We start from the raw sequence: 56868 nt of genomic DNA on the forward strand, positions 1-56868 counted from the left end.
CTGACGGTGATCCGTGGCGGGACGATGGCGCAAAGACGTTTTCATTTCGTAAAAATGCGCCTGTTTTGTGAAAAAGTTTCTCTTGGAATGCTCAGGCGCAGGCTGGGGGTTCCAAGGCTTGCGTATCGGGCCGTCTCGTGGTCCAGAACGGGCGAGCAGTTCAATCAGCAATCAGGAACAGACATGTCTTCAGAACAGGAAATCCAGCCCGTCATCGGTGTGATCGGTGGCTCGGGGCTGTATGACATTGACGGACTCGAGAACAAGGAATGGCGCCGGGTAGAAACACCCTGGGGCGAGCCGTCGGACGAACTGCTGTTCGGCACGTTTGAAGGTGTGCAGTGTGTGTTTTTGCCGCGTCACGGGCGGGGACATCCTATTCCGCCGTCGCGCCTGAACTTCCGCGCCAATATCGACGCGCTCAAGCGTGCCGGAGTCACGGATATTCTGTCGCTTTCGGCTGTAGGGTCGCTCAAGGAAGAGCTGCCGCCGGGGCATTTTGTGCTGGTGGATCAGTTCATCGACCGTAGTTTCGCACGGGAAAAGAGCTTTTTCGATACGGGCTGTGTGGCGCATGTCGGCATGGCGGACCCCGTTTCGGCGCGTGTGCTGGATGTGGTGCAGGGCGAGGCTGAGACGCTCGGCATTCCGGTAACGCGGGGCGGAACGTATCTGGTGATGGAAGGGCCGCAGTTTTCTACGCGGGCTGAGAGCGAGTTGTACCGTTCCTGGGGCTGTTCGGTCGTGGGCATGACGAACATGCCTGAAGCCAAACTCGCGCGGGAAGCGGAGATGAACTACGCGACCGTTGCCATGGTTACGGATTTCGACTGCTGGCACAGCGACCATGACAGTGTGACGGTTGAGGCTGTTGTGAAGGTCATGACGGGAAATGCGGAGAATGCGCGTCGCCTGGTGAAGGCAGTTATTCCGGTGCTTGGAAAGAAGCGGCCGGTGGATGCGAGCGCCGAGCGGGCGCTGGATCATGCAATCATTACGGCACCTGCCGCGCGTGATCCGAAGCTGGTGGCAAAGCTCGATGCTGTGGCAGGGCGTGTTCTGAAGCAGGGCTAAAACCCTGAACGCCGCGCCGGCGTAAAGCGGGCGCGGCGAATATCATTGATCAGTCGAAATTATGATTCGGATCTGCGTTCAGGTCGATGCCTGCACGCGCATCGTCGATTTCAACACCGTCGAGCTCCGGTGGCGGCAGGTCCTTGACCGGAGTGCCCTGTGGGACGCCCTTGATGGCGATCAGGTCGGTGGCCTTTTCGAGGTAGCCTTCGGGGCCGCAGGCCGGCTTTCCGTCTGCTTCCCACAGGAGGCGCGCCTCGTGGCGGATTGCTGCGTCGCGCTTCGGATCGTCTTTGAGCGGATTGCTGCTCATCTTAGAACTCCTGTCTGGTCGGGCGCAGGACGATTTCATTGATGTCCACGTCGTCAGGCTGTGAAATGGCGAAGGCGATGGCACGGGCCACTGAGTCCGCCGGGATCGCCATCTTATAGAATTCTTCCACGGTTTTGCGACTGTCTGTGTCACCGCTTCCGGACTTGAGTTCACTCTCGACTGCGCCGGGCTCGATGGAGGTGACGCGGAAGGTGTTTCCTGCTTCCTGTCGCAGGCCTTCGCTGATGGCACGGACGGCGAATTTCGTGCCGGAATAGACGGTGCCACCCGGAGCAAAGACCTTCAGGCCAGCGACGGAAGACAGGTTAATGACGTGTCCGGATTTCTGTCTTTCGAACACCGGCAGGGCAGCGGCAATGCCGTAGAGCACGCCCTTGATGTTGATGTCGATCATCCGGTCCCATTCATCGACCATCAGCTTCTGGATGGGGGCGATGGCCATGAGGCCGGCATTGTTCACCAGAACGTCCAGACGGCCGAAATCACGGGTGACGGCGGCGACGGTCTCTTCGACCTCGGAGCGTTTCGTGACATCGAGCGTATAGGCGCGGGCGGTCTGGCCCTGTGCCGAGAGTTCGGAGACGATTTCGTCCAGCCGGTCACGGCGACGGGCGGAGATGGCCACCTTTGCGCCCAGGGCTGCGAGATGACGGGCCGTGGCCTCGCCAAGTCCGGAACTGCCGCCCGTGATGAGGACGACTTTTCCGGCGATGTTGTTCGTGGTCATGGTGGGCTCACTTCTGTTCGAGATGAGACTTCAGGAAACCGATGCTGCGGGACCAGGCGAGGTCGCGGGCATCACGGTTAAAGCTAGGGCGCTCGGGGCAGCCGAAGCCGTGACCGGCGTCGTCATAAACATATTCCTCGACTTCAGGTCGGGCGTCGCGGATCTTCTGGATCTCAGTGTGGGGGATGGAGGAGTCTTCGCCGCCGAAATGCAACTCGACCGGGCAGTGCGGTGCGGTTTCGACATGGTTGCCGATGCTGCCGCCATACCAGCTTACGGCCGCATCTACGTTGTGCGTGCGGGTGGCGGTGAGCCAGGCGAGCAGGCCGCCCCAGCAGAAACCAATGATGCCGACTTTCTTGTGGCCGGCGTCGCGCAGGGCTTTTGCGCAGGCAGCGATGTCGGCGAGGGTCTTGTCGGACGGGATCTTGCTGCGCAGTTCGAGGCCTTCGGTCACGCCGGCCTGTGTATATTCCAGAACGACGTCGGGTTTGACGCGATCGAAGGCGGCTGGGGCCAGAACGTGGAAGCCTTCAGCTGCGAAGTCGTGACAGACGTTGCGGATATGGGAGGTGAGGCCGAAAATTTCCTGAACGACGATGACGGCAAAGGGCGACTCCGCGGAGCCGGCTTCCCAGGCCTTGAAGCTGTGGCCATCGGCTGCTGTCAGGCTGATCATGTGACCATTAGCGCTGGAAGCAGGGGTTTTGTTGTCCGAGGGGCTGTGTTTCATGTCTGTGTATCCAGTCTTGTAATGCCCGGAAGGCCATGAGCCATGAGCGACGTCATCAATCTCCGTCGGGAACGCAAACGCCGCAAGAGCCTAGAGGATGCGAAGGTCGCCGATGCGAACCGCCGTCTGTACGGTCGGACCAAGGGACAGAAGGCGGCTGAAACGCTTGAGAAACAGCGGATGCAGGCGCTTCTCGACGGGCGCAGACTTTCTCCCGGAGCACCTTCGGACGAAAGCGAGAAACCTTGACGCAGAGGGTGGGGACGATTATGTCTTTGGCACTCTCTGTGTGAGAGTGCCAAAATGCACTGCAGTCATTGAGTGCAGCAACCCGGTCACGCTGCTTTGTACAAGGGTGTGGCCATAAATGGAGCGATCCATGACGAAGTTTCGTCCCCTTCATGACCGCGTGGTGGTCCGTCGCCTGACGGGCGAAGAGAAGACCGCTGGCGGCATTATCATTCCTGACACAGCCAAGGACAAGCCGACCGAAGGCGAAGTCGTTTCCGTTGGTCCGGGTGCCCGCAATGAGCAGGGCCAGATCGTGGCTCTGGACGTCAAGGCTGGTGACAAGGTGCTGTTCGGCAAGTGGTCCGGCACCGAGGTCAAGATCGACGGCGAAGAGCTGCTGATCATGAAAGAGAGCGACATCATGGGTGTGATCGGCTGATTAGCCGTCCCCGTTTCCTCTCGTAAAAACCTCATTCAGGAGTAAGAATTATGGCTGCTAAGGACGTAAAGTTCGGCGCTGATGCCCGCGAGCGTATGCTGCGTGGCGTTGATATCCTCGCAAATGCCGTCAAGGTGACGCTCGGCCCGAAGGGTCGCAACGTTGTTCTCGACAAGAGCTTTGGCGCACCGCGCATCACCAAGGACGGTGTGTCGGTTGCCAAGGAAATCGAACTGGCTGACAAGTTCGAGAACATGGGCGCCCAGATGGTCCGCGAAGTCGCGTCCAAGACGAACGACATCGCAGGCGACGGCACCACGACCGCAACCGTGCTGGCTCAGGCCATCATCCGTGAGGGCGCCAAGGCTGTTGCTGCTGGCATGAACCCGATGGATCTGAAGCGCGGCATCGACAAGGCTGTTGGCGTTGTTGTTGAAGAGCTGAAGAACAACACGAAGAAGATCACGTCTCCGGAAGAGATCGCCCAGGTTGGAACGATTTCCGCCAACGGCGAGACCGAAATCGGCGAGATGATCGCTTCTGCCATGCAGAAGGTTGGTTCTGAAGGCGTCATCACGGTTGAAGAAGCCAAGGGCCTGCACACGGAACTCGACGTTGTCGAGGGTATGCAGTTCGACCGTGGCTACATCTCCCCGTACTTCGTGACGAACCCGGAGAAGATGACGGCTGATCTCGAAAGCCCGTACATCCTGATCCATGAAAAGAAGCTCTCCTCGCTTCAGCCGATGCTGCCGCTTCTCGAAAGCGTTGTGCAGTCCGGCCGTCCGCTGGTGATCATCGCAGAAGACGTTGATGGCGAAGCACTTGCTACGCTCGTCGTGAACAAGCTGCGTGGTGGCCTGAAGATCGCTGCCGTCAAGGCTCCGGGCTTCGGTGACCGTCGCAAGGCTATGCTGGAAGACATCGCCATCCTGACGGGCGGCCAGGTTATTTCCGAAGATATCGGAATCAAGCTGGAATCCGTCACGCTCGAAATGCTGGGTCGCGCCAAGAAGATCCACATCGAGAAGGAAAACACCACGATCGTCGAGGGTGCTGGCAACAGCGACGACATCAAGGGCCGTTGCAACCAGATCCGTGCGCAGATCGAGGAAACGACGTCCGACTACGACCGCGAGAAGCTCCAGGAGCGCCTGGCAAAGCTGGCTGGTGGCGTTGCCGTCATCCGCGTCGGTGGCAGCACCGAGGTCGAGGTGAAGGAGCGCAAGGACCGCGTTGACGATGCCCTGCACGCAACCCGCGCTGCCGTTGAAGAAGGCATCGTTCCGGGTGGTGGCACGGCTCTGGCCCGCGCATCGTCCGCTCTGAAGGGGCTGACTTTCGACAACGACGACCAGCGCGTCGGTGGCGAGATCGTCCGCAAGGCTCTGCAGGCTCCGCTGCGTCAGATCGCGTTCAACGCGGGTGAAGACGGCGCGGTCATCGCGGGCAAGGTGCTTGAGAATGACGGTTATGTCTTTGGTTTCGATGCCCAGAAGGGTGAGTACAAGGACCTGGTCTCGGCCGGTATTATCGACCCGACCAAGGTTGTCCGTACGGCCCTGCAGGACGCCGCTTCGGTTGGTGGTCTGCTGATCACGACGGAAGCCATGGTTGCTGAACGCCCCGAGAAGAAGGCTCCGGCCGGCGCTCCGGGCGGCATGGGCGGCATGGGTGACATGGACTTCTGATCGAAGTTCGGTCTTTCCTCCATTTCTTCCAGGGAAGGGATGGAGGAAACTCTGTTTGTTGTAAAAAAGCCTCTGGCCTGCGGGTCAGAGGCTTTTTTTTGTCTATTTAGTTGCTGAAAGATAACGAAAAAAAACAGGTGTGGGGCATAACTGTTGCGTAGAGATCACATGTTGCACCCAAGTGCTCCGTAAAAGCATGGCTGGTATGTATTTTTCGTGACAGTAACGCTCTGAGATCTTTAGAGAGGGTTCATTATTCTTTTGAAGGATCTTGTTCTTTGATGAGCACATCTCGTCGCCATCTGTTGCTGTGTGCATCAATTCTCGGAGTTGGCACCCTGTCCGGGACGGCTTTTGCTGATTCCTCGATGCAGCCGGAACACCGTTCCCACACGGCTGTGCATCACAAGGCTTCCACGTCGACGGTTGCCCCCCGGAGTGCATCGGCCGCTGTTACTGCTCCTGTCGCCACGACCGCGCCGATTTCCTCCAGCCGTCGTCGTGCTGCGCTTCTTGAGGCACAGGGTGTCTCGGGTGGAACCGAGCGGATGGTTGTTACGGGATCGGCTCTGGCCTCCTCGAATAACCAGAATGCCAACCCCGTTCAGATCGTGACGGCGAAGCAGATCCAGCAGACGGGTGCTACGACGCTCAGTGATTTCTTCGCGCGTATTCCGTCCATCGGTGGGACAGGGTCAAACAACGCGGAAACCAACGGTACGGGCGGTGCGTCCTGCACAGACATCCGTAACCTTGGCTCCAACCGCGTACTGGTCCTGATCGATGGCAAGCGTGCCACGCTGAATGGTCAGACGAACTGCATCGATCTGAACGCGCTGCCGGTCCAGCAGATCGCCAGCGTCGAAATCCTGAAGGATGGCGGTTCCGAACTGTATGGCGCGGATGCGGTGTCGGGCGTCATCAACATCAAGATGCGTCATAACCTCTCGGATGGAAACATTACGGTCCGTGGTGGCATTACCGGGCAGGGCGACAACGATACGGGCATGATCTCCGCCTACAAGGGCTGGAATTTTGATCATGACAAGGGCAACCTAACGCTGTTCGGTCAGTACATGACCCAGGGTGGTGTACTGCAGCGTAACCGCAGCTGGGCCAACCCGGTTCAGCTGTCCGATAATCCGGTGGGTTCGGGTGGAGAGTCCTTCGGATCCGGTTATTCCAACTATACGCATGTTCAGAACGCATCTGGCCTGAACGCTGCTGTTGCGCCGGATGGCAAGACGGTGAGCAGCTGGGGTACGAACGACCGTTATGACTATGGTCGGCATCAGAGCCTGCTCAACCAGCTTCAGGATGCCAGCCTCTCGGGTGATTTCCACTACGAGTTCAACCGGCATGCCAACCTGTACTCCAATGTGATGTACTCGCATCGGACCAGTTCGACTTATATGGCAGCCGAGCCGTTTGACGGTTCTGTCCAGCCCAGCACGCTGCCGTCCGTTCTGACCATACCGGCCAATGATCCGAATAATCCGTTCGGTCAGGACGTGGACATCACAAAGCGTCTGACGGAACTCGGGGATCGCCGCGACGAGAACGCCACCGACACGGTCACGGCCAAGGTGGGTGTGAATGGTGAGATTGCTTACGGCTGGAATTACGACCTGTCGTATACTTACGGTTCCAACATGTCGACGGATCATCTGGAGAACGTGGGGTCGTACACGAAGCTGCTGAACGCCTATGGTCTACAGCAGGTTGACCCGTCCAGCGCGACGAGTGCTCTGGTTTATAATCCGTCGGTCTGCCCGTCTTTCGGGTGCAGCAATCCGTTCGGGACGATGGGCAGCCAGGCTGCATCCTACGTCAACTACAACACGAACACGCATTCGCATTACCAGCTTCGTGACTGGAATCTGCGCATCAACAACAACCACGTGACGACGATGCCTTGGAAGGGCGGCGGCGATCTGGGTATTGCGGTGGGCTTCGAGCATCGCGGCGAGCAGCTGACCAACACGCCTGACGAACTGATCAGTAGCGGTCAGAGCCTGACCAATACGGTTCTGCCGACCAGCGGTGGATTCGACGTGACGGAAGGTTATGCGGAAGCCAAGGCGACGCTGCTGAAGAACGTCTTCCTTGCGAAGGATCTGACGGTTGACGTACAGGGTCGTGCGTCTGGTTACAGCACGACGTCGGACACGGCGAAGAACTGGAAGGCGTCCATTAACTGGGCTCCGACGCAGGATATCCGCTTCCGTGGTACGATCGGCACGTCCTATCGTCAGCCGAATGTCTATGAACTGTATGGCGGCCAGTCGCTCAGCTACAACCTTGCCAACGATCCGTGCGATGCGGGGCAGGTCGGCACCTATGGTGCTGCTGCGGCGACGGTTGCTGCAACCTGCGCGAAGCAGGGCATTAACACCTCCACGTTCCATCAGTCCGGTACGGGTCAGGTTCCGACGCTGGGTGGTGGTAATGCGCATCTGTCACCTGAGATCGGACGGACCTACACGTTCGGTACGATCATCACGCCGCGCTGGATCCCGAACCTCTCCATTTCCGGTGAGTTCTGGCACTATTCGATCAACCACACGATCAGCGCGCTTCCGACGCAGTATATTCTGGACGGATGCTACACGGGCACCAACTCTTCGTTGTGCAATGCGATAAACCGTCTATCGAATGGCCAGATCAACACGGTGTCGGCCACGGATCAGAACACAGGCGCTCTGCATGAAAGCGGTGTGGATTTTGATTTCGACTACCGTATCCGCGTGGCACGTCATGATGTCCTCTCGGTATCCAACAATTTCCAGTACCTGCTGAACTACACGCAGCAGCTCGTTCCGGGTGGCGCGTTCACCAACTACACCGGTGCGCTGCTGTATGCCGGTGGTCCGAACAACGGCAATGCATCCTATGGCATTCCGCGCGTTCGTGATTATGCGACCTTCGGCTGGACCCATGGTGCGTTCACGGCGACTTATATGATGCAGTTCATTGGTGGGATGCGCTGGAACGATCAGACCGAGTTCCTGAACTCCACGACGGCTGGCCGTTACAAGACGCCGATGATGATCGAACAGGATCTGACGCTGGCTTATCGCTGGAAGAAGTGGAACTTCGAGAGCGGCATCAACAACATCACCAACAAGAAGCCGCCGTTCGTGGCCAGTGGCGTGGATAACAGCGCCGGCGCGACGTATGGCAGCTTCTATCAGGGACGTTATTTCTTCCTGCAGGCCGGTCTGAATTTCTGACCCTGTCAGTCTGAAAAATGGCCTGGACCTTTCGGGGTCCTGAAGAGCCCCCGGCCTGTGTGGTCGGGGGCTTTTTTTTGTGCGAATTTTTCGGGAGCGTACTTTCTTGATTGAGGGCCGGTAAAACCTGTCGAAATGGAACATGGGTCTCGGAGAGAGGCTCATGAGCGGAAATATCGACGATCTTGCAGCGCGGATCAGGGAAGCCGAAGGCGGCCGTGAGCGCCTTCTGGAGAAGTTCACGGTGTTTTGCGCCCTGGCCTTTTCCTCGCCAGGAAGTGGTGTCACGCAGGTTAGAGCGGACGGTCGAGATCGAGGGTTTTTCCCTCGGTTTAAGACGCGGATTTTTAAGTTGCGCCGCGAGGACTTTATGGTCGTAGCCGGAATTGCGTATGAGGTCCGCTGCGTGGTCATCAGCCGTAAGCAGGTTCCTGTTCGAGACTGGACCGTGCAGTTGCGCCAGAAGATGCACGAGGCGGGACGGCGGTTCCGGGGTAGGCTATGGCGGGATTGACGGGTTTTCGCCCGCGATGGGGCTGTTTTCGTGGTCGTCCGGTGTGAAGATGGAGCCTCAATTCCGGGCTTTTTATGCCCTGGAAGGGCGATCTCGAACTCTGTTGCGGGTGGGCGTACGAGCAGGAAAAGGAATTGCGCCAATTTCACGACCGTCTGGCCAGCAGCTGCCAAGTCTGTCGTAGCAGTCGGTTCGGCCTTTGGGGTCAGCCCTGAAGGAGGGGAGGTCCGTTTTCCTGTTCCTCGGGGCGCAGGAAGCGGGCGATGTCTTCCAGTGCTTCGGCCAATGGCATGCGGCGGACGTCTACGCCGTCGGGGAAGGCGGAGAGGAGGCGTGAGGGCATGCGGCGGTCCAGCATGACGAAGACACCGCGATCGGTGCCCTGACGGATCAGGCGACCGAAAGCCTGTCGTAGGCGCATGCGGGTAATGCGGTCGTCGTAATCGCCGGGACGCCCTTCGGAGAGTAAGCGGCGGCGTTCGCGGTGCAGTATGTCGGGGCGGGGCCAGGGTGTCTTTTCGAACACGACCATGCGCAGGGCTTCGCCAGGGACGTCCACGCCATCGCGCATGGCGTCCGTGCCCAGCAGGCAGCTATGGGTTTCGGTGCGGAAGACGTCCACGAGGGTGGCGTTGTCCATCGCATCGACATGCTGCGCGTAGAGCGGGAATCCCTGCGTTTCCAGCGGTTCGTGGATACGGCGATGGACTTCGCGCAGACGGCGGATAGCCGTGAACAGGCCGAGCGCACCGCCGCCTGCCGTTTCGAACAGTGCGCGGAAGGCATGCGCGAGTGACGGGATTTCACCTGAGACGTCCGTGATGACATAGGCGCGCGTCTGCGTGGTGTAGTCGAAAGGGCTCATGACCGAGGCGCGGATGGGCGGCTTGAGGAAATGCGTGGCGCCCAGACGTAGTTCGGCCGCGTGCCAGCTTGCCTCGTTCTGGGCGTCTCCATGGCCTGTCTGGTCGCGCAGGGTGGCGGAGGTCAGGAGTAAACCATGCGCCGGTGTCTGGATTGTTGAGACGAACGGGATGGTCGGGTCCAGCCAGTGGCGGTAGAGGCCGATATCGTGGTCGCCCTGTGTTGCGCGGGTGCGGGGCAGGCGTTCGGTGCGGATAAAGTCCACGAAAGTGGGGGTGATGTCTGGTTCCGGCGGCGTCTGAAGAGCGTCCAGCATGCCGATCCAGCCAGACAGGCGGCTTATGGCGCGGCGGTGCAGGGTGCGGATCATGGCTTCGATGCGCTGGCGGGTCGGGGCGTCCATTTCCGCATCGTCCTCGACCTGTGCGGCAAGGCGATCGGCCAGCATCCTGATGGGATCGCGCAGGCGGGTCAGGGCGCGGCTGAGGGTTTCGGCGGTGCTGGCGACACCCTCATTGACGGGATGCAGATCACATTCCGCCGAAATATAGCCGTCGCGGCTGTCTTGGGTCTGTCGGGCACGGAGTTGGTGGTCCAGGGCGCGGAGGAAGGCTTCGGACGGGTTGTCCTGCGTGGGTTCTTCGGGGATCAGCAGAGCGGGTGTGTCGGAAGGGGGTGTAGAGTTTTCGTCGGCCGGGTTCTCGGGGTGTAGGCGCGTGCTCCAGCCGGGGGCGGGGAGGCTCCGCGCTGCCTGTAGCGCGGCTTGCAGTGGCGTGTCGATCATGGGCAGGCGTTCGAGCAGATCATCCAGACGGCGTTGCAGGCCACGGGCGCGGGAGCGGCTGCCTTCTGCGCCCAGTAGCCAGCGGCGGAGTTCGGCGGCTTCGAGGCCGGACAGGGCTGTGGCGAAGGCACTGTCGGCGGCGTCGGGGATGTGATGACCTTCGTCGAAAACGTAGCGCGTGGGAGTAGTGTCTTCGTCCGGCAGGCCGGGCGGGGCAAGGGCGGCCCAGGCGGCCTGGGAGAGGACGAGGGCGTGGTTCGCGACGACCAGATCGGCCTGACGAGCACGGCGGATGCCGTGTTCGACGAAGCAGGTTTGATAATGCGGGCAGGCCGCGTGGATGCATTCGCCGCGTCGGTCGGCCACGCCAAACAATGTGCCGGAGCCGAAGAGTTCGCCAAACCAGCCGGGGAGATCGCCGCCCATAAGATCGCCGTCGCGACTGGCTTCGGCCCAGCGGGCGAGCAGAGCCATCGGAAGGAGCGCGGAGTAACCGTCAGGGCCGCGGGAACTGGCGACGTTGAGCAGGTCTTCCATGTTCAGCAGACACAGATAGTTTTCACGGCCTTTGCGGACGACGACCTTGTTCCGCAGGGTCGTTTCGTCCGGGTAGAGGCGGCGGAGTTCCTGCTCGATCTGGCGTTGGAGATGGCGGGTATAGGTGCTGACCCATACGGCGCCATCATTCTGCTCGGCCCAGAGGCTGGCGGGGGCGATATAGCCGAGCGTCTTGCCCGTGCCGGTTCCGGCTTCTGCGAGGACGACATTGGGCGAGCCGATGCTTTCGCGCGGTTCGAACGCGCCAGTGGCAACGGAGGCGAAGTCGGCTTGGCCGGGGCGGATTTCAGCTTTTTCTCCAAGGATATCTCGCAGGCGCTGACGGGCCGCGTTTGGGGAGACAGGCTGGCTTCCGGGTGCGGGACGCGGGGCGGTTTCTTCCCAGCGCGGCAGGCGCTTCCAGATGCGGATGGCCTCGTAAGGGTGTGCGCCCGTGGTGTCTCGCGGGGGGCCGAGAATGTCCGTAACTTCGCCGCTCCAGGCCCATCCGGCGCGGGTTAGGGGAACCATAAGAGCGCGCAGGAGGGTGCCTTCGGGCGTTTCGGCCTTGTGTCGCAGTTCGTCGAGCAGGGTTTCGCACAGAACGGGGAGGAGATCCGCACCGATGGTTTCGGGCGGTTCGATACCGAGGGCGAGCGCCAGTCCGCGTGGGGTGGGGGCGACGGTTGTGGCAGGGCGGACGAACAGGAACAGGTCCAGCAGGTCGAACCACGGCACGGGTTGGGATAACGGGGAGAGGTCCAGCGCCCGCAGGGCGGCGGGGCCGTGGACCAGAAGGGGCGGGGGAAGTTGGGTGAGGCGCTCGCGTGTTTCTTCTGCCGTGAGGTCCAGCAGTTCGCCATCCGGGGTGAGGAGCGAGGACAGGCCGCGACGGGCGACGAGGGCCGGAGCGTCGAATGGCGAGAGAAAGGTGGGGGCGCGGGGCATTCTCGCCATTGTAGCGGTTAGGGGAAAATCGGGCGAGGATGTTTTGCGGGCTTTGCGAACGGAACGTGAAAGCTGGCTGTCTTCAAGGGCTTGGGAAGTGCGGAAAAGTCTTTGAAATATTTCGTAACCATATGGATGTGTCTGGTTGAAACCGCAATGTGTCGTATTGCTTGACCGGGAAGAGGTGTCTCCCTACCTTTTCCGGTAATCATGCAGAAAACCAAGACACCTATCGCCTCGTCCCTCTCTCCTGACGCGCCGCTTCCGAAAGCATGGCCGTTCGACGAGGCACGAAAAATCACCGTGCGCATGGACGCGCGCGCATCTGATACTTCGGAGCAGGCTCCTGCCCTTCTGGAAACGGGCTATGGTCCGTCGGGTCTGCCGCATATCGGTACGTTCGGCGAAGTGGCGCGGACGACCTGGGTGCGTCAGGCCTATGAGGCTCTAACCGGCCGTCCGACGCGTCTGCTTGCGTTCTCCGATGACATGGACGCGCTGCGCAAGGTGCCGACCAATGTGCCGGAGCAGGAGATGCTCGCAAAGCATCTGGGTCTGCCGCTGACGCGGGTGCCTGATCCGTTTGGCGAATATGACAGCTTTGCTGCGCATAATAATGCGCGCCTTCGCCAGTTCCTCGATAGTTTCGGTTTCGATTACGAATTCGCTTCCGCCACGCAGTATTATACCAACGGCACGTTCGATGCGGCTCTGCGCCGTATGCTTGAAGTCCATGACGAAGTCGTGGCGACCATCATCCCGACGCTTGGTCCGGAGCGCCGGGCGACCTATTCGCCGGTTCTGCCGATCCATCCCGAAACCGGGCAGGTCATGCAGGTGCCGATCATCAAGGTTGATCCGGATGCCGGCACGGTTGTCTGGAAAGACGAGGCCGGAAAGACGTTCGAGACGTCCGTTCTGGGTGGTCATGCCAAGATGCAGTGGAAGGCCGACTGGGCCATGCGCTGGTATGCGTTGGGCGTGGATTATGAAATGTCCGGCAAGGATCTGATCGATAGTGTGAAGCTGTCTTCGAAGATCTGCCGTATTCTGGGTAAAGAGCCGCCTGCTGGACTGACCTATGAGCTGTTTCTTGATGCGCAGGGGCAGAAGATCAGCAAGTCCAAGGGCAATGGCCTGTCGGTTGAGGAATGGCTGCGTTACGGTACGCCGGAGAGTCTGGCGCAGTACATGTTCCAGCAGCCGACGCGGGCCAAGCGCCTGTTCTTCGATGTCATCCCGCGCGCGACGGATGATTACCTGACGCTCGTGCAGAAAGCCGAGACGCAGGAAGGACCGGATCTGCTGGCCAATCCGGTGTGGTTTATCCATGGCGGAACGATCCGTCCGGAAGACACCAGCCCGGTGTCCTATACAGCGCTCCTGAACCTTGCGAACGTGGCCAATGCCGACAAGCCTGAGACGCTGTGGAAATTCCTGCGTCGCTATGATCCGACGCTGTCGCCCGAGACGCATCCGTATGTGGATCGGCTCGTGCATTGTGCGCTGACCTATTTCAAGGAGCAGGTGTACCCTAACAAGACCTATCGTGCGCCGACAGAGACCGAACGCAAAGGGCTTGTGGATCTGGCGGATGAACTGGCGAAGCTCGCTCCGGACACAGCACCGGGTGATGTGCAGGATGTCGTGTTCGAGGTTGGCAAGCGTTATTTCGCCAAGCCGGAACTGCGGTCCTGGTTCGGGTGCCTGTATGAAGTGCTGCTTGGACAGACCGAAGGGCCGCGTTTCGGGATTTTCGCTTCCCTGTTCGGGTTGCCGGAAACGGTTGGCCTGATCCGGGATGCCCTCGCGCGGCCTGTTGAAGAGCCTGTGCAGGGCTGAGGCATCGGCATGCCCGTGGATAACAGGCCGCAGGATGTTCAGGTGTCTTCCATGATGGAAGAGCAGAGCGTTTGTGTGGATGTAGGGGTGGCTGACGAGACATGTTCAGAGGCCGGGCTGCGAAAGCAGCGGTGGCAGGTGTTCATGTCTCGCGCGCCTGCGCTCGTGGGGCTGATCCTGCTGGTGGCGGCGGTTGTCGTCATCTGGCGGGAGCTGCGGCATCTGTCGCTTCATGACATTACGACGAGCCTGAGCGCTATTCCGGATTCTGCCCTGCTGGCCGGTGGTGCGGCAACGATCCTGTCGTATTTCATCCTGTCTTTCTATGATCGGCTGGCCTGTTTGCATGTCCGGGCGAAGGTGTCTTACCAGCGTTCGGCGTTTGCGGCGTTCTGCTCTTACGTGCTGTCCCATAATCTGGGATGTGCGGCGATTTCCGGGGCGGCTGTGCGTTTCAGACTCTATCGGAGCTGGGGCGTGGCGCCTGGGGCGATCGCGCAGATCATTGCGTTCTGCTCGGCGACGTACCTGTTGGGTACGATGGCGCTGATTGGCGGTATTCTGATCTTTGAGCCGCATGCCGTGCCGGTCCTGTCCCATCTGCCCGAGTTCCTGCTTCGTCTGGCGGGGTTGGTGCTGTGTGGTGTGTTGCTAGCCTATGTGCTGGTGGCGCGCGTGCGACGGCATGTGCGGATCTGGAAATACGAGATCGAGCTTCCGGGAGCGGGCATTGCGATTGCCCAGATCGCGGTCAGCGCAGCGGACATGGCGGCGACGGCGTTGATTGCGTATTGCGTGTTGCCTCCGTTGCCGCCCGAGGCGCATTTCGGGTTCGGGACGTTCCTTGCGATCTATCTGGCGTCCTATACGGCCGGCCTCATGGCCAGTGTGCCGGGTGGCCTGGGCGTTTTTGACGGGGCCATGTTGCTGGCGTTGCAGGCCTATCTGCCGGCGTCGCAGATCATGGGTGCCATCCTTGTTTTCAGGCTTTTCTACTACATCATCCCGCTCCTTCTCGCGGGATTGATGTTCGCGGGGCATGAGCTGTTTCTGCGCGGCGAGCAGGCTCTGGTTTCGGCCGGGCAGACGCCGCGGCGGGTGCGGCCCAGTCAGGTCGTCCGGGAGTCGGAAGCGGATTTTTCTGTGGCTGTAGCGACGAGCGTTCAGGCGGTCGTGGGTATTCTGCTTGTGCTTTACGCGCTGGTGGCTGGTCTGCCGCCGCTTCAGACATCTCTTGGGGCAGCTGTCTCACAGATCGCGGATCTGCTGCTGACGGTGGCGGGTGTCGGGCTGGTTGCGCTGTCTTGGGGGCTGTCGCAGCGTGTGGCGCTGGCCTGGAAATTTTCCCTCGGAATGTTGGGTTCGGCAGCTCTGTTGCTGATGCTGCGGCATGCGCCGTGGGCAGGGCCTGTGGTCATCATTCTCGTGATGCTGCTGCTGCTGCCGTTCAGGAACTGCTATTATCGCCGGGCGCATCTTCTGGCCGCTCCTCTGACGCCGTCGATGCTGGCGCCGCTCTCGCTGTGGGGGCTTGGACTGCTAGGGGTAGGCTGGGTTGCCGTGCAGCGGCATCTCGGGCCGATCTGGTGGCGGTCGATGATTTATGACGCTCATACGGCCGTCGGGCGCTGGTTTCTCGGATTTTCGGCGCTGTGCGGGTTCTATGTCCTGTGGCGCGGGATGCGGAGGACGCGCATCCGGTTCGAGGCCTGGACCGCCGAGAATGCGCATCGCTATCACAGTCTGGCCCATGCACTGCCGCAGCTGGGTGCGCGTTGTCCAACGGGTCTGTTGTTGGATGAGGCCGGGCGTGCGGCCATTCCGTTCCTGCGGACGGGGCAGTTCATCATCGGACTTGGAGATCCGGCCGGATCTGAACGAAACTGCGTTGCGGCAATCTGGCGGCTGCGGGATCTGGCGTTGCAGGAAGGGTGCAAGCTCGCCTTCATACAGGTTGGCCAGTCGCTGATGGCTGTCTATAATGATCTGGGACTGACGGTCTGTCCGGACAGGACGGCTGGGACGGTGTGCTGTTTTTCCGAGGATTATCGGATGCTGCGGGCTTTTCTGAAGGGTGAGGAACGGCTGGCACGCAAGCGCAAGCCACAGGCCGTGTCAGGTCTGACCGGTTCATGAGTCTGGCACCCGGGCTGGGGAATACGCTCAGCAGCTGGTTGATCGCCTTTCCAGCGCTCTTCTCGATCATCAATCCGCTTGGGGCGTCACTGATTTTTGCTCAGGCGACGGAAGGGCGCGATCGTCGCGAGGTTGTCGAACTGGCGCGTCAGGTGGCGCTGAATTCGCTGGGCATCATGCTGGTGTCCATTTGGTTCGGTAGCTGGATTCTCGGGTTTTTTGGAATTTCGATCAATGCCCTGCGGATTACGGGCGGTCTGGTTGTAGCGTCGCGTGCTTGGCTGATGCTGTTGCAGCCTGAGACGTCCGAGGCGCGTAAGGAAAAGCAGGCGCTTCAGGGCGGTCGGACCGTGACGACACCGGATCTGCGGGAGACGGCGTTCTTTCCGTTGGCCATGCCGTTTACGGTGGGGCCGGGTAGTATTTCCGTAGCTATCGCGCTTAGTTCATCCACGCCACCGAACATGCCTACAGCGGATTATTATGTCGGCGTATCGGCTGCCGCGACGACCATGGCGATTGTGGTGGCGGTCGTTTACGCCTATGCCGAGCGGGTTGTTGCGATGCTGGGGGTGACGGGAACGCGGATTGTCAGCCGGCTTGCGGCGCTGATCCTTCTGGCGATCGGGGTGCAGATCCTGGCGTCGGGCGTGGAAGGGTTCCTTGTCGAGGCGCTGAAACAGGCCAAGGCCGCCTGATTAGCGCTCCGCCAGTATCGCATGAACGCGTTTACGCAGGGCGGGAATGACTTCTTCCTGAAACCATGGCGCTTTTCTTTCCCAGGCGCTGGTACGCCACGAGGGGTGGGGCAGGGGAAAATATTCGGGCAGATAGTTCCGGAAACTTCTGACGCGTTCTGTAACTGAACCGCGTCCCAGAACATGGTTCTGAGAATAGCTTCCGACGAGCAGTGTCAGGCGGATATCCGGCATGAGGGAAAGGACGCGACGGCGCCATAGCGGGGCACATTCCGGACGGGGCGGGTTGTCGCCGCCTTTGGGTAGGCGTCCGGGATAGCACAGGCCCATCGGGAAAATGGCGATCTGGCGCGTGTCATAAAAAATAGCTTCTGAGATCGCGAGCCAGTCGCGCAGGCGCTTGCCGGAGGGGTCGTAGAAAGATTTTCCGGCGATATGGGCCTTGGTGCCAGGGGCCTGGCTGGCGATCAGGATCTTCGCTGTAGCTGAAGCATGGATCAGAGGTCTGGCGCCGAGCGGGAGATGGGGCTCGCAGACCCGGCAGGCCCGAACTTCCGTTAGGAGTGCCTCAAGGCGTTCCTCGGATGACGGAACGGACAGGGTCATTCTTCCTCGGGGATCAGCGGCATGTCCGGCTGCCAGGCATATTCTTCGCGGGGAACGTAAACGTGTTCGCCCTGGCTCCGCATGCTTTCGAAAAGTGTAACGTGCTCTACGGAGATGGGTTTGCTGCGGAAGAGATTGTGCCGCTGGACCCATTTGATGGCGTCCGCCCGCTGGTTCGGGAAAAAATGTCCAAGGGTGATGGCGGGCTGGAAGCGGCGCTTTGCTGGTGGGCAGCCAGCACGGCGAAGGGCGCTTTCGACCTGGGATTGCAACGCATCCAGTTGGCGGGTGCGTTCGACCCCGATCATGAGGCTGTCCGCCGTGAGGCCTTCGCGAATGTCAGCCTGAGCGAGGGAAATTTCGAAAGGCTGCCAGGCGAGGCGGGAGAGGGTGAGGTCGATTTCTTCCAGCCGGTGCCGATCAGTGATCTCTCCAATGAAGCGGAGGGTGATGTGATGGTTTTCGGCCGGAACCCATTGCACGCCGGGCATAGAACCGCGCATCAGCGCAAGCGTTTCCCGGACATCGGCAGGAAGGTCGAGTGCGACAAAAAGTCTCAAGAGGCGCGTTTCCCATGAAAAAGAAGTAAGGGGCGGCGGAGTATTCTTGACCCTTCCGATAAAAACCCCACATTCAGTATGAGTGTACGGACGGCCCTCCCGGGTTCGTCAAGCGCCCTTTTCAGAAGGGCATCTCATTGGAAAAGGTGTCATGGCTTTCAATACCAACTTCAGCAGGGCCGGTGTGCAGGCCGGAGCCGGCAGTCTCGATGCCGGGCTTCGTGCTTATATGTGCCGGGTCTTCAACTGGATGGCGCTTGGTCTGGTGATCACGGGAGTGGTCGCTTACGGCGTCGCACAGACATCCCTGCGCTCTCTCTTCTTCCATCTGGCAGAAATGCCGAATGGTGCCATCGTTCTGCGTCCGACCCTTCTGGGTGGGATCAGCATCTTTGCTCCTCTTGTGTTCGTGATGGTTCTGTCCTTCGGGGTCAACCGTCTGTCGCGGTCGGCCGTACAGGGGATTTTCCTGTTGTTCAGCGCGGCGATGGGTGCGAGCATGGCCAGTCTTCTGCTGAGCTATACCGGCGTTTCCGTGGCCCGTACCTTCTTCGTGACGGCTATTACGTTCGCCGGAATGTCGCTGTGGGGATACACGACCGGCGCCAATCTCGCTCGACTCGGTTCTTTCCTGTTTATGGGGCTGATTGGGATCCTTCTGGCATCCGTGGTGAACATTTTCCTCCACAGTTCGCCGCTTGCCATGCTGGTTTCCATAATAGGTGTGGGGCTTTTCACCCTACTGGCGGCGTATGACACGCAGCGCATCAAGATCACGTATCAGCAGTACATGGCCTATGCTGGTGCAGATGATGTTGCGAAGCTGAGTGTCTATGATGCGCTGACAATGTATCTCAATTTCGTGAACCTGTTTCAGTTTCTGATCCAGTTCATGGGGGTTCGCTCAGGTAACAGCGATTGAGATTACTCTCTTAGCGATACTGGAGATCCAGAAAGGGGCGGCAGTTGATGCCGCCCCTTTCTGCTTTTTGGACCAAAAAAGTCTTGAATTATTTCCACGAATTCTAAAGCAGTTCACATTAAAAATCTGTAATTTTATGACTTAATGAAACCCTTAATTAGATCAAATGTGGCGAAAAACAGCCATTTCACTCTGAGCCCTATGTCGGGGAAGGGCTCACGAAATCCGTGATAAGCCTTGTCTTTGAGGCGATTCAGGCGGAAAAAACCTGAGGAACCGGGACAGCCGTGTCCCATGCTGAATGAATTTCAGGGTCGGATCTTTGATCCGGTTCCTGACGTCAGGATACGAACGAGAAAGGTAGCAGACTATGGCAGCGTTCGGCGGCACTGATGCGGACCTTATCGTGTCAAACCGTTTCCCGGCGACTACTGCAAGCCGGAACGGATGATGAAAGCAGGACCGATGAAAAAACTCTGGCGATATCTCCCAGCGTTGCCGGCGCTGATGCTATCGGGTTGTACGGTTGATCTGCTTCAGCCGCGCGGCCCGGTCGCAGAAATGAACCGCGATGTCATGGTGGCGGAATTCGTCATCATGATGCTGGTCGTGGTTCCCACCTGCGCCGCGACGCTTTATTTTGCGTGGAAGTATCGTGCTTCCAACAAAGAGGCCGAATACCTCCCGACTTGGGATCATTCGACCGTAATTGAATATGTCATCTGGGGCGTCCCTGCCATCCTGATCGCTCTTCTGGGCGCCATCAGCTGGTGGAGTACGCATGCTTATGACCCGTACCGCCCGCTTCAGACGGCTGACAACGTCAAGCCCCTGAATGTCCAGGTGGTTTCTCTCGACTGGAAATGGCTGTTCATCTATCCGGACCTGGGGATCGCAACGATCAACCAGCTGGATGTTCCCACGAACACGCCGCTGAATTTCCAGATCACCTCTGACACCGTCATGACGTCGTTCTTCATCCCGCGTCTGGGATCGATGATCTACTCCATGCCTGGTCAACAGACCCAGCTGCATCTGCTTGCAAGTGAATCCGGGGATTATCTCGGTGAGGCTTCACAGTTCAGTGGTCGTGGTTTCTCGGATATGAAGTTCCGTACCCTCGCCATGGATCCGGCTCAGTTCAACGACTGGGTTGAGAAAGTGAAGAGCGGAAGCGAAAATCTCGACGATACCACCTACCCGAAATATGCTGCACCGCAGGAATCTGCGCCGGTACAGTATTTCGCGCATGTCCAGCCGGATCTCTTCGACGGCATCGTTGCCAAGTATAACAACGGCATGATGGTGGACAAGAAGACGGGCAAGGTCATGCACATGCAGTCTGCTTCCAACGCTGCACCGTCCGACACTGGCATGAAGGAATAACCGACAGATGCTCGGAAAACTCTCCTTATCAGCCATACCGTTGGATGTGCCGATTCTTGTCGGTACATTCATTGGTGTTGCTGTTATCGGTCTCGCCGTACTGGGTGCCGTCACCTATTATGGCAAATGGGGCTATCTCTGGCGTGAATGGCTGACGACAGTCGACCACAAGCGTCTTGCCGTAATGTACGTCATTCTGGCGATCGTCATGCTGTTCCGCGGTTTCGCGGACGCTATCATGATGCGTACCCAGCTTGCTCTGGCTTACAAGGGTAACCCGGGTTACCTTCCGCCGCACCACTACGATCAGATCTTCTCCGCTCATGGCACCATCATGATCTTCTTCATGGCGATGGCGTTCATGACGGGCCTGATGAACCTGGTGGTTCCCCTTCAGATCGGTGCGCGCGACGTTGCGTTCCCGTTCCTGAACTCGCTCAGCTTCTATATGACGCTGGTCGGAGCCCTGCTGATCAACATCTCGCTGTTTATCGGTGAGTTCGCTCAGTGCGGCTGGCTGGTTTACCCGCCTCTGTCCGAGATGCAGTTCAGCCCGGGTGTCGGCGTTGACTACTATATCTGGGCCGTTCAGATCTCCGGTGTCGGTACGCTGCTGACGGGCGTGAACTTCTTCACGACCATCGTCAAGATGCGTGCGCCTGGCATGGGCTGGATGCAGATGCCGGTCTTCACCTGGACTGCGTTCTGCACGACCGTTCTGATCATGGTGTCCTTCCCGGTTCTGACAGTGACGCTGGCTCTGCTCAGCCTTGACCGTTACCTCGGCATGCACTTCTTCACGAACGATGCCGGCGGCAACGTCATGCTTTACCTCAGCATGATCTGGACCTGGGGCCATCCGGAAGTTTACATCCTTGTCATTCCGGCATTCGGTGTTTTCTCCGAGGTCACTGCAACGTTCTCCCAAAAGCCGCTCTTCGGCTACAAGACGATGGTGTACGCCACGTGCTCCATCATGGTGCTCTCCTTTGTCGTGTGGGTGCATCACTTCTTCACCATGGGTGCTGGTGCTAACGTCAATACCTTCTTCGGTATCATGACGATGATCATCGCCGTCCCGACGGGTGTGAAGATCTACAACTGGCTGTTCACGATGTATAAGGGTCGCGTGGAATTCACGGCTCCGATGTACTGGACGATCGGTTTCATGATCACCTTCTCCATCGGTGGTATGACTGGTGTCATGATGGCCATGCCAGCCGCTGACTGGATCCTGCATAACTCCCTGTTCCTGATTGCCCACTTCCACAACGTCATCATTGGCGGTGTGTACTTCGGCTACATTGCAGGCATGGGTTTCTGGTTCCCGAAGGCTTTCGGCTTCAAACTGAACGAAGCCTGGGGCAAGCGCGCGTTCTGGTGCTGGTTCATCGGCTTCTATCTGGCCTTCGTTCCGCTCTATATCCTCGGCCTCGAGGGCATGACGCGTCGTATGAACCACTACGACAATCCTGACTGGTATCCGTGGATGCTGGTTGCTGAAGCCGGTGCGATCGTTATCGCTTGCGGTATCGCCTGCCAGCTGACGCAGCTCTATGTGTCCATCCGCGACCGTAACCTGCCTGAGAATCTTGATCTGACGGGTGATCCGTGGAACGGCCGTACGCTGGAGTGGGCTATTTCTTCTCCGCCGCCGGCTTATAACTTCGCGGTCATTCCCGACATTCACGGTCTCGACACGTTCCACACCGAGAAGCAGCTGGGTCTGAAGGCTCACGGCAAGCCGCTGGCGCCGATCCACATGCCGAAGAACACCTCCGCTGGTGTCTTTATCGGTCTGTTCGCGTTCCTGTTCGGCTTCGCTTCGATCTGGTACATCTGGTGGCTTGCCGCCATTTCCCTGATCGGTATCGTTGCAACCATGATCCTGCGCAGCGCCAATCGTGACGTCGACTATTACGTTCCGGTAAGCGAAATCGAGCACAACGAGGAAGTTTATTCTCGTCGTATCGCTGCGGCTCAGGCAGCAGAGTAAGAGGGGGCATAAGACTTATGGCTCACGAAGCAACAATGTCGCCTCTGGCACACGCTGACGATCATCACGGGGAACACCACGAGACCCCCAACGTGTTCGGCTTCTGGCTCTACCTGATGACGGACTGCATCCTGTTCGGGTCGATCTTCGCTGCCTTTGCGGTTCTCCGGAATCAGTTTGCCGGTGGTCCGTCGGGTAAGGAGCTCTTCGATCTGACGAATGTGGGGATCGAGACGGCTATTCTGCTGTTCTCGTCCATCACGTACGGCTTCGCCTCGCTGAATGCGATGGCGAAGAACAAGACGATGGTTCTTCTGTGGCTGGCCGTCACTTTCGTTCTGGGCGCATCCTTCGTCGGTCTGGAGCTGAACGAGTTCAGCTCCATGATCGCAGAAGGCAACGGTCCTGACCGTTCGGCATTCCTCTCCGCGTTCTTCACGCTGGTTGGAACGCATGGTCTGCACGTCACCTGCGGTCTGATCTGGATGCTCGTCCTGATGGTGCAGATGATGGGTCCGCAGGATCTGTCCGAGCGTATGATGAACAAGCTGACCTGCCTCAGCCTGTTCTGGCACTTCCTTGACATCGTCTGGATCTGTGTCTTCTCGTTCGTCTATCTCGCAGGAGTGATGTAATGGCTCAGGCACATACAGCCCACGATGGTAGCCACGGCTCCTATTCGGCTTATCTGATCGGCTTCGTTCTGGCCGTGATCCTGACGGTGGCATCTTTTGCCGCCGTCATGACCCACGCCCTGTCTCCGGGAATGGCGCTGGCCGCACTGACGGTTCTTGCCGTTGTGCAGATCGTCGTTCACCTGGTGTTCTTCCTTCACATGAACACCAGCAGCGAGCAGAGCTGGAACCTGATGTGCTTCATCTTTGCTGCGGCATCGGTGATTGTCATTATTGGTGGTACGATCTTCATCATGCATGACACTGCGATCAACATGATGTCCCGCTAAGGTTTCTTTCGAAATCTGAGGGAAGGGCTGGCAGGAGAAATCCTGTCAGCCTTTTTTTATGCTTGGTTTCCTTTGTGCTTTAGCCCGCTAAAGGAGCTGAGCTGTCGATCTGGCATAAAAAAACCCGGTCTCCAGAGAGACCGGGTGAAAGATGCAGCCCAAGAAAAGCGGGATCAGTCCTTGTGGGGCGCCTCGGACAGCATGGCGGCCTTGCCGGGCTTGTCTTTCCATTCTTCGGCGTTCGGCATGGCGTCGATCTTGCGGGTCATGTTCGGCCACTGAGTTGAATATTTCGCGTTGATCTCGATCCACGGAGCGGCACGGTTGTCGCTGTCCGGGAAGATGGCCTCTGCCGGGCATTCCGGCTCACACACGCCGCAGTCGATGCATTCGTCAGGATTGATGACGAGGAAATTCTCACCGGCGTAGAAGCAGTCTACGGGGCAGACCTCCACGCAATCCGTGAACTTGCAACTAATGCAGTTTTCGGTGACCACATAGGTCATTGACGTCTCCGATCGTCTTGCTGGTCCGGCATCCGGCCGGTTTCATCCGAGCGGGATGATATGCGAAGGTTTGGCCTCAGACGCAAGCATCGTCAGCCGTCTTCTGTGATGGCTTCATAAAGAAGTGCGGCTTCTTTTGCCGGACCGCGGCGTTCACCAAGATCCAAGACGCGCCACACGCGCACTTCTCCGCCAGAAACGGCCGGAAAAGTCAATATGTCGCCAATGTGAAGTTTGGCATGGGGCTTGCTGGTGGGCTGCCGGTTAATGCGGATGCGCCCCTTGCTGATTATGGCTGCGCAGAGCGGGCGAGTTTTGGCGACGCGGGCGTAATACAGCCACTGGTCCAGCCGCTGGTAGTCTTCGCTCATGGACGGATTTTTTCCCTCAGGGCTGCGAGTGCCGCGAAGGGGCTGTCGGTTCGTGGCGGAGACGGGCGTTTGATAGGGGGCTGGTGCGCGGCGGATCTGCGTCTGCGGGCGGCCCGGGTTTTGCGGTCATTCAGGATCATAAGTGGGCGGGGTGGACCTGCATGGGTGGCGGACTGTGTCTCGGGCGGCTGGTGCGCGATGCCGAGGCCCTTGAGAATGGCAGGGAGCATCTCGGCTTTTACGCCCAGTCTGGAGGCCAGATTTGTCGGGGCGGCGTGATCGCGACGGAGTGCGAGGTGATGCATGTCCGCGATACAGCGTTCTGCGATGTCGAGGCGCAGGCCGGTGTCGGCCGCCCGGATCCAGCCGAACTGCCCGTGAATGTCGCTCCAGGGGAGGGAGACGCGTCCGGGTGCGGTGGGACGGAGCGGGGTTTTGCTGTGCAGGGCGTGCAGGAGGCCCAGAAGCGCGAGCGGACGGTTTCGGAAGAGGGACGGGCAGTAGATCGAGAAACGTCCGACCTCGACGCCGCCTTTGCGCAACCGGTTTCTGAGCGCGGGGGGGAGTGCGTGGTCTTCGGGCAGCGTTTCGGTGATGCCGCCGTCTTCCATCAGACGGTGCAAAATGGCGCGGAGCTGGGTTTCGCGCTCGGCGAGTGTCTGACTGCGGTATAGGGGCTTGAGGTCTGTCTGGATCAGATGGGCCACGAAGCTCAGCAGGCGGGTTTCGACATGGTTTTTTTGGACCGTGTCGGTGAACTCGGCTGGGAAAAGCTGGATGGTGGGGCGCAGGAGGGACGGCCCTGCGGTGAGGCGGCCGAGGGGTATGTCTTCCCAGAAGAGTTCGCCGTTCGTGCTGTCCAGCCTTAGGGATGTGTCGGGTGCGTCCTGAAGCATGCGGATGCGGCGCGGGATTTCGTGGATGAGGGCTTTGCGACCAGCGCGCAGAATCATCTGGCGTTCGGGGCCGGAGGCGACATCTGTTTCCAGTGTGAAGCCACGGATGCGGCCGATGCTGTGTCCTTCGACGAGGACTTCTCCGTCCGGTTTGACTGCGGAAAGCAGGGTGCGGTCGCCGTCATTGTCGAGACGGCGCAGGAGTGTTGTGGCGCGGCGGTCTACAAAACGTGCTGTGAGACGTTCGTGCAGGGCGTCGGAGAGTTGGTCTTCGACCTCGCGGGCGCGTTCCTGCCAAATCGCGGAATGGCGGCTCCATTCGGTGCGGGCCGCGACATAGGAACAGACGCGCACGCCGGTGAGGCGGTGCATGAGGGTATCGATATCGCCTTCGGTCTTGGCCAGGCCCCGGATATGGCCTTCCATCCAGTTGGCGGGAACGGAGCCTTCCTTGAGCAGATGCATATAAAGACGCGCGCAGAGACGGGTGTGGCTGTCGTCGCCGAGTTTGCGGAAATCGGGGATCTGGCAGACGTCCCAGAGCAGCATGGTAGCGCGTTTGCCCCGGGCGCTCTCGCGGATGTCCGGATCGAGCATCAGGGATTCGAGTGTCGTGACGTCCGAGGCCACGCGGCCTGCAGTCAGGCCACGCAGCGGGGGCGGCTGGGTCAGGCTTTTGAGCAGGTTGGCGGGATTGCTGAAGTCGAGTTCGTGGTTGCGCCAATAGAGGCGTTGGATCGGGTCGAAGCGGTGCTGTTCGACGGCTTCGACGAGGGCGCTGGACATGGGCGGGCAGTCGGCCGTGGTGCCGAAGGTACCGTCTTTCATGCCGCGTCCAGCACGTCCGGCGATCTGGGCGATTTCCTGCGGGAACAGGGGGCGCGGGACCGTGCCGTCGAATTTGCTGAGCTGGGCCAGGGCGACGTGATCGACGTCCATGTTCAGACCCATGCCGATGGCGTCGGTTGCGACGAGATAATCGACTTCGCGGTTCTGATAGAGTTCGACCTGGGCGTTGCGGGTACGGGGGCTGAGCTGTCCCATGATGACGGCACAGCCGCCACGGCGTCTGCGGATGACTTCGGCCAGTGCGTACACCTCGCTCATGGAGAAGGCGACGATGGCGGAGCGTGGTGGCAGGCGGGAGAGCTTCGTGTGTCCCGTGCTGGCGAGGCTGGAGAGGCGGGTGCGGATGTCGATCTCGATGCCCGGGACGAGTTTCTGGAGCAGTGGGCGGATGGTTTCGGCACCGAGGAAGAGTGTCTCGACCGTGCCGCGCGCGTGAAGCAGGCGGTCCGTGAAGATGTGGCCCCGGTCCGGGTCCGAGGCGAGTTGGATTTCGTCGATGGCGATGAACTCGGCCTTGCGGTCCAGTGGCATGGCTTCGACGGTGCAGGAAAACCAGCGTGCTCCGGGGGGTACGATTTTCTCTTCGCCTGTGATGAGTGCGACGCTGCGTTCGCCTTTGAGCTTCACCAGGCGCTCGTAGTTTTCCCGGGCCAGCAGGCGCAGGGGGAAGCCGATGATGCCGGAGGCGTGGGCCATCATGCGCGTTAAGGCATAATGGGTCTTGCCGGTATTGGTGGGGCCAAGGGCAGCACGGATGCTGGCTGGCATGGTATGATGACCGGACGAGGTTCCGTGGAATGCACCCTTCATGTCTGAATGGTCGGGTGCCTGCGGGGCAAAAGCAAGCATCTGGAGCGTTCCCCGATGATCTTTATCGGGCGGGACCTGTATTTGAGGAAGAAAGTCTTATGAATCTGCATCCCCAGCTTCCCTTCGTAACGTCCGCCGACGCGGCTTCCGCCCGTCTGGTTCATCTGGTGGCCTGTGAGGATAGTGCGACCGTCTCGCGCCTTCTGGGGGAGCATGCGGCCTTTCTTCAGGGGCAGGGATTTTCCGCAAAGGACGGCGCTTTTACCTTGCTGCCGGGTGACGGAGGTGTTGGGGCAGCGATCCTGTGTGTGGCGTCCGCACGCGCCAATGATCCGGTGGCTTTTGGTAAGCTGGGGACGGCTCTGCCGGATGGAGACTGGACGGCGGTGCTCCATGGGTTTGACGAGGGCGCTTTGGAGAGTGCGCTGCTCGGGTTTTGTATGGGGGCGTATCGTTTCAGTCTTGGGGAGGACAAGCCTGTCACGACGCGGATGGTCGTGCCAGATGAGGTGAAGCGTCCCGTTGCGCTGTCGAAGGCACTTTGGTTCGGGCGGGATCTGATCAATATGCCCGCAAATCTGCTAGGGCCGAGGGAACTGGCGGATATGGCCGGTGCGGCGCTGGTGCATCGCGGGGCGAGCGTCAGTCTTGTGGACGGGGGTGATCTGCGGAGTGCGTATCCGTGTCTGGCGGAAGTGGGCGAGGGATCGGAGCGTAAGCCGGTCGTGGTCGTGGCGCGGTGGAAGGCCCGTGAGGGTGCGCCGCGGATTTCTCTGATCGGCAAGGGCGTGTGTTTCGATACGGGAGGGTACGATCTCAAGGGCGCGGCAGGCATGTTGCGTATGAAGAAGGACATGGGCGGGGCTGCGCTGATGCTGGCCGTTATGTGCGCTGCCATCGATCTTGAGCTGGATGTGGATCTGGAGCTCCGTCTGGGCTGTGTCGAGAACAGCGTCTCGGGTCATGCCATGCGGCCTGGGGATGTGCTGCGGACGCGCAGTGGCAAGACGGTCGAGATTGGCAATACGGATGCGGAAGGGCGCCTAGTGTTGTGTGATCTCATAACGGAGGCTTCTGAAAGTCGTCCGGATGCCATTCTGGACGCTGCAACCCTGACGGGTGCTGCGCGTGTGGCACTCGGTCCGGATGTGCCCGCGCTGTTCAGTAATGACGATGAACTGGCATCATTCATTCTCGAATCGGGAAAATCGACCGCTGATGTAATGTGGAGAATGCCACTCTGGCATGGTTACGATGCATGGCTGGATAGTACAGTAGCCGACTTTGGAAATGTGACCTCAAAGCCGATGGCAGGGGCGATTACAGCCGCACTCTATCTTCAGAAATTCGTTCCGGACGGCCAAAAATGGGCGCATATCGACACTTATGCGTGGAATGACGGTGTCCGGCCGGGCCGCCCCGAGGGGGGAGAAGTGCTTGGTCTTCGGGCAATTCTGGAGAGTTTGTCACGAATTCATAATAATTCCTGAGCTTCCATAAAGCGTTTCACTCGGCGAACAGTGTGGCCGAGCAACGGAGTGTTAAAAGATTAGGGTGTCAAACGCGCTTTAATGAGGCATACGCCCTTTCATCGTTTCGATGCAGAGGCATTGTCCACTGGGTTGTTTTGGAACCCGTATGCTTGCGTATGCGTTTCGAAACACCACGTAAATGAGACTACGGTCTCTCCGGACATGGAGAGGCAGATACAATTTCACGTCGACCCTCATTCCGTCGGCTCCTGTTATGGGATCGGACAACAGATGAGGGAGGGACTGCTTAGGAGAGAGATCATGCCTCAGGCTACCAATGATCAGATGCTCAACCTTCTGTGCGACACCATCGTTTCGATGGTTCGTCGTGACGGACCCGATCTGTCGGCTCGCCAGCTTGCCGTCTTCCTGACCTGCTATCTGCGGGACGGGGCTCACACGGTTCGTGGCCTGGCGCTGGAACTCAAGGTGTCCAAGCCTGCCATCACCCGTGCGCTCGACCGTCTGGGCGAGCTGGATCTGGCACGCCGCAAGGTCGATCCGCTGGATCGTCGCTCGGTGCTGGTGCAGCGCACGCTGAAGGGTTCCACTTTCCTGCGCGAAATGCGCGCGGTCATGGCGGAAGCTTCCGGCACGCGCTCTACTCGCACTGAACGCGCTTCGGCTTCTGTCGAGCGTTTGAGCAGCCGTCGCGCCGGCTGATTTAAGCCGCTGGATTACCAGCGGTCCTGCACGCGGGTTTTGGCCCGCGTGCAGACATATCCTGTCCACGCAAGCTGTGGCAGGGCGATCATCAGAACCATCGTGATGATCTGACCTGTGGCGAAAGCCGCAGCGCCCCAGAGGGCAAACCCCCAGTAAAGACATGTGACGAGCGGGACGGGCAGTCCTGAACGGACGGCCAGCTGATAAAGGTGGCCGCGATGGGCCTGCGCGAGCCTGTCACCGGCGCGTGCCCGGCGTGCCAGCGTGAACGTTACGTCCCACAGCACGCCTGAAAGCAGAGCGATGACGAGCAGGCCGCTGCCCGTGCCGAAGCCGGTCATGCCGCCCCAGGCGATGGCGAGGCCGATTGGCTGGCTGCCGACATCGCCCATGAAGATCCGCGCTTTCGGAAAATTATAAGGTAGGAAGCTCAGCAGACAGACGGCGAGTAGGACGAATGCGACGGGCATGAGGCCTGTGCTGGCGAGGAGCAGCGCCGAGATGGCCATGACGCCCGAGGCCAGGCCATTGATGCCATCGATGAAATTGAGGGCGTTCGTGATGAAAACGGCAGCCAGCACGAAGGGGATCATTTCGGGCAGGGTTGCGCCGGTTCCGATTGCTGCGGCGATTGCCGCTACGAACTGGGCCGCGAGCTTGTAGCGCGCGGGGAAAGGGCGGACGTCATCGAGCCATGAAACTGTGCCGAGCAGGATCATGCCGACCAGCAGTCCCGTGATGGCGGGGACGATACGCATTGACGCATGGGCCTCGTACAGGGCGGGAGGCAGGCACAGGATGAAGGCGCCGACGATGCCGATCCCGCCGCCTTTGGGCGTCGGACGTGTGTGGGAGCTTCGGGCGACGGGATGGTCCAGAACGCCGGCGCGGATCATGAGCAGGATCAGGAGATTGCACAGCACGACAGCGGCTATGCAGGAGAGCGTAACGCCGCTGGTCAGATTCTGGAAAGAAAAGGGCATGGGACGACTTTATGGGAGGGAGGCTTTTGGCGCTATAAGGGGCGCGTGACATCTGTTCATCCTACAGGGCCCATATCCCCGGCCTCAATGCCCCCTTCCGGTCCGTCCCCGCGCGCTTCGACGCCGGCGCGGCGCATCGCGCTCAATGTCGTGCTGGATGGAGTCGTGTCGGCCGCCGCCGCTCCCGTGGCGCGATGGCTGGCTGATCCGGCGGGGGGGTGGCTGCATCCGCTGTGGTTCATTGCCGGAGGCGGCATCACGCTGCTGGTGGGGGGGCTGCCGTTCCGTATCCCGCAGCAGTACTGGCGGTTTTCGGGGGTAGCGGACCTGTTCAATATCGCCTGTGCGTCGGTGCTGAGTGCGCTGTTGTTTGCGGAACTGCTGCATGTGGCGGGTTATCCGCTGCCGACGCCGACTTTCCCCATCATTCATGCGCTGGTCCTGCTCGTGTTTCTGGGGGCCATCCGCATGATGTGGCGTCTGGCGGCGCGGCGTAGAAGTCTGGCTCTGAATGGTGAGCGCATCCTGCTGCTCGGAGCAGACCATGAAGCTGATCTGTTCATCCGGGCAATGGAGCGCGACAGCGAGAACAACCGCCGCGTTGTGGGGCTTCTGACGGGGGGCGCGCAGCAGGCCGGGCGGCGTATTCATGATTGTCCGATTCTGGGAACGATCAGCGAAACGCCCGTCATTCTGGAGCGGCTGTTCTCTTCAGGGAAACTGCCGGATGCGCTGGTCATTACAGCAGGAGAGATCAAGGGCCGGGAACTGTCCCAGATCCTCGAGGCGGCGCGGGCGTATGATATCGATGTGCAGCGCACACCGTCGCTCACGGCGTTGCAGCCTGCGGACCGGGTGGAGCTTCGTCCGATCGCGATTGAGGATCTGTTGAATCGTCCGCCTGTGGCGCTCGATTCGCAGGGGATGGCGCGCCTAATTTGTGGACGCGTTATTGCAGTGACAGGGGCCGGGGGAAGTATCGGCTCCGAACTGGCTCGGCAGATTGCGTCTTTCAAGCCGGCCATGCTGTTGCTGATCGAGAGCAGCGAATATGCGCTGTGGCAGATCAATCTGGATATTGCCGAGCGTTTTGCAGACGTGAAGCGCCATCAGATCATCGCGGATGTGCGTGACCGGAGACGGATGGCGGAAGTGTTCGGGACGTACCGGCCGCAGCTTGTTTTTCATGCGGCTGCGCTCAAGCACGTGCCAATTGTCGAGGATAATCCGGTTGAGGGTGTGCTGACGAACGTGATCGGCACGCGGATCGTGGCGGATGAGGCTGAGCGTGCGGGTGCGCAGGCGATGGTGATGATTTCCACGGACAAGGCGGTCAATCCGTCCAGTCTGATGGGGGCCAGCAAGCGTTGTGCGGAAGTATACGGGCAGGCGCTCGACATGCGTGCGCGGGCCGGGCAGGGCGGTATGCGCTGCGTGACTGTGCGGTTCGGCAATGTGCTGGGTTCTACGGGGTCGGTCGTGCCGTTGTTCCGTCGCCAGCTTGAGCATGGTGGGCCGTTGACGGTCACGCATCCGGATATGACGCGCTACTTCATGACGGTGCCCGAGGCGGTTGGGCTTGTGTTACAGGCGGCAGTCCGTGGCACGCATGAGCGTTCGGAGAACGATGCGACCGATCAGCGCCTGAAGCAGGGCGGCATTTTTGTGCTCGATATGGGCGATCCGGTGCGGATAATGGATCTGGCGTTCCAGATGATTCGCCTTGCAGGTCTGCGTCCCGAGAGCGATATCGAGATCCGTTTCACCGGCCTTCGACCGGGCGAAAAGCTGTTCGAGGAACTGTTTCACGGGCGTGAGGCGCCGGTTCCGACCGATGCGCCGGGCCTGCGGATGGCGTCTCCGCGCACTGTCGATTTCAAGGTGGCGGCAGCCGCGATGGATGAGTTGGAGGCGGCCTGTCACGCGAGTGATCTGGGCGCCATCATGAGCATCCTGTACAGGCTGGTCCCTGAATTCCTTCATAACCGCGACGGCGGAATGCCGATTGCGATGTCCCATCCCGATCCGGAGATGATAGCGCCATGACACGGCAGATTGCTTTTCTCGACCTTCCCGCACAGCAGGCGCGCCTTGGTGGCAGTATCCAGAAGCGTGTGGACGCCGTTATGGCGCATTGCCGCTTCGTGCTTGGCCCTGAGGTGCAGGAACTGGAGCAGCGCCTTGCGGAGTTCGGGGGCGCGAAATATGCGATCGGTGTGTCGTCCGGAACGGATGCGCTGCTCATGGTGCTGATGGGCGAGGAGATCGGTCCGGGAGATGCGGTTTTTCTGCCCGCCTTTACCTATACGGCGACGGCGGAAGTTGTTCTGCTGCTGGGTGGAACGCCGGTTTTTGTGGATGTGGACCCGCAGACTTTCCAGATCAGTCTTGAATCCCTGAAGGAGCGGCTTGAGGTCGTGCGCCAGGCCGGGGATCTGGAACCGCGGGTGGTGATCGGGGTGGATCTGTTTGGTCAGCCTGCGCCTTGGGACGAGCTGAAGGCCTGGACCGCGCAGGAAGATCTGACACTGGTGGCCGACTGTGCACAGTCTTTTGGTGCGACCTATCATGGTCGTCGTCTGGGACATGAGGCGAAGGCAACCACGTTGTCCTTCTTCCCCTCCAAGCCTTTGGGCGGTTATGGGGATGGTGGTGCGATCCTGACGGACGATGATGATCTGGCGGCGCTGTATCATTCCCTGCGCACGCATGGGGAAGGTCGCACGCGCTACGAAGTCGAGCGGATCGGCATCAACGGGCGGCTGGATACGCTGCAGGCTGCGGTGCTGCTGGCAAAGCTCGATGTGTTCGGGGACGAGCTGAAGCGTCGGGATGAGATTGCTGCGGCCTATGATGCTGCCATGCCGGAAGGCATTATCCCACCCGTACGCGTTGCTGACAGCGAGAGCGCCTGGGCGATTTATACGATCCTGTTGCCCGATGCAGCCAAGCGGGATTTGCTTCAGGCGTTTCTGAAGGAGGCTGGTGTTCCGACGGCCATTTATTATCCCAAGCCGCTTCACCGTCAGCCGGCCTATGCGCCGCATCACGATGGTGCCGTGCTACCGGTGGCCGAGGGGCTTGGTGCGCGGGTTCTGGCTCTTCCCATTCATCCCGAACTGACGGACGATGACGTCAGCTACATCATTGCAGCCCTCAATCGTTGGGCAGGAGAACAGGCGTGAGACGTGAACAGAAACTTCTGCTGGTTTTTGCGGCGCTTGTTCTCATTCCGGTGGGCATTATCTGGTTCGTGACCTGGCCGCTGCTGCATGCCTGGAAATTTCCGAAAGTGACTGTCGGGCAACTGAGCGCACCCGTCAGCCGTGAACTGACCGCCGAAGAAGTCCAGAAGGTCAATCTGTGGCTCCAGTCGCATGAAACCGCCTGGGGCCCTTCGGGGGAAAAGACAGATCTTGCTCCGAAGGTCGTCCTTGAGATGGCCGGGGCACAGGGGCAGCCCGTCATCATTTCCATCTGGAAATACAAGAAGCAGGACGACATCGTCGGGATTCAGCTGGCGAAGGGGGGGCCTTTCCGGATGAATGCTTTTCCGGATGCGCAGCTCATGGCGTTGCAGCCTGATGGCGCGCAGCCGCAATAATGAAGTTCTGAACGTCCGGGCTGAAGGGCAGCTTTCGCTCGGCGGTCTCCCAGTTGCTACGCTCCAGATACATCTGGTTTGCCTTGCGCCACAGTTCGGGGCCTGTCGCGTTTTGAAGCGGTTGCTGAAGGGTTTTCCAGGCCGTTAGCAGTTCGGCCGCCTCGGAACTCTGGGGAGAGACATTCCGGCTTAGGGCGTCTTCGCACTGGGCGATCAGTTTTTTCCACTGTTCCGCGTAGGCTGTGCGGTCCGTCGGAGGGAAATGGCTGTTGGCCATCTCCTGCCAGCGCTGTTGTTCTTCGGGTGTGAAATAGTGGCGCAATACGTCTTTCATGGCGTTATGTGTCATGTGATCCTGTCCTTTACTGATAAGGGCGCAGAAGGACTTCAGGTCTGGCACAGTGTCTTCTGACATCAGCACACAGGCAGCCTTGATCTGAGCGATAACGGCATCAAGGTCTGCGCGACGTGTTTCAAGGACAGAGAGCTGGGCCTGCAGAAGTCGTTTTGCGTTGAGCGGCCCGTGCGAAAGGGAGGCGATTTCTCTCAGGGTGTAGCCAGCTCTTTTCAGGAGCAGGATATGCGTCAGAGTCCCGACATCGGCGGCCCTGTAGACGCGACGGCCATTGTCCGCGCGACACGGGCGTAGCAACCCGGCTGCCTCGAAGTGCCGGAGGGCGCGGGGCGTGACGCCGACTATGGTAGCCAGTTCGCCGATTGTCAGGGTTCGTTTGTTCATCATCAGGCTCCTGACGCATCATCAAGGGTGATGACCTTACGTCAGAAGCAAGCAGAAAATCATTCCTGCTGTTTTTCTTCTTCTTCCGTGACTTCCCCGACGGCGCGGCGGGTCTGGTTTTCGTCTTCGAGTGGGGCTGTGGCCTTGTCACCCATGGCCAGCAGGGCAGCCGTGATGGGGGACGCCAGGATCAGGCCGGGCGCGCCGAGGATGGAGCCAAAGACTGTCTGCGACAGGATGGCGAGGGCGGGGGGCATGTGAACCGCGCGGCGCTGGATCAGCGGGGCAAGGACGTTGCCTTCGAAAAACTGGATCACGCAGTACAGGATGCCGACGAACAGGGCTTCGTGGGTGCCTAGGGACAGGCCAAGCAGGACGGCGGGAACTGCGCCGAGAATGGCGCCGATATAGGGAATGAAATTACACAGGCCTGCTACGACGCCCAGCGCTAGGGCTAGCGGGATCCCGATTAACGAAAGACCAATCCCCGACAGCATCCCGACCACCAGCATGTCCAGCGCCTGTCCGGCGGTCCAGGCCCAGAGGGTGGAGCCGGCGGTTAACATCAGTTCTCGCGCCGCGGGGCGGTGCTGAGTGGGGACGAGGCGCAGCACGCCGTCGATATAGACGGCCGGGCTCAGTGCGAAATACAGCCCGGCGATCAGGACCACCAGAAGGGTTCCGAGGATGCCGAACACGGAACTGAGAAGTCCCGTGACCGAGCCTGCGAGGCCTGAGCCCAATGAGCCGAGGCTTGCGTTGCTTGCAGCATTGCCGCCCAGCGACGAGGGCAGGTGATCGAGAACCATCTGTCCGAGCGTTGAGCCGGAGAGATGGGTGCGCAGTTCGCCGGATTGGGTGATGAGGGCCTGTTTGAGTCGGATGAACTGGTCGCTGATGGCCGGGCCGCTGTACCAGCCCAGACTGAACAGAGCCACCAGGATCACGACAGTGACCAGGGCGACTGCTCCCTGATACGGGATGACGGAAACGTGACGCCGGAGCATGCGCGCCAGCCCGTGCAGGACGATCGCCACGAGGGCGGAGGCGAAGATCACGGCCAGGACATCGCCGATTAGCCAGATCGCCAGAAGGCCCAGTGTGAGGGTTAGCGTGATGCGCAGTAAACCGGCGATTTTGGACAGTTCCCGCGCACGAGGTTCCGTCTCGCTGCGTTCTGCCTGATCGGAAAAGGAGATGGGCATGGGGAAAGGTCTGTCCTTGGTCAGTCGGTGCCAACTGGCTTATGGGCAGAGGAAAGGGGGGTCAATGGTCCCCCCTTCTTTTGCCAGCGGGTACGCAGGGCACCGCGGAGACTACCGGGACCGGACGGACTGCCCGGAGCCCAGTCTGAGCGTGGTGTTGCCGGCGCTCCAGCGCATGGGGTGGCTGAACGGTCATGCCATCCACCGGCGTCCGTCGTGAGGTGACCTGACGGATGGAGGCGTTTTCGAACAGCGTCACGTCACCGACCAGAACGCCGAGATTGCGACGGTGGTCGAGGAACGGTCTGATCACGTTACAGGGTCGGTTGGTGCGGGACAGGATGCGGACATCGCTGATATCGTCCGGCAGGCTGAAGACGGCATGGGCTCGACCGAACCAAGTCGAGGGGCGGGTCTGGTCGTTCGGGGTGACGACGCTGTCGAAAGTTTTGACAGCGCGCTCGCCGTCGGGCGTGGCGATTCGGGTAGCCGGGAGGAAGGGGCCTTCCTGGAGATGGATGAGGGTGCTGCCGTCTGTGTTGCGCGACAGGGTTACGGTCTGGCCTGCATAGCTGCTGTAATTGTAAGCCAGTTTTTCCGCGGCCTCTGGTGATTGCAAGATAGTCGTTGCTGATCGTGGCCTTCGTAATGCTGTTGTAGTGCAGGAAGTTTAGATCGAGCGTGCCGTTCTTCCCGGCCGTCGTGTTGGTCGCGGTGCCGCCGTTGATGGTTCCCTGTCAAGAAATCTCAGAGCTTCAGCCAGTGGCATCTTCAAGCTCTGCCTGGGCCTCGAGCCAGTTTTCCTCAACGGTTTCGAGGGTGGCGTTGAGCGCGGCGAGATGGACGTTCAGGGACGTCACTTCCGAGGCGTCGCCGGACTGATAGAGGGCCGGATCGGCGAGTCTGGCCTCGATTTTTGTCTTCTCTCCGGTGAGCTGGGCCATTTTGCTCTCTGCGTCGCGGATTTTGCGGCGCAGAGGGGCGAGGGCGCGGGTCTGTTCCTTGCGGTCGATTCGTTTTTGGGCCGACGAGGAGCTGTTGTTGTCTGATGTCGTCACGGCCTTGTTGCGCTCGGCCATCTCGGCGCGGGCCTTGCGGGCGCGTTCGAGGAGCCAAGCACGGTATTCGACCATGTCGCCCTCGAAGGGAGCGATCGTGCCGTCTTCGACAAGCCAGAATCGGTCAGCCACCGATTCCACGAGATGGCTGTCATGACTGATGAGGACGACAGCGCCCTCAAATGCCGATAGCGCGCGGATCAGGGCGTCACGGGCATCGAGATCGAGATGGTTGGTTGGCTCATCGAGGATCAGCAGGTGTGGGGCTTCGCGAGTGGAGAGAGCGAGGAGCAGGCGGGCCTTTTCGCCGCCCGAGAGCTCTCCAACTTTTGTTTCCGCACGGTTTTCATCGAGGCCGAACCGGGCGAGTTGGGCCCGGACGGCTGCGGGGAGCGCGTCCGGCATGGCGCGGCTCATGTGGTCGATGGGTGTGTCGGTCAGGACGAGTTCGTCGCTCTGGTGCTGGGCGAAATAGCCGATCTTCAGCTTGGGGGAATGCGTGTAGGTGCCCGACATCGGCTCCAGTCGACCGGCCAGCAGTTTGGCGAAGGTGGATTTGCCGCGCCCGTTCTGGCCGAGCAGGGCGATCCGGTCTTCCATGTCCAGACGCTGGTTCAGCCCCTTGAGTACGACGCGACCATCATAGCCGAGGCTGACATTGTTCAGGCTCAGCATCGGGGGCGGCAAAGGCTGCGGTTCGGGGAAAGAGAAACGGGTGGGGGTGTCTTCCACGACGCTGTCGATCTGGGGGAGGCGTTCGAGGGCCTTCAGGCGTGCCTGGGCCTGTTTGGCTTTGGTGGCCTTGGCGCGGAAGCGGTCCACGAAGGACTGCATATGGGCGCGCTGGGCTGCAATGCGTTCGGCGGCACGGTTCTGCTGAAGCGCCTGTTCCGTGCGGATGCGGACGAAATTGTCGTAGCCGCCGGGGGTGATGCTGATTTTCTGGTGATCGAGATGAGCGATGGCATCGACGGTATTGTCGAGCAGGGAGCGGTCATGGCTGACGATGATCGCTGCACCCGAGAACTTCGCGAGCCAGGATTCCAGCCAGAGCGTAGCTTCGATGTCGAGATGGTTCGTCGGTTCGTCAAGCAGCAGCAGATCGGGGTTCAGGAACAGAGCTGTTGCAAGCGACACGCGCATCCGCCACCCGCCCGAGAAGTCCGAAACGGCGCGGTTCTGTGCGTCCTGATCGAAGCCGAGGCCGGACAGGATGGCGCCGGCGCGGGCGGGGGCTGTGTAGGCGTCGATGGCGATGAGGCGTTCGTGAACATCGGCGATGCGGGCCGGGTCGGTCGCGGTTTCGGCTTCCGCAAGCAGGCGCGTGCGCTCTAGGTCGCCTTCGAGGACCGTATCAAGGATGGAGGTGCTGCCCGAGGGGGTTTCCTGTTTGACGCGGCCCATTGTAGCGCGAGCGGCGAGGGTGATGGTGCCACCATCGGGGGCGAAATCACCGGCGATCGCGGCCAGAAGGGTGGATTTTCCAGCACCGTTCTTGCCGATCAGACCGATCTTGCGTCCCGGGTCCACGCTGAGGGACGCATTGTCCAGCAGGGTACGGCCCGCGATGCGGAGGGTCAGGTCGGTGATGGTGAGCAGGCTCACGGGCGCCTCGATCAGTCGGAAGAAAAGAAACAGGGGACGTTAAAATACTGCGACAGACCTATCAGGAACGATGAATTTGCTCTAGTGGAACGGCGGTATTTACCCGCTGGTCCCGGAAGGGGCTGGTTCTAACCAGGAGAAGAAAGATGGCTCTCGAGCGCACGCTTTCCATCATCAAGCCCGACGCAACCAAGCGTAACCTGACCGGCAAGATCAATGCCGTGTTCGAAGGCGCTGGCCTGCGTATCGTTGCCCAGAAGCGCATCCACCTGACCGAGAAGCAGGCTGGCGCTTTCTATGCGGTTCACAAGGAGCGTCCGTTCTACGGCAGCCTCGTGTCCTCCATGATCGCCGAGCCGGTTGTCGTGCAGGTTCTTCAGGGTGAAGGCGCTGTCGCCAAGAACCGTGAAGTCATGGGCGCCACCAACCCGGCCGACGCTGCTGAAGGCACCGTTCGCAAGCTGTTCGCCGAGAGCATCGAAGCCAACTCCGTGCATGGTTCGGACAGCCTCGAGAACGCGAAGAACGAGATTTCCTTCTTCTTTGCCGAGACTGAAATCCTGCCGTAATCTGCGGTTCGGACTTTCTGTCTTGAAGGAAAGGCGCGGGCTTTGGTCCGCGCCTTTTTTGTTGTTTTGTATTTGTTTTAAGGGGCGGGGAGACCTCTGCTCAGAAAGATCGCCTTGAGTATGTAGAGGCGCAATCGCTGCTGAACATGGATTTCTGAGAGAGCGGGCTTGCGAAAACCGGCTGGTTTGCAGGAACGGATATCCAGATGATTTTTTTGCTTGAAGCTTCTGCCTTACGGGCCGGCTCGCTGCTCGGGCGATCGAAAAGGGTGGCCCTTACGTTTAGGCAAAGCCGTAAAGGGCCACGGTAGATGCTTTATTTCGCGAAAACGTCGCAGATCATTTCCAGCACGTCCGGATAAAGCAGGTGTTCCTGCTCCAGAACGCGGGCGGCGAGGGTTTCAGGCGTGTCGTTTTCCAGAACGGGGACGCTGGCCTGTCCGAGGATGGGGCCTTCGTCCACGCCAGACGTGACGAGATGGACCGTGCAGCCATGCTCTTTCACACCGGCCTTGATGGCGGCTTCGTGAGTGTGCAGACCGGGGAAGGCGGGCAAGAGGCTGGGGTGGATGTTGAGCATCCTGTCTTCCCAGGTCTTGACTAGCCAGGGTGTCAGCACGCGCATATAGCCGGCGAGGACGACCAGCATGGCGCCGGAAGCCTGAAGGGCAGCGTCGATTTCGCGTTCGTGGGCCTCGCGGTCCTTACCGAAGGGTTTGTGGTCGATGACGAGGGTTTTCAGGCCCGCGGCTTCGGCGACTTCAAGTCCCGGGGCGTCCGGCCGGTTGCTGAGAACCAGCACGATTTCGGCGGGGTAGTCCGGTCGGGCACAGGCTTCGATCAGGGCGCGCATATTGCTGCCGCGGCCGCTGATGAGGATCGCGATGGGGACTTTTTCGGTCTTTTTGGCCGGAGCTTTCGTTCTGCTTCTGGAATGCGGCTTCTTCATGTGAAGGAGACCGGTGCTGTCAGGGTGTAGGCGTCGTCGGAGCGGACGATCTGGCCCATGAGGAAGCCGGTTTCACCGCGCGCATCCAGTTCCGCCATGACCTTTTCGGGCTCGGAGGTGACGAGCACCATGCCGATGCCGCAGTTGAAGACGCGGAGCATCTCATCGGCGGCTACGTTGCCGGTTTCGGCCAGCCAGCGGAATACGGGCGGAACGATCCATGCGGAGCCATCGATGCGTACGCCGAGGCCTTCGGGCAGGACGCGGGGCAGGTTGCCGGGCAGGCCGCCGCCTGTGATGTGTGCGCAGCCGTTCAGCAGACCCTTGGCGTGCAGGTCCAGAACCGTTCGGACGTAGAGTTTTGTGGGCGTCAGCAGGGCTTCGGCCAGTGTGTGGCCTTCGGCGAAGGGGGCCGGGTCGTTCCAGCCAAGGCCGGAGCGGCGCACGACTTCGCGGACCAGCGAGAAGCCGTTGGAATGGACGCCGGACGATGGCAGGCCGATCAGTGTGTCGCCTTCGGCGATGTTGGCGGGGAGCAGGTTATTCCGCTCGGCAGCGCCCACGCTGAAACCTGCGAGATCGTAATGGCCGGGGGCGTACATGCCGGGCATTTCGGCCGTTTCACCGCCGACGAGGGCGCAACCGGATTCGGCGCAGCCCTTGGCGATGCCCTTTACGACTGTGGCGGCGGCCTCGACGGAGAGTTTTCCGGTTGCAAGATAGTCCAGAAAGAACAGTGGCGTCGCGCCCTGCACCACGAGGTCGTTGACGCACATGGCGACGAGATCGATCCCGACCTCATCGTGTTTTCCGGCTTCGATGGCGACCATCAGCTTCGTGCCGACGCCGTCGGTGCAGCTGACGAGGACGGGATCAGTGAAGCCTGCGGCCTTCAGATCAAAAAGTGCGCCAAAGCCGCCGAGGCCCCCCATGGTGCCGGGACGGTTCGTGGCTTTGGCTGCGGGCTTGATCGCATCGACCAGCGCATCGCCTGCGGCGATGTCCACGCCGGCCTGTGCGTAGCTTGCGCCGCAGCTCGTGCCGGGGGAGATGTCAGGCTGATCGGTCATGGTCGAAGGTTCCCGCTGGTTGACGTGACGCCGTTCTAGAGCATCCTGCGCGCTGGCGGAACGCCTGTTTGAAGGCGTAACGGCAGGAAAAAGGGGCCTGGGATGACAAAACGGGATACGGGCAGGGCCACGAACGGGGATGCGGTTCCGGAATCCGGGGCTGTCGGCCGGGAGTATCATCAGGTGCGGCCAGAGGGGCGACCAGCCGTTCAGATGGCTTTTCCGCTGCGTCGCGTGACGGCCATGACGTCCGAGCGTTTCATCAACGGGCCATCCAATGCGGCTGCACGGGCCTGGTTGGCGAGGAGTCAGTGGCCGGATGGGCGTCTCTGGCTCTGGGGGCCTTCGGGAACGGGGAAGACGCATCTTTTGACGGCCTGGGCGCATGAGCATGATGCTACGGTGCTGGATGCGCGGCTGTTTTCCACGTCTTCGGCAGGTGGGCGGATCCGGGTTCAGGGCAATCTTGCGATCGACAATGCCGATTCGCCGGGAGATGAGGCGACCATGCTGCATTTGCTGAACGATGCATTCTCCCAAGGGGACAGGGTTCTGATGGCCGGGCGGCTGCCACCGTCGCGCAGTCATTTCATGCTTCCTGATCTGGCGAGCCGCCTGCGGGCGACGGCGACCACGGCGACGGGTGAGCCTGAGGATGATCTGCGGGCGACACTGCTGCTGTCTCTGCTGGCCGACCGGCAGCTTGTAGTGTCGCAGACTGTGACGGAATGGCTGTGGCGGCATCTGCCCCGGACGGGCAATGCGCTGGTCTCCGCGGTGGAGCGACTGGATGAGGCTGCTCTGGCGCGCAAGCAGCCGATTACGCGGGCACTGGCGATGGAAATGCTGCCGGATCTTCTGACGCCCGAGGGGGAGGCGTCATGGGAGTGACACAAAAACTCCGTTTGACATGCCTATCCGGCAGTATGACCTTTCATGCGATCCGTATTTCTGTGTGTTCCGGAAGACCCCATTGTGACGACTGAAGATTCCCGGCCTGTTCCGCGTCGCCGTTCCCCCCGCAAATCCCGCAATGCCGTGAGCCCGGCGCAGAACCGCGGACGCCGCCGGCAGACAGCCGCGGCACGGGCTGAAGACTACGCGCATATGCCGACATCGCCGGAGCGGTTTCTCAACCGGGAGCTGTCTTGGCTCGATTTCAACCAGCGCGTCATCGATGAGGCGGAAAACCCACGCAATCCGCTGCTGGAGCGGGTGCGCTTCCTGTCCATCAGTTCGAGCAATCTCGACGAGTTCTATTCCGTACGTGTGGCTGGCTTGGTGGGACAGGTTCGTGAGGGGACGGCTGTCCGTAGCCCTGACGGGCTGACGCCTGCCCAGCAGCTTGTACAGGTCCGGCAGAAGGCCAGGCATCTTCTGGCCGAGCAGCAGCGTGTCTGGCATCTGCTGGAAGGAGAGCTGAAGGAGGCGGGTATCGTCATCCTGCCGACCGACTCTCTGGACGAGACCGATCTGGCACAGCTGTCCACGCTGTTTGACGAGCGGGTCTTCCCGGTGCTGACGCCGATGGCGGTCGATCCGTCCCATCCGCTGCCGTTCATTCCCAATATGGGCCTCGCGCTGCACATGCGCCTGAAGGACGCTGCGTCCTCGGTGCATGTCATGGATGGTCTGATCCTGCTTCCGGCGCAGGTGCCCCGGTTCCTGCGTTTGCCAGCACGACTGAAGGAAGGGCAGGAGACGCCGGACCAGATCCGCTTCGTGCTGCTTGAGGATCTCATCACGCTGTTTGCCGGGCGTCTGTTCCCGGGTCTGGCGATCGGGGCTGCCGGTGTGCTGCGTGTAATCCGCGATACGGATGTGGAGTTCGAAGACGAGGCCGAAGATCTGGTGCGGTCTTACGAGACGGCTCTGAAGCAGCGTCGGCGCGGTGTGTGCATTCATCTTGCGCTGGATCGTAAGCTGCCGGACACGCTGGGTCGCGAGATGGGCGAAGAGCTTGGCGTGGGCGAAGAGGATGTTGTCGTTCTACCCTCTTTCGTGGGCTTGACGGATCTCAAGCAGCTCATCGTGGATGACCGTCCGGATCTGGTGTTCCCGCCTTATACGCCGCGCTTTCCCGAACGTGTTCTGGATTATGACGGCGACTGCTTTGCGGCGATCCGGGCGAAGGACATGCTGGTCCATCATCCTTTCGAGAGCTTTGACGTCGTGGTGCAGTTCCTGCGTCAGGCCGCGCTGGACCCGAATGTGCTAGCGATCAAGCAGACGTTGTACCGGACGTCTCGCGACAGTCCGATCGTTCATGCGCTGATCGAGGCGGCTGAGGCCGGGAAGTCGGTCACGGCGATGGTCGAGCTTCGTGCGCGGTTTGACGAGGAAGCTAATATCCGCCTGTCTCGTGCGCTTGAAGCAGCGGGCGTACAGGTTGTGTTCGGGTTTGCGCATCTTAAGACGCATGCCAAGCTGAGCCTTGTGGTTCGTCGTGAGAACGGGTCGCTCCGGTCCTATGCGCATTTCGGAACGGGGAATTACCATCCCATCACGGCGCGGATTTATACGGATCTGTCGTTCTTTACCTGTGATCCGAAGCTGGCATCGGACTCGGCGCGGTTGTTCAACTACATGACGGGCTATGCCATCCCGGCGAAGATGGATGCGCTGGCGTTCTCGCCCATCACCATCCGCTCCACACTGGAGCAGCTGATTCAGGACGAGATCGACCATGTAAAGGCTGGGCGGCCGGGTCGGATCTGGCTGAAGATGAACAGCCTTGTGGACGCGGAACTGATCGACCGGTTGTACAAGGCGTCGCAGGCCGGGGTGAAGATCATCGGGATTATCCGGGGAATCTGCTGTCTGCGTCCTGGTGTGCCGGGGCTTTCGGATAATATCGAAATCAAGTCGATTGTCGGGCGTTTTCTGGAACATGCGCGGGTTTTTGCCTTCGGAAACGGGCATCGAATGCCGTCTCACAAGGCAAAAGTGTTCATTTCTTCCGCAGATTGGATGGTGCGAAACATGGACTGGAGGGTAGAAGCCATGGTGCCCATCACGAACCCGACGGTCCATGCGCAGATTCTTGGCCAGATCATGACGATGAATATCAAGGACAACCTTCAGAGCTGGACGCTCACGAGGGACGGCTACTGGCATCGGGTTTCGCCGGGCGCACATCCTTTCTCCGCTCACGAATACTTCATGAACAATCCGTCCCTGTCCGGCCGAGGCTCGGCTGCGCGGGAAAAGGTTCTTCCGGAGGCGCACCGCCCCCGTGAACGGCCTGACAGGATTCTGGAAGACTGATCTGCATGTCCTCATCTTCACAGCGTTCCGCTATTGTCGATCTCGGTTCAAACTCGGTCCGGCTGGTTGTTTTTGAAGGGGTGACACGCAATCCCCTTCCAATCTTCAACGAGAAGGTCACGCTCAAGCTGGGGCGTGGTCTGGATGCGACCGGGCGCCTCAATGACGAGGGCGTGGCGCTGGCGATGGATGTGCTGGGGCGCTTCCATACCGTTGCCCGCGCTATGGGTGCCGAGCCTTTCGAGGTTCTCGCCACGGCAGCGGTCCGTGACGCGTCCAACGGTCCGGACTTTGTGGATGCGATCCGTGCCCGGATGCCAGGGGTGCCGATCCGGGTTCTGGAAGGAACCGAGGAAGCTGATTATGCGGCGCGTGGCGTTTTGTGCGGGTTGCCGGAAGCGAACGGGCTGGTGGCCGATATTGGGGGTGGATCCCTTGAGCTGATCCACGTGGCTGATGGTCAGTATTTTGAGGCCGTGACGACCAAGTTGGGTGTGATCCGGCTGCATGATCGCGCCAAAGGCAGCATTGAGCGCGCTGCGGAAATTGCAAATGAGCTTCTCGCCGCCGTGAACTGGCTGCCGGGTATGACGGGCCGGCCGCTTTATCTGGTGGGTGGAGCGTTCCGTGCGCTGGCACGCCTACAGATTGCGCGGACGCAGTATCCGCTGAACCTCGTGCATCTGTTTACTCTCTCGGAAGGGGAAGCGCGGGAGATGGCGGACTGGGTCATCGCCTCGCCCCGGCGCACTTTGGAGAAGCTTCCCGGGGCGCCGCGCAAACGTCTGGCGGATGCGCCGTTTGCGGCCGTCGTGCTGCGGTGCCTGATGGAGAGGGTCCGTCCGTCCAAGGTCGTGTTCAGCGTCGATGGGCTGCGCGAGGGCTGGTACATGCGCCATGTCGCCTCTTCGGTAGCGGATCTTGATCCGATGACGGATCTAGCGGCGGAGATGGCCAACCGTCTGGCGCGCAGTGCGTCGCTGGCAGAGCCTCTGGTGAGCTGGACAGCACCGCTGTTCCGCGATGAGACCCGGACCCAGAAGCGCCTTCGCGAACTGGCCTGCATGTTGTCCGATATCGGCTCTTATGATCATCCTGAATACCGGGCGGAGCAGACTTACCGGCGTATGATGCATGGGCATGGCGTGGGCTTTGATCATAGTGCACGGGCCTTCGTCGGTCTGACTCTGGCAGTACGTTATGAAGTCTCGATGGATTCTCCCCTGATCGAACCTTCCCGGCAGCTTCTGTCGCGTTCGGAAATCGAGCGTGCGGTGCGACTGGGTCTGGCGCTTCGGCTGGCGTATACACTCTGTGCAGGGACGAAGGTTCTGCTCGATGAGTGCAGGCTTCTCGTGGAAGATGGAACGCTCGTGCTGGTTCTGGGCGCGCGCAGCGTCCGGGCGGCAGGCAGTGCGGTCCGTCGTCGTTTCGAGAGGCTGGCGGCTGCAATGCAGCTTGAGTGGCAGGTAAGGGAAGAATGAGTTTGCGGAATTACGGGGCGGCAGCCAGGGTTGGTCTTGTCGCGGCAGCGGTTGCGTTCGGGCTGTCAGGATGTGGCAAGTCCCATGACCGGGGTGCGCTGTGGAAGATTGTGCACAGCCGCTGCGCTTTGGATGCGGAGCACAAACCCTGCACGGTTTACGACGAGAAGAAAGGTTACGCCCTGCTCAAGGATCATACGGGGCACGGGCAGTATCTTGTCATCCCGACGCAGAAGGTTCCTGGCGTTGAAGATCCCGTTCTGCTGAAGTCGGAAACACCGAACTATTTCGCGGAAGCCTGGGGTGAGCGGGCACATGTGGCGCAGGCCTATGGGTTCGAAATTCCGGACGAGCATCTGTCGATGGCGATCAATTCCCGTCCTGGCCGGACGCAGGATCAGTTGCACATCCATGTGGACTGTCTGACGGCTTATGCCCGCGCCGAACTCGATAAAAACATGATCACAGAAAACTGGTCGTTGGTTTCGCTGTATGGTCATCCCTATCGGGCGCGGATCGTGGCCTCTCTGGACCCGTCACCGTTCCGGGTGATTTCTGCCGATGACATGTCCATTCACACGCTCGTCGTGACGCCGGCCAAGCATGGCGGGTTCATCCTGCTCGATGATATGGCGCATGTGTTCGATCACGGGTCGGGCGAGGAGCTTCAGGATCATGACTGCCATCTCGATGATCCGCATCACAAGACCATGATCATGGATGGCATGGGCATGGGGGAGCATCCCAACGGCATGATGTAAAACAACTTTTGGTTGTTCCGGGGTTTCGGGTATGGCAGTGTTCGATCAATCTCGAACAATCTGCATTCCCGGAGACCGGTCTTGAAACTGGCAGCAAAATCGCCACCAAACTGGCCACTGCTGTCGCTCGCTGTTGGCGCCTTTGCCATCGGCACGACAGAATTTACCCCGATGGGTCTTCTGCCCGTCATCGCCCATGGTCTTCAGGTCAGTGTGCCCAAGGCTGGTGGTCTGGTGACGGCCTATGCGGTGGGCGTGATGATTGGTGCCCCTGTCATTACGCTGCTGATGGCGCGGTTCCGGCGCAAACTGGCCCTGATTCTGCTTATGGGTCTGTATGTGGCGGGAAACCTGCTGTCCGCTGTTTCCAACAGCTATGAGCTGCTGTTTGCTGCCCGTGTCCTGACCAGTCTGGCGCATGGGGCGTTTTTCGGTCTTGGCGCGGTTGAGGCATCGTTGTCTGTGGCACCCTCGCGGCGAGCGAGTGCGGTGGCGTCCATGTTCATGGGGCTCACGATTGCCAATATCATCGGTGTTCCGGCGGCGACGTGGCTGGGGCTGAATTTCGGCTGGCACAGCGCCTTTGCCATAACGGCGACGCTGGGCCTGGTGACCATGCTGGCGGTGCAGCTTGCGCTTCCGTCCCGTGAGATTGGTCCGACTCCGGAAGTCGGGCGTGAACTGCGGGTTCTGGTGAAGGCCAATGTGCTGCTCGCGCTGCTGACGACCGCGATCGGGGCGGGAGCGATGTTCGTGCTCTACACCTATATCGCGCCGATCCTTGAGCATATCACCCATGCCAGCCCGACGGTCATTACCGTGGCGCTGATGCTTACGGGTGTTGGGTTCTCCATTGGCAATGCTGTGGGGGGACGGAGTGCTGACAAGTCACTGGATGGAAGTCTGTTGGTCTTTTTCCCTATTCTTGGCGTCATCATGCTGATCTTTCCCTGGATGGCGCAGACCGTTCCGGGCGCGCTGTTTGCATCGCTTCTGTGGGGCGCGTCCACGTTTGCGCTCATGCCGGCGCTGCAGATGCGGGTGATGCAGGCTGCGCATGATGCGCCGGCGCTGGCGTCGTCCATGAATATCGGCGCGTTCAATCTCGGAAACGCTATTGGCGCGGCGCTGGGTGGTATCGCGCTGTCGATGGGGTTGGGCTATGGCGGTGTTTCCGTCATTGGCACGGCTCTGGCGTTGGTTGGGGTCGGGCTTGTTCTTCTGTCACGAAAGGTGGCTCCTCCATGATCCGTTCTCTTCTGCTCGCCACCAGCTTGTTTGTTGGTGGCGTCATGGCGCCTCTGGCAGCCATGGCCGCACAGCCCGCGAATGTGGGCGATGCCATTCTGGCCGCGAGCGCCTATCACGACAGTGGTGACTATCAGCACGATTTCGATGTTGTTGTTGCACAGGCCCGTCAGTGGATTGACGAGACTGCGCCGAAGACGCGTCGCCCCGCCATTGTGCTCGATATCGACGAGACGACGTTGTCCAACTGGGATGAGATCCGGGCTAATGATTTCGGATATATCGCGGCTGGTTCCTGCGATGCGCTACCCAAGGGACCATGTGGCGTGGATGCCTGGGAGAAGAGTGGGCGGGCTCCTGCTTTTGCCTCTATGCGGGCGCTGATCGAGGACGCGCAGGCTCATCATGTCGCGGTATTTTTCGTGACGGGAAGGCATGAGGACGAGCGCGAGGCCACGGAGCGGAACCTGCATCTGGCGGGAATAGCGCATTGGGACGGACTGTATCTGCGGCCGATGACGTCGCATGGTTATGCTGCGATGTATAAAGCGCCGACCCGTGAGAGGATCGAGCGTAAGGGCTATACGATCATTGCAAGCCTTGGCGATCAGCCATCCGATCTGAGTGGGGGCTATGCGAAAAAGGGCTTTCTTCTGCCCAATCCATTCTATCGCATTCCATAACGTTATGTGATTTTCTAAAATATAAGCCGGTATGCGCCGCACTCAGTTCCTGCATGTCTTCGTGTTGGGCGCTGGGGCGGCGCGGGCTTTGTGGTCCGGGCCTGAAGGGCGTCTAGAGGCGCAGGCCTGTTAAGTGCGAAGCACAGAGCCTCAGGTGTTCTGTCTCGTCTGGACAGGCAAAGCATCCCCGATTTCTGAAAATATTGATGGACTGCCCGGGCTTGTTGCGCCCCTCTGGCAACGGGCAAGATCGAAGCCAGAGGCTGCGCCTGCGACCGGCCCGTTTGGTTTCTGATTGTCGATCCCTGTGCTGAGGCCATTCGGCGCATCCGATTTCGACAGCATTTCGACATCGCTCCCTGTGATCTGGTGTAACAGCACCAATTCACATTTAGATGTCACACTCTGCTGGAGTGAGCTGTGCGCGATCCTGGTCGCTGATTCCAACTGGAAGATGCACGGTATGTTACCCGGGGCTGCTCAGATTGAGAAGCAAGCAGCAGGGGCGTGAAATAACCGCTTATGTCCATTAAGGACTGGATATGGAAAAACCCGGTGCCATGAAGGTACCGGGTTTTTGTCAGAACGATTTAAGGAGCCGTTCCAGATAGTCCAGTTCGCTTTGCGGGCGGGTGCGGTCCGAGGCGCGGCGGCGGAGTTCGCGTTCGATGTCGCGGGCGCGGTCACGGGCACTTTTGTCCGGGATGTGCGCGTCAGAATCTTTGCCCTTGTCGCCTTCGCCCAATTTGCGGCCGAGTGGATCCTGATCCTTCTGATCGTCCTCATCGCCGTCTTCGTCGCCGGCCTGGGGTTGGTCGCCGTTATCGCCCTGTTTGCCTTTCGCACCATGCTGGGGTTTGCCGGAACCACCTGCGCCACCGGACGGGATGAAGCTCAGGCTGCCCCCCTGTCCCTTGCCTGATCCACCGGATTTCTGGTTCTGGCGCATCTGCTTTCCGGCCTCGGACAGATCGGCGAGGACTTTCTGCTCGGCGGTCTGGGCCTCAGCGTCCTTACGGTCAGCGAGTGCTTCACGCGCGGTTTGCATATCCGTTTTCGCCTTGTCGAAGGCTGTAGCGGGTTTGCCGGTCAGATCTTTGACGCGGTGGCTCAGGATGTCATTCACGTGCTGTAGTGCGCGTTGCAGGGCATGGTCCGCGCGGCGTCCGTCGGACTGTGCAGCGACCGTGGCGGGATCGACCGGAGCGGGCGGTTTGGCGTTGGCAGGCTGCTCCATGCCGGGCGGAGGCTGCATGCCGAGTTGACGGAGCAGGTCGGCCGTGGACATCTGGCTGATATCCGGGCGGCTGCCATCATCGGGGGGAGCTGCGGCCTTCTGGGCTGCGGAGAGGCGGGACTGTGTGTGGTCGAGCAGGGTGGTTTCGCGGTGGACGAGATCATGCAGAGCCGCGCGCTGGGCACGGGCTTCTGCCTGCGCCTTCATCTGTTCGGCAAGAGCCTTGAGATCCTCGGGGCTGGCCTGACGCATGCGCTCGGCCATGTCTTCCATCTGTTGGAGGCGCCTGAGGGCTTCGTCGCCATGACCCTGATTGGCTTCGGACTGGAGGCGGCGCATTTCGTCCGAGAACGGATCGGCCGAGTTGGTGCTGGACTGAGGCATGATGATGCCGCTCTGGGCCGCGCGCGAGAACAGAAGCTGCATCCGACGGTTCAGGGCATCCTTGAGAGCCTGTGTCCGGCGCTGGAGCTCTTCCTGTTCGGGGAGGGTATGGCCCTTGTCTCCGAGGTCCCGCATGTGGTCGAGCTGCTGCTGCACGCCCTGCTGAGCCGCGCGGACTTCAGCGGCAGCATCAGCGATTTCAGGTCCGTCGCGACGGAGATCGTCCAGATAAAGCGCCAGTGCCCAGAGTTCGCCGGGTACACGGTCCGCCGAACCATCGGGGGCGTCTTTCTGTAGCGAGGCGATCTCAAGGCCGAGGGATGCGAGAATGGCGCGCTCGTCGGTCGTCTGCGTCAGAAGTTTCAGTTCGGCTGCGGCCTGCGAGGTGCGCTGCTGGCCGAGCATGAGGCGGCGACGCAGGGCGACGAGGGCGCGGGCCAGTGGATCGGTGAATTTGCGGGCAGCGATCTGGAATTTGACGATATCGCTGCGGCTTTCGTGGTCTGAAGCACTTTTGGCATGCAGGCGGCCTTCGACTTCCATTCCGGCAAACGGATCGGAGGAAAGGTCCGGCGTGGCGACGCCTTTTGCGTCCTTGGGTTGTCCGTCGAGCGGGATGGGAACGCGCAGAATGCGGCCCCGGGTCAGGCCGGGAAGGTTGATTTCGGCTTCGAGGGAGGCGACGCCATAGGCCTGGTGGACGTGCCAGGGCAAGCCGGTGCGCCAGTCGTCTTTCTGCGGGCCGGGTTTGCCGTCCCATGTGACGGTAGGCGGCAGGTCTGGTTCGACTTTCACATGCCATGAGCCAAGGGTCCGGCCACGGACGACGATACTGATGGTACCGGATTGCTGGAGCGTGCCGTGACTGTTCCAGCTCTCGGCATCGAGGCGGCTCAGTTCAGGAGAGGCGATCCCGTGCAGGGAGGGTTTTCCATGCGCGCCGGTGATGGTGGCGTTCAGAATGGCACCCTGTGGAACGTCAAGCGTATTGTGGCCCGTAGCGGAAAGGAAAATCGGCGCACCGGGAGCGTAGGACGGACGGTCGATCCAGGCCTGAAGGGCGGGGAGCGAAATGCTGTCGTCATCTACGCCGGGGATCAGCCCTGCGTGAAGACGCGAGGGTGTGTGCGTGCCGCCGAGAATGGCCGCAACCACGATGGCCAATGGAGCGGCAATGAGTGCAAGCCGTTCGTGCAGGCTGGTTTTGGGGTGGGGAAGGCTAACACGGAGTGTGCCGAGCGAGGCCGTGACGCGCTCGACATGATGGGACCAGATAGCGGACTGCTCGCCATTTCCTGCAAAGGCTGGCCGGTCGGTCAGGCTGAGGAGAGGCTGATACGCGAGTTTGGAGTCATGCTCGATTCGGCGGTCGGCTACGGGAACGCTGACGGGAGGCACATGACGCAGGCCGCTGACGGTTAGCCACAAGGCTGTGCCAAGAACGCCGGCTTCCAGCAGGGTATGCAGCCAGTCCGGCAGGGACTGGGGAATACGCGCGAGACAGGCCAGAACGTAGAACGCGACCAGAAGCAAGGGCCAGCGCAGGGGCTCCCAGGCACGCTCCCACCAGAGGACGCGCTGGGCTTTGCGGCGCAGGGCTTTGAGGTGGAGGGCCGGGTTTGGCTCAGCCATGATCGTCCTTAGCTGTGAGCCATTTTGGCACGGTTTCGGCAGCGATCAGGTCCTCAACGCTCTGGCGCTGGCGGATGATCTCCCATTTTCCATTGTCGATCAGGACCTGCACTGCGAATGGGCGGGAATTATAGGTGGAGCTCATAACTGAGCCGTAAGCGCCTGTATCGAGCAGAGCGGTCAGGTCCCCGCGCTTCGTGTCCGCAGGCAAGGCGCGGTCACGGGCGAAAATGTCGCTGCTTTCGCAAACCGGGCCGACAATGTCCCAGAGTTTCGTCGGACTGGTCAGGCCCGAGGGGGCAACGGGCATGATGCCGTGCCACGATTCATAAAGGGACGGGCGGGCGAGATCGTTCATGGCGGCGTCGAGCACGACGAAATCGGGGTTGCCGGCTTTGGTTTCGATCACGCGGGTCAGCAGAAGGCCGGTCGGGGCGGAGAGCCAGCGGCCGGGTTCGATGCTGAGCCGGACATCGAGATCGCCAAGTGTCTCGGCGATGACGCCTGCGAGCATATCGGGCGAGGGGGCGATTTCGTCACGATAGCGGATGCCGAGGCCACCGCCGCAGTCCACGGCTTCGACTGAATGACCGGCTGCGCGGATTTCGCGTACCATGTCGGCCAGTCGGAGATAGCCTTCGCGGAAAGGGCCGGCCGTGAGCATCTGGCTGCCGAGATGGACGGCGAGGCCGACAAGGCGCACATTCTTCAGGCTGGCGGCTTCACCATACAGGGCGACGGCGCGGCGGTGCTCGATGCCGAATTTGTCTCCCGCGCGGCCGGTGGAAATCTTGTCATGGGTGTCGGCGTCCACATCCGGATTGACGCGCAGGGCGGCGCGGGCGACGCGGCCACAGGCGCGGGCAATTTCATCCAGACGGTACAGTTCCTCGACACTCTCGACATTGACCTGTGCGATGTCGTGTTCGACCGCTGCCCGCAGTTCCGCATCGGATTTGCCGACGCCGGAGAAGACGATGCCTGAAGGCTGGATTCCAGCATGAAGCGCACGCTGCATCTCGCCGCCGCTGACGATGTCCACGCCGTAGCCGCACTGGCGCAGGATGATCAGGGTTGCCTGATGATCCTGCGATTTCATGGCGAAATGCATGTTCATCGGCAGGTTCCGGGCCTCGAATGCGGCGCGCAAGGCTTTTGCGCGGCGTCGAAGCGTTTCGGCGCCTGTGATCCAGCACGGTGTGCCGACGGCTGCTGCGATGACGTGCAGGGGCACGCCTTCGAACAGCAGGCCGTCCCGTGCGTCCATCTTCAGCGAGGGACGGGTTTCCAGCATGTCGGGGAAAGACGGATCGGTGGCGGGATCGGAGGGAAGTGGTGCACTCATGATGATGCTACCGTATCGCTCTTGGAAGCATGTTCCAAGCTGAACTCGCAGGGGATAATATCGTCGCCATGATACAGGAACTGATCCGAGAGGCCCTTGAGGCCCGTTCGCGTGCTTACGCACCTTATTCGCGCTTTCAGGTTGGGGCCGCGTTGCGGTGTGAGGGCGTTGTTCATTCCGGCTGTAATGTTGAGAATGCGGCCTATCCGCTGGGAACCTGCGCTGAGGCCGGGGCGGTTGCCGCCATGGTACGGGGCGGCGGACGTCGGATTGAGGAAATCGTGATCGTGGGTGGGGATGCGCCGTGCACGCCATGTGGGGGCTGCCGGCAGAAATTGCGGGAATTCGGGCTGCCGGAGTTACCGGTTCACATGATCGATACGCAGGGGAATCTGCTCCTGACCCGGACGCTGGCCGAGCTTCTACCTGACGCATTCGGACCGGATCATCTGGGATGAAACGCGCCGGGGCGTTGCTGATGCTCTGTCTGTTTGGCGGTGGGGCGATGGCCGTTCCGACCATTGTATTGCCGGGACTCGGCACAGACAGTCATCGCAGCGTTGTGGATGTGAATACGGCGCCCTGGCGGATTTTGGGGCGGGTCCAGACGTCTCTTGGTGGACGCTGTACGGGATTTGCCATGGCGCCGACCGTGATGCTGACGGCGGCGCATTGTCTGTGGCTGCCTGCGACCCGGCATTATATTCAGCCTGCGGATGTTCATGTCCTGATGGGTTATGCGATGGGGCAGTATCGCCTTCATGCGCAGGTGACACGATTTGTTATTGCTCCTGGATACGATCCTGCGAACGAAGGTGGGACCGCGTCTGACGATCGGGCTACGCTGGTTCTGGACCGACCAGTGGCCCTGTCAGGGGATCTGGTCCCTTATGGTTCGGCGCAGATGGGGGCTGCGGCGATGCTGGTTGGATATCCGCAGGATCGGCCTGAAGTTCCGTATGGCGATATTTCCTGTCAGATCAACGGGTTGGCGTTGAATGGACTGATCCATCATGATTGCTCGGCGACGCGGGGGGATAGCGGCGGTCCGCTGTTTGTGCGTCAGCCTGACGGGAAGTGGGGAATTGTCGGGATCGATGTGCTGGCGACGGAAGGTCGTGGCGGGTTTGCTGCGCCGCTGCCGCATTGAGTTTATCGGGTTCCCATGCATCAGGTGCACGTCAGAAAAAATTCACACATGCAAACATGAGCCCCGTCGTGGCGTTGCACAGGGCAGGGCGCCCGATTGGGTGTTGCAGGCTTTTCAATCACGGAAGGTGATTGCCATGTATGTCATGTCCACGAAGGAGGCTTCGTCGCGAGCAGCTCCGAAAGGAGGATTTGGTGGGGACGTCAAAAGGGTCAACAGAAAGCATGTTCTCGTTGTTGAGGATCAGGCGCTTCTGCGCTTTCTTGCAGCGGATATGTTGGAAGAGGCGGGTTATGAGGTCTCTCTCGCGGCTGATGCCGACGAGGCTCTTCAGGTACTGGCCCGAAATCCGGATATTGGCACCATTTTTTCAGACGTAAATATGCCTGGCGATATGGACGGCGTGGCGCTTGCCTGCCTGATCCGTGAGCATCGCCCGGAAATCGGACTGGTTTTGACGTCGGGGACGCGGGTTCAGGATCTGGGACAACTGCCGGGCGGCACGATGTTCCTGTCCAAGCCGTATGAATGGGACGAAGTCTATCGCTGTCTTGAGCAGCTGAAACACTAATGCGCTTCTAAATTATAAAGGGAAAAGCAATGTGGTGCACCCGAAAGGACTTGAACCTCTAACCCCCAGATTCGTAGTCTGGTGCTCTATCCAGTTGAGCTACGGGTGCGGACACATTGTATAAAGTCTTCATCAGGAGAAGACTGGTGCACCCGAAAGGACTTGAACCTCTAACCCCCAGATTCGTAGTCTGGTGCTCTATCCAGTTGAGCTACGGGTGCGCTGTGAGGCGGGGTTTTACAGAGACTTAACTGACCTGACAACCCCGCTTTCGAAAAAATTTCAGTTTCGCGTCATGGTGATATGAGCCCGGCAGGAAGGTGATCCGAAAATGCCGCCAATGGCCTGTCCGACCGGATAGCCGTTGAACACGAGCGCCGTGTTGTGATGGTCTATATCCGTCATGGCGAGTTCGGCATGATAATGCTGGTTTCCGAGCTTGTAGGTGCCGCGCAGGACCTGTGCGCCGTCAGCCGGCGTAAAGAGAATTTCCTTATCGCGGATCCGCAGGGTTGAGGGATGCTCAGTAGGGCAGGTGCCCTGATCCGTAACGAGCGCACCGACCCAGGAGCCGGTGGGATCCTTGCCGGGGTCGGGCGTTCCGGCGCAGGCGGCGAGTAGGGCCGTGGCAGAGAGGGCAAAAAGTGCTGGCAGACGCATGTTGTTCCTGTTCCGTGTTGCAGAATGGATGACGCAGACGACACAACACCTTATAGGAGAGCCTCAAAAGGCACCATGAAACCGGAACGCGAGGCCATGACATTGACCCAGCAGGACGCCAGCACCGTCGAAAAACTCGACGAAACTCTTCACGAAGACCGTATCCTCATTCTGGATTTCGGCAGCCAGGTGACGCAGCTCATTGCGCGTCGCGTCCGCGAGAGCGGCGTTTACTGCGAGATCTGGCCATACACGGCGACCGAGGAAAAAATCCGCGCATTCAATCCGCGCGGCATTATCCTGTCCGGCAGCCCGGCCAGCGTCCATGACGAGAATGCGCCTCCGATTCCGGATGTTGTGTTTGCGCTCAACCGCCCTGTGCTGGGGATCTGCTACGGCCAGCAGGCGATGTGCCAGAAGCTGGGCGGCAAGGTCGAAAATCACGAGCACCGCGAATTCGGTCGCGCCTATATCGACATTGCCGAGGACTGCTCGCTGTTCCGGGGTGTCTGGGCGCGCGGCAAGCGTGAGCAGGTCTGGATGAGCCACGGCGACCGCGTGACGCAGCTTCCGCCGGGCTTCCGTGCCGTCGCCCATTCCGAAGGCGCGCCGTTCGCGATCATCGCGGATGAGGGACGTCGTCTGTACGGAGTGCAGTTTCATCCGGAAGTCGTGCATACGCCGCATGGTGCAGCCCTGATCCGCAATTTTACGCATAATGTCGCGGGTTGCAGTGGCAGCTGGACGATGGCCGGTTTCCGCGATCTGGAAATCGCACGTATCCGCAAGCAGGTTGGCTCGGGTCGGGTGATCTGTGGTCTGTCGGGTGGTGTGGATAGCTCGGTGGCTGCAAAGCTGATTCATGATGCGATTGGTGATCAGCTCACCTGCATTTTCGTGGATCCGGGTATTATGCGCACGGGTGAGGCGGACGAGGTCGTCAAGACGTTCCGGGGCCGCTTCAACATTCGTCTTGTGCATCGCGACGCTTCTGAGCTTTTCCTCAAGGAACTGGCTGGCGTGACGGACCCGGAAACCAAGCGCAAGACGATCGGGCGTCTTTTCATTGAGGTTTTCGAGGAAGAAGCGGCGAAGCTGGGTGGTGCGCAGTTCCTTGCACAGGGCACGCTGTATCCGGATGTGATTGAGAGCGTGAGCTTCTCCGGTGGTCCGTCTGTGACCATCAAGTCCCATCACAATGTCGGCGGTCTGCCTGACCGTATGAACATGGAACTGGTTGAACCGCTGCGTGAGCTGTTCAAGGATGAGGTCCGCATGCTTGGCCGCGAGCTGGGGATTCCTGAGAGCATCGTCGGGCGGCATCCGTTCCCTGGGCCGGGACTGGCGATCCGTATTCCGGGTGATGTCACGAAGGAAAAGCTCGACCTGCTGCGTAAGGTGGACGTGATCTATCTTGAGGAGATCCGTCGCGCTGGGCTGTATGATGCGATCTGGCAGGCTTTTGCTGTTCTGCTGCCGGTGCGGACAGTTGGCGTCATGGGCGATGGCCGGACTTACGATCAGGCCTGCGCCCTGCGTGCCGTGACCAGCACGGATGGCATGACGGCGGAAGTCTATCCTTTCGACTTCGCATTCTTGAACCGGGTTGCTGGTCGTATCGTCAATGAGGTTCGGGGCATTAACCGTGTCACCTACGACATCACTTCCAAGCCGCCGGGCACGATTGAGTGGGAATGATCCCACGTCTGGCATGAATGAATTTGTGTAGGCTGTAGCCTGTTGAAAACCCCGCAGAGATGCGGGGTTTTTTTGCTTGAAAGGCTGGCGATGCACATAGCGTGTTGCGACCCGCCG

At 60.3% G+C, this 56868-nt stretch carries 49 protein-coding genes and 2 tRNA genes; 30 read left to right on the forward strand and 21 right to left on the reverse strand.

The genetic code is table 11. The annotated features are described in order from the left end of the window. The first annotated feature begins 183 nt into the window (after positions 1-183). Complete coding sequence (locus GSP01_RS01855) at positions 184-1074, forward strand: S-methyl-5'-thioadenosine phosphorylase (protein WP_141350017.1); 891 nt, start codon at positions 184-186, stop codon at positions 1072-1074. 49 nt (positions 1075-1123) lie between these two features. Here the strand turns inward: GSP01_RS01855 and GSP01_RS01860 are convergent, their stop codons facing one another. Genes GSP01_RS01860 through GSP01_RS01870 form a run of 3 tightly spaced genes read right to left on the reverse strand, consistent with a single transcriptional unit; the run spans position 1124 to position 2868 of the window. Beyond that, positions 1124-1387 carry a hypothetical protein gene (locus tag GSP01_RS01860; RefSeq protein WP_228123653.1) on the reverse strand — a complete coding sequence of 88 codons (264 nt, stop codon included), beginning with the start codon at positions 1385-1387 and terminating at the stop codon, positions 1124-1126. 1 nt (position 1388) lies between these two features. Next, a complete protein-coding gene (locus GSP01_RS01865) occupies positions 1389-2135 on the reverse strand; it encodes an SDR family oxidoreductase (protein ID WP_141350020.1) in 747 nt (248 codons plus the stop codon). 7 nt (positions 2136-2142) lie between these two features. Next, positions 2143-2868: a dienelactone hydrolase family protein gene (locus tag GSP01_RS01870; protein WP_228123652.1), complete on the reverse strand. Its 726-nt coding sequence runs from the start codon at positions 2866-2868 to the stop codon at positions 2143-2145. 42 nt (positions 2869-2910) lie between these two features. Here GSP01_RS01870 and GSP01_RS01875 point away from each other — a divergent pair, with 42 nt between their 5' ends. From GSP01_RS01875 to GSP01_RS01895, 5 genes are all read left to right on the forward strand, one after another. After that, positions 2911-3117: a DUF4169 family protein gene (locus tag GSP01_RS01875; protein WP_141350022.1), complete on the forward strand. Its 207-nt coding sequence runs from the start codon at positions 2911-2913 to the stop codon at positions 3115-3117. 130 nt (positions 3118-3247) lie between these two features. After that, positions 3248-3538, forward strand: a complete 291-nt coding sequence (groES, locus tag GSP01_RS01880; protein ID WP_062027127.1) for a co-chaperone GroES — start codon at positions 3248-3250, stop codon at positions 3536-3538. 50 nt (positions 3539-3588) lie between these two features. Continuing rightward, a complete protein-coding gene (gene groL, locus GSP01_RS01885) occupies positions 3589-5229 on the forward strand; it encodes a chaperonin GroEL (RefSeq protein WP_099285285.1) in 1641 nt (546 codons plus the stop codon). Between the two features lie 281 nt (positions 5230-5510). Next, positions 5511-8462, forward strand: coding sequence for a TonB-dependent receptor domain-containing protein (locus GSP01_RS01890; protein ID WP_174787513.1), 2952 nt, complete (start codon positions 5511-5513; stop codon positions 8460-8462). A 163-nt stretch (positions 8463-8625) separates the two neighbouring features. Beyond that, positions 8626-8976 carry a hypothetical protein gene (locus GSP01_RS01895; protein WP_141350026.1) on the forward strand — a complete coding sequence of 117 codons (351 nt, stop codon included), beginning with the start codon at positions 8626-8628 and terminating at the stop codon, positions 8974-8976. A gap of 205 nt (positions 8977-9181) precedes the next feature. On the opposite strand, the gene GSP01_RS01900 is transcribed toward GSP01_RS01895, so the two are convergent. Next, the gene (locus GSP01_RS01900; protein WP_141350028.1) at positions 9182-12109 is read right to left on the reverse strand and encodes an ATP-dependent DNA helicase; all 2928 of its coding nucleotides are present in this window, start codon (positions 12107-12109) and stop codon (positions 9182-9184) included. A 210-nt stretch (positions 12110-12319) separates the two neighbouring features. Between GSP01_RS01900 and GSP01_RS01905 the strand changes: the two genes are divergently transcribed. From GSP01_RS01905 to GSP01_RS01915, 3 genes are all read left to right on the forward strand, one after another. Further along, entirely contained in the window at positions 12320-13951 is a 1632-nt protein-coding gene (locus GSP01_RS01905) for a lysine--tRNA ligase (RefSeq protein ID WP_141350030.1), read from the forward strand. Between the two features lie 144 nt (positions 13952-14095). Continuing rightward, positions 14096-16087 carry a lysylphosphatidylglycerol synthase domain-containing protein gene (locus GSP01_RS01910; RefSeq protein WP_373320102.1) on the forward strand — a complete coding sequence of 664 codons (1992 nt, stop codon included), beginning with the start codon at positions 14096-14098 and terminating at the stop codon, positions 16085-16087. Next, positions 16084-16785 (forward strand): MarC family protein, encoded by a 702-nt coding sequence (locus GSP01_RS01915; protein ID WP_011253425.1) that lies wholly within the window; start codon positions 16084-16086, stop codon positions 16783-16785. The genes GSP01_RS01910 and GSP01_RS01915 overlap by 4 nt, the downstream gene beginning before the upstream one ends. Here the strand turns inward: GSP01_RS01915 and GSP01_RS01920 are convergent, their stop codons facing one another. Together GSP01_RS01920 and thpR are read right to left on the reverse strand one after the other, a co-directional pair. Next, positions 16786-17391: a uracil-DNA glycosylase family protein gene (locus GSP01_RS01920; protein ID WP_141350032.1), complete on the reverse strand. Its 606-nt coding sequence runs from the start codon at positions 17389-17391 to the stop codon at positions 16786-16788. After that, positions 17388-17951, reverse strand: a complete 564-nt coding sequence (gene thpR / locus GSP01_RS01925) for an RNA 2',3'-cyclic phosphodiesterase (protein WP_141350034.1) — start codon at positions 17949-17951, stop codon at positions 17388-17390. The genes GSP01_RS01920 and thpR overlap by 4 nt, the downstream gene beginning before the upstream one ends. Before the next feature lie 151 nt (positions 17952-18102). Between thpR and GSP01_RS01930 the strand changes: the two genes are divergently transcribed. From GSP01_RS01930 to cyoD, 5 genes are all read left to right on the forward strand, one after another. Then, positions 18103-18873: a Bax inhibitor-1/YccA family protein gene (locus GSP01_RS01930; RefSeq protein ID WP_141350036.1), complete on the forward strand. Its 771-nt coding sequence runs from the start codon at positions 18103-18105 to the stop codon at positions 18871-18873. A 447-nt stretch (positions 18874-19320) separates the two neighbouring features. Beyond that, positions 19321-20259, forward strand: coding sequence for a ubiquinol oxidase subunit II (gene cyoA, locus GSP01_RS01935; RefSeq protein WP_141350038.1), 939 nt, complete (start codon positions 19321-19323; stop codon positions 20257-20259). 7 nt (positions 20260-20266) lie between these two features. Beyond that, the gene (gene cyoB / locus GSP01_RS01940; RefSeq protein ID WP_141350041.1) at positions 20267-22255 is read left to right on the forward strand and encodes a cytochrome o ubiquinol oxidase subunit I; all 1989 of its coding nucleotides are present in this window, start codon (positions 20267-20269) and stop codon (positions 22253-22255) included. Positions 22256-22272: 17 nt separating this feature from the next. Continuing rightward, positions 22273-22890, forward strand: a complete 618-nt coding sequence (gene cyoC, locus GSP01_RS01945; protein WP_141350043.1) for a cytochrome o ubiquinol oxidase subunit III — start codon at positions 22273-22275, stop codon at positions 22888-22890. Further along, on the forward strand, positions 22890-23219 hold the full coding sequence (cyoD, locus tag GSP01_RS01950) for a cytochrome o ubiquinol oxidase subunit IV (protein ID WP_141350045.1): 330 nt from the start codon (positions 22890-22892) through the stop codon (positions 23217-23219). Before cyoC ends, cyoD begins: the two co-directional genes overlap by 1 nt. A gap of 173 nt (positions 23220-23392) precedes the next feature. Here cyoD and fdxA read toward each other — a convergent pair whose 3' ends face one another. The 3 genes from fdxA to GSP01_RS01965 form a co-directional block, all read right to left on the reverse strand. After that, positions 23393-23725, reverse strand: coding sequence for a ferredoxin FdxA (fdxA, locus tag GSP01_RS01955; protein ID WP_141350047.1), 333 nt, complete (start codon positions 23723-23725; stop codon positions 23393-23395). Between the two features lie 92 nt (positions 23726-23817). Further along, positions 23818-24096: an RNA-binding S4 domain-containing protein gene (locus GSP01_RS01960; RefSeq protein WP_141350049.1), complete on the reverse strand. Its 279-nt coding sequence runs from the start codon at positions 24094-24096 to the stop codon at positions 23818-23820. Next, complete coding sequence (locus tag GSP01_RS01965) at positions 24093-26651, reverse strand: helicase-related protein (RefSeq protein WP_167495456.1); 2559 nt, start codon at positions 26649-26651, stop codon at positions 24093-24095. Before GSP01_RS01965 ends, GSP01_RS01960 begins: the two co-directional genes overlap by 4 nt. 98 nt (positions 26652-26749) lie before the next feature. Between GSP01_RS01965 and GSP01_RS01970 the strand changes: the two genes are divergently transcribed. Then, positions 26750-28141, forward strand: coding sequence for a M17 family metallopeptidase (locus GSP01_RS01970; protein ID WP_141350053.1), 1392 nt, complete (start codon positions 26750-26752; stop codon positions 28139-28141). 303 nt (positions 28142-28444) lie between these two features. Continuing rightward, the gene (locus GSP01_RS01975; protein WP_024717011.1) at positions 28445-28846 is read left to right on the forward strand and encodes a MarR family transcriptional regulator; all 402 of its coding nucleotides are present in this window, start codon (positions 28445-28447) and stop codon (positions 28844-28846) included. A 14-nt stretch (positions 28847-28860) separates the two neighbouring features. Here GSP01_RS01975 and GSP01_RS01980 read toward each other — a convergent pair whose 3' ends face one another. Next, complete coding sequence (locus GSP01_RS01980) at positions 28861-29832, reverse strand: glycosyltransferase family 4 protein (RefSeq protein WP_141350055.1); 972 nt, start codon at positions 29830-29832, stop codon at positions 28861-28863. Between the two features lie 87 nt (positions 29833-29919). Between GSP01_RS01980 and GSP01_RS01985 the strand changes: the two genes are divergently transcribed. From GSP01_RS01985 to GSP01_RS01995, 3 genes are read left to right on the forward strand one after another with little or no spacing between them, the layout of a single operon-like run. After that, positions 29920-31878, forward strand: a complete 1959-nt coding sequence (locus GSP01_RS01985) for a polysaccharide biosynthesis protein (RefSeq protein WP_141350057.1) — start codon at positions 29920-29922, stop codon at positions 31876-31878. Then, positions 31875-33017, forward strand: coding sequence for a DegT/DnrJ/EryC1/StrS family aminotransferase (locus tag GSP01_RS01990; RefSeq protein ID WP_141350059.1), 1143 nt, complete (start codon positions 31875-31877; stop codon positions 33015-33017). Before GSP01_RS01985 ends, GSP01_RS01990 begins: the two co-directional genes overlap by 4 nt. After that, the gene (locus GSP01_RS01995; RefSeq protein WP_141350061.1) at positions 33014-33436 is read left to right on the forward strand and encodes a hypothetical protein; all 423 of its coding nucleotides are present in this window, start codon (positions 33014-33016) and stop codon (positions 33434-33436) included. The genes GSP01_RS01990 and GSP01_RS01995 overlap by 4 nt, the downstream gene beginning before the upstream one ends. Here GSP01_RS01995 and GSP01_RS02000 read toward each other — a convergent pair. The 4 genes from GSP01_RS02000 to GSP01_RS02015 all read right to left on the reverse strand — a co-directional run bounded on the left by GSP01_RS02000 (position 33399) and on the right by GSP01_RS02015 (position 38043). Then, positions 33399-34178: a MerR family transcriptional regulator gene (locus tag GSP01_RS02000; RefSeq protein ID WP_141350063.1), complete on the reverse strand. Its 780-nt coding sequence runs from the start codon at positions 34176-34178 to the stop codon at positions 33399-33401. The two genes, GSP01_RS01995 and GSP01_RS02000, sit on opposite strands and share 38 nt — an antisense overlap. 56 nt (positions 34179-34234) lie before the next feature. Beyond that, positions 34235-35380 carry an AI-2E family transporter gene (locus GSP01_RS02005; RefSeq protein ID WP_141350066.1) on the reverse strand — a complete coding sequence of 382 codons (1146 nt, stop codon included), beginning with the start codon at positions 35378-35380 and terminating at the stop codon, positions 34235-34237. Positions 35381-35441: 61 nt separating this feature from the next. After that, positions 35442-35999 (reverse strand): Hint domain-containing protein, encoded by a 558-nt coding sequence (locus GSP01_RS02010; RefSeq protein ID WP_141350068.1) that lies wholly within the window; start codon positions 35997-35999, stop codon positions 35442-35444. A gap of 136 nt (positions 36000-36135) precedes the next feature. Then, complete coding sequence (locus GSP01_RS02015) at positions 36136-38043, reverse strand: ABC-F family ATP-binding cassette domain-containing protein (RefSeq protein WP_141350070.1); 1908 nt, start codon at positions 38041-38043, stop codon at positions 36136-36138. Between the two features lie 146 nt (positions 38044-38189). Between GSP01_RS02015 and ndk the strand changes: the two genes are divergently transcribed. Then, the gene (gene ndk, locus GSP01_RS02020; RefSeq protein WP_141350072.1) at positions 38190-38612 is read left to right on the forward strand and encodes a nucleoside-diphosphate kinase; all 423 of its coding nucleotides are present in this window, start codon (positions 38190-38192) and stop codon (positions 38610-38612) included. A gap of 316 nt (positions 38613-38928) precedes the next feature. On the opposite strand, the gene purN is transcribed toward ndk, so the two are convergent. After that, positions 38929-39561, reverse strand: a complete 633-nt coding sequence (gene purN, locus GSP01_RS02025) for a phosphoribosylglycinamide formyltransferase (protein ID WP_141350074.1) — start codon at positions 39559-39561, stop codon at positions 38929-38931. Continuing rightward, positions 39558-40631 (reverse strand): phosphoribosylformylglycinamidine cyclo-ligase, encoded by a 1074-nt coding sequence (gene purM, locus GSP01_RS02030; RefSeq protein WP_141350076.1) that lies wholly within the window; start codon positions 40629-40631, stop codon positions 39558-39560. The genes purN and purM overlap by 4 nt, the downstream gene beginning before the upstream one ends. Before the next feature lie 213 nt (positions 40632-40844). Between purM and GSP01_RS02035 the strand changes: the two genes are divergently transcribed. The 6 genes from GSP01_RS02035 (at position 40845) to GSP01_RS02060 (ending at position 48074) form a co-directional block, all read left to right on the forward strand. Beyond that, positions 40845-41522 (forward strand): DnaA/Hda family protein, encoded by a 678-nt coding sequence (locus tag GSP01_RS02035; RefSeq protein ID WP_141350202.1) that lies wholly within the window; start codon positions 40845-40847, stop codon positions 41520-41522. Positions 41523-41738: 216 nt separating this feature from the next. Next, entirely contained in the window at positions 41739-43898 is a 2160-nt protein-coding gene (locus GSP01_RS02040; protein ID WP_373320100.1) for an RNA degradosome polyphosphate kinase, read from the forward strand. A 5-nt stretch (positions 43899-43903) separates the two neighbouring features. Continuing rightward, complete coding sequence (locus GSP01_RS02045; protein ID WP_141350080.1) at positions 43904-45382, forward strand: Ppx/GppA family phosphatase; 1479 nt, start codon at positions 43904-43906, stop codon at positions 45380-45382. Then, the gene (locus tag GSP01_RS02050; RefSeq protein WP_141350082.1) at positions 45379-46143 is read left to right on the forward strand and encodes a CDP-diacylglycerol diphosphatase; all 765 of its coding nucleotides are present in this window, start codon (positions 45379-45381) and stop codon (positions 46141-46143) included. Before GSP01_RS02045 ends, GSP01_RS02050 begins: the two co-directional genes overlap by 4 nt. Before the next feature lie 81 nt (positions 46144-46224). Further along, a complete protein-coding gene (locus tag GSP01_RS02055) occupies positions 46225-47391 on the forward strand; it encodes an MFS transporter (RefSeq protein WP_174787514.1) in 1167 nt (388 codons plus the stop codon). Then, positions 47388-48074: an HAD family acid phosphatase gene (locus GSP01_RS02060; protein ID WP_141350084.1), complete on the forward strand. Its 687-nt coding sequence runs from the start codon at positions 47388-47390 to the stop codon at positions 48072-48074. Before GSP01_RS02055 ends, GSP01_RS02060 begins: the two co-directional genes overlap by 4 nt. A 580-nt stretch (positions 48075-48654) precedes the next feature. On the opposite strand, the gene GSP01_RS02065 is transcribed toward GSP01_RS02060, so the two are convergent. Together GSP01_RS02065 and lysA are read right to left on the reverse strand one after the other, a co-directional pair. Then, positions 48655-51327 (reverse strand): DUF4175 domain-containing protein, encoded by a 2673-nt coding sequence (locus GSP01_RS02065; RefSeq protein WP_141350086.1) that lies wholly within the window; start codon positions 51325-51327, stop codon positions 48655-48657. After that, a complete protein-coding gene (gene lysA, locus GSP01_RS02070; RefSeq protein ID WP_141350089.1) occupies positions 51320-52672 on the reverse strand; it encodes a diaminopimelate decarboxylase in 1353 nt (450 codons plus the stop codon). The genes GSP01_RS02065 and lysA overlap by 8 nt, the downstream gene beginning before the upstream one ends. A 68-nt stretch (positions 52673-52740) precedes the next feature. Here lysA and GSP01_RS02075 point away from each other — a divergent pair, with 68 nt between their 5' ends. From GSP01_RS02075 to GSP01_RS02085, 3 genes are all read left to right on the forward strand, one after another. Further along, positions 52741-53130, forward strand: a complete 390-nt coding sequence (locus GSP01_RS02075; protein ID WP_141350206.1) for a cytidine deaminase — start codon at positions 52741-52743, stop codon at positions 53128-53130. Beyond that, positions 53127-53822, forward strand: a complete 696-nt coding sequence (locus tag GSP01_RS02080; RefSeq protein ID WP_141350092.1) for a trypsin-like serine peptidase — start codon at positions 53127-53129, stop codon at positions 53820-53822. The genes GSP01_RS02075 and GSP01_RS02080 overlap by 4 nt, the downstream gene beginning before the upstream one ends. A gap of 145 nt (positions 53823-53967) precedes the next feature. Continuing rightward, positions 53968-54393 (forward strand): response regulator, encoded by a 426-nt coding sequence (locus GSP01_RS02085; protein WP_249193221.1) that lies wholly within the window; start codon positions 53968-53970, stop codon positions 54391-54393. Between the two features lie 32 nt (positions 54394-54425). On the opposite strand, the gene GSP01_RS02090 is transcribed toward GSP01_RS02085, so the two are convergent. The 3 genes from GSP01_RS02090 to GSP01_RS02100 form a co-directional block, all read right to left on the reverse strand. Beyond that, positions 54426-54502, reverse strand: a tRNA-Arg gene (locus tag GSP01_RS02090). Between the two features lie 35 nt (positions 54503-54537). Then, a tRNA-Arg gene (locus tag GSP01_RS02095) sits at positions 54538-54614 on the reverse strand. A 61-nt stretch (positions 54615-54675) separates the two neighbouring features. Next, positions 54676-55053, reverse strand: coding sequence for a hypothetical protein (locus GSP01_RS02100; protein WP_141350098.1), 378 nt, complete (start codon positions 55051-55053; stop codon positions 54676-54678). A gap of 96 nt (positions 55054-55149) precedes the next feature. Here GSP01_RS02100 and guaA point away from each other — a divergent pair, with 96 nt between their 5' ends. After that, the gene (gene guaA / locus GSP01_RS02105; protein ID WP_174787515.1) at positions 55150-56751 is read left to right on the forward strand and encodes a glutamine-hydrolyzing GMP synthase; all 1602 of its coding nucleotides are present in this window, start codon (positions 55150-55152) and stop codon (positions 56749-56751) included. Positions 56752-56868 lie beyond the last annotated feature (117 nt).

The organism is Gluconobacter sphaericus NBRC 12467 (assembly GCF_006539125.1).
Classification (GTDB): Bacteria; Pseudomonadota; Alphaproteobacteria; order Acetobacterales; family Acetobacteraceae; genus Gluconobacter; species Gluconobacter sphaericus.

Excerpts from the sequence above, each read along its gene's own strand:
- GSP01_RS01855 (WP_141350017.1), top strand. The coding sequence starts at position 184 with ATGTCTTCAGAACAGGAAATCCAGCCCGTCATCGGTGTGATCGGTGGC.
- GSP01_RS01860 (WP_228123653.1), bottom strand. The coding sequence starts at position 1,387 with ATGAGCAGCAATCCGCTCAAAGACGATCCGAAGCGCGACGCAGCAATC.
- GSP01_RS01865 (WP_141350020.1), bottom strand. The coding sequence starts at position 2,135 with ATGACCACGAACAACATCGCCGGAAAAGTCGTCCTCATCACGGGCGGC.
- GSP01_RS01870 (WP_228123652.1), bottom strand. The coding sequence starts at position 2,868 with ATGAAACACAGCCCCTCGGACAACAAAACCCCTGCTTCCAGCGCTAAT.
- GSP01_RS01875 (WP_141350022.1), top strand. The coding sequence starts at position 2,911 with ATGAGCGACGTCATCAATCTCCGTCGGGAACGCAAACGCCGCAAGAGC.
- groES (WP_062027127.1), top strand. The coding sequence starts at position 3,248 with ATGACGAAGTTTCGTCCCCTTCATGACCGCGTGGTGGTCCGTCGCCTG.
- groL (WP_099285285.1), top strand. The coding sequence starts at position 3,589 with ATGGCTGCTAAGGACGTAAAGTTCGGCGCTGATGCCCGCGAGCGTATG.
- GSP01_RS01890 (WP_174787513.1), top strand. The coding sequence starts at position 5,511 with ATGAGCACATCTCGTCGCCATCTGTTGCTGTGTGCATCAATTCTCGGA.
- GSP01_RS01895 (WP_141350026.1), top strand. The coding sequence starts at position 8,626 with ATGAGCGGAAATATCGACGATCTTGCAGCGCGGATCAGGGAAGCCGAA.
- GSP01_RS01900 (WP_141350028.1), bottom strand. The coding sequence starts at position 12,109 with ATGCCCCGCGCCCCCACCTTTCTCTCGCCATTCGACGCTCCGGCCCTC.
- GSP01_RS01905 (WP_141350030.1), top strand. The coding sequence starts at position 12,320 with ATGCAGAAAACCAAGACACCTATCGCCTCGTCCCTCTCTCCTGACGCG.
- GSP01_RS01910 (WP_373320102.1), top strand. The coding sequence starts at position 14,096 with ATGTCTCGCGCGCCTGCGCTCGTGGGGCTGATCCTGCTGGTGGCGGCG.
- GSP01_RS01915 (WP_011253425.1), top strand. The coding sequence starts at position 16,084 with ATGAGTCTGGCACCCGGGCTGGGGAATACGCTCAGCAGCTGGTTGATC.
- GSP01_RS01920 (WP_141350032.1), bottom strand. The coding sequence starts at position 17,391 with ATGACCCTGTCCGTTCCGTCATCCGAGGAACGCCTTGAGGCACTCCTA.
- GSP01_RS01930 (WP_141350036.1), top strand. The coding sequence starts at position 18,103 with ATGGCTTTCAATACCAACTTCAGCAGGGCCGGTGTGCAGGCCGGAGCC.
- cyoA (WP_141350038.1), top strand. The coding sequence starts at position 19,321 with ATGATGAAAGCAGGACCGATGAAAAAACTCTGGCGATATCTCCCAGCG.
- cyoB (WP_141350041.1), top strand. The coding sequence starts at position 20,267 with ATGCTCGGAAAACTCTCCTTATCAGCCATACCGTTGGATGTGCCGATT.
- cyoC (WP_141350043.1), top strand. The coding sequence starts at position 22,273 with ATGGCTCACGAAGCAACAATGTCGCCTCTGGCACACGCTGACGATCAT.
- cyoD (WP_141350045.1), top strand. The coding sequence starts at position 22,890 with ATGGCTCAGGCACATACAGCCCACGATGGTAGCCACGGCTCCTATTCG.
- fdxA (WP_141350047.1), bottom strand. The coding sequence starts at position 23,725 with ATGACCTATGTGGTCACCGAAAACTGCATTAGTTGCAAGTTCACGGAT.
- GSP01_RS01960 (WP_141350049.1), bottom strand. The coding sequence starts at position 24,096 with ATGAGCGAAGACTACCAGCGGCTGGACCAGTGGCTGTATTACGCCCGC.
- GSP01_RS01965 (WP_167495456.1), bottom strand. The coding sequence starts at position 26,651 with ATGAAGGGTGCATTCCACGGAACCTCGTCCGGTCATCATACCATGCCA.
- GSP01_RS01970 (WP_141350053.1), top strand. The coding sequence starts at position 26,750 with ATGAATCTGCATCCCCAGCTTCCCTTCGTAACGTCCGCCGACGCGGCT.
- GSP01_RS01975 (WP_024717011.1), top strand. The coding sequence starts at position 28,445 with ATGCCTCAGGCTACCAATGATCAGATGCTCAACCTTCTGTGCGACACC.
- GSP01_RS01980 (WP_141350055.1), bottom strand. The coding sequence starts at position 29,832 with ATGCCCTTTTCTTTCCAGAATCTGACCAGCGGCGTTACGCTCTCCTGC.
- GSP01_RS01985 (WP_141350057.1), top strand. The coding sequence starts at position 29,920 with ATGCCCCCTTCCGGTCCGTCCCCGCGCGCTTCGACGCCGGCGCGGCGC.
- GSP01_RS01990 (WP_141350059.1), top strand. The coding sequence starts at position 31,875 with ATGACACGGCAGATTGCTTTTCTCGACCTTCCCGCACAGCAGGCGCGC.
- GSP01_RS02000 (WP_141350063.1), bottom strand. The coding sequence starts at position 34,178 with ATGATGAACAAACGAACCCTGACAATCGGCGAACTGGCTACCATAGTC.
- GSP01_RS02005 (WP_141350066.1), bottom strand. The coding sequence starts at position 35,380 with ATGCCCATCTCCTTTTCCGATCAGGCAGAACGCAGCGAGACGGAACCT.
- ndk (WP_141350072.1), top strand. The coding sequence starts at position 38,190 with ATGGCTCTCGAGCGCACGCTTTCCATCATCAAGCCCGACGCAACCAAG.
- purN (WP_141350074.1), bottom strand. The coding sequence starts at position 39,561 with ATGAAGAAGCCGCATTCCAGAAGCAGAACGAAAGCTCCGGCCAAAAAG.
- purM (WP_141350076.1), bottom strand. The coding sequence starts at position 40,631 with ATGACCGATCAGCCTGACATCTCCCCCGGCACGAGCTGCGGCGCAAGC.
- GSP01_RS02035 (WP_141350202.1), top strand. The coding sequence starts at position 40,845 with ATGGCTTTTCCGCTGCGTCGCGTGACGGCCATGACGTCCGAGCGTTTC.
- GSP01_RS02040 (WP_373320100.1), top strand. The coding sequence starts at position 41,739 with ATGCCGACATCGCCGGAGCGGTTTCTCAACCGGGAGCTGTCTTGGCTC.
- GSP01_RS02045 (WP_141350080.1), top strand. The coding sequence starts at position 43,904 with ATGTCCTCATCTTCACAGCGTTCCGCTATTGTCGATCTCGGTTCAAAC.
- GSP01_RS02050 (WP_141350082.1), top strand. The coding sequence starts at position 45,379 with ATGAGTTTGCGGAATTACGGGGCGGCAGCCAGGGTTGGTCTTGTCGCG.
- GSP01_RS02060 (WP_141350084.1), top strand. The coding sequence starts at position 47,388 with ATGATCCGTTCTCTTCTGCTCGCCACCAGCTTGTTTGTTGGTGGCGTC.
- GSP01_RS02065 (WP_141350086.1), bottom strand. The coding sequence starts at position 51,327 with ATGGCTGAGCCAAACCCGGCCCTCCACCTCAAAGCCCTGCGCCGCAAA.
- lysA (WP_141350089.1), bottom strand. The coding sequence starts at position 52,672 with ATGAGTGCACCACTTCCCTCCGATCCCGCCACCGATCCGTCTTTCCCC.
- GSP01_RS02075 (WP_141350206.1), top strand. The coding sequence starts at position 52,741 with ATGATACAGGAACTGATCCGAGAGGCCCTTGAGGCCCGTTCGCGTGCT.
- GSP01_RS02080 (WP_141350092.1), top strand. The coding sequence starts at position 53,127 with ATGAAACGCGCCGGGGCGTTGCTGATGCTCTGTCTGTTTGGCGGTGGG.
- GSP01_RS02085 (WP_249193221.1), top strand. The coding sequence starts at position 53,968 with ATGTCCACGAAGGAGGCTTCGTCGCGAGCAGCTCCGAAAGGAGGATTT.
- GSP01_RS02100 (WP_141350098.1), bottom strand. The coding sequence starts at position 55,053 with ATGCGTCTGCCAGCACTTTTTGCCCTCTCTGCCACGGCCCTACTCGCC.
- guaA (WP_174787515.1), top strand. The coding sequence starts at position 55,150 with ATGACATTGACCCAGCAGGACGCCAGCACCGTCGAAAAACTCGACGAA.